We start from the raw sequence: 47486 nt of genomic DNA, 5'->3' as shown, positions 1-47486 counted from the left end.
CCTCCGAAACGTGCGCGCGCAAAAAAGGACCGGCGAGATCGGTTTCCGGACTCGACGCTCCAGAGATTTCGACCCCCCCCCCGATCCTCGAGCGGTGAGCTGCTGTATCGACTGCGCCGCTGCCACTTCAGTCCGTCCGGCGCCGCACTTCGCCCCTGCTGCGCGGATGTCCATCTGTCCACGTCTTCTCCTCTGGAGATCACACGCCTAGGAGGCCACGCGCGCCGGCCGGCGCATGCAGGCGCCTACACATGCAGCGTGCCCCTGTCGCTCGGATGGACCGTGCGCACTGGTCCTGGCCTCGCCGGGACCAGGAACCTCTGTTCCATAGGCTTCACCGGCAGGACGTGGACACGCGGACACGCGGTCATCGTCGAGCGCTCGCTGGTCGCGCCCAGTGCGCGGCACGGCTACACGGTCGCTCGCCCCGGTGCCCCGAGCTTTTCCGCGGCGACTCGCCGCGATCGCTGCTCACTGAAGCGGGCCATGGGCGCCGATCTCATCGTCGAACGCGACGGTACCCCTGCCATGGCTTGCGCCGGCGGCAGGTGGGCGCGCAAATGCTTCCGCATCGGGCAGCTCTTTCGGTCGTCGCCAAACGCGCGGCCGGCCCTCGGCACTCGACCGATGGACGGTCCATCCGAGCTTGCGCATGATCGAAGAGGCCTTCCTCACCAGCGCGTCGGTCTGGCGATCCAACGGATAGCCCACCACGCGCAGCAGCTCGACGAGTTGCACTTCCGGTGCCGTCGATCCCTTGATGCTGCCGAACGGAACGGCGTGCGTCGGATCGTGCAGGTAGCGCTTGATTGCTGCCTCGAGGCTGGTCTCGACCGTGCGGCGCTGCTGCTGCGGCTCGAACAGGTCGCGCTGCTCTTCCGCGGTCGGCCAATAGCGCTCGCCGGCCTCGATGTAGACGAGCGCCTCGGCAAGCATCTGCGGCAGGTTGGCGCGCACCCAGGGCAGGTCCACCGGCCGCGTGATGCGCACGGGCCAGAAGCGGCGGTTGCCGGTCGTGTCGCTCAAGTAGTGGTCCTCATTGGTCGTGCCGATGAAGACCACCTGCCGCGGGTAGTCGTGAGGCCTGCGGTCGTAGGTCGCGCGAAAGCGATCGGTCTGCGAGCTGATGAAGGCCTTCACCGCCGACACCTCCGCGCGGTTCAGCGAGTCCAGCTCCGGCCACTCGACCACCCATACGCCCTGCAGGTTCTGATAACAGTCGTTGCCGCGATCGAGCTGCAGGCCTGTGTCGCTGAAGTAGCCCTGGCTGAGCGCTCGCGCGAGCGATGACTTCCCCCAGCCCTGCGGCCCTTCGAAGATCACCATGTTGTCGAACTTGCAGCCCGGGCTGAGCGCGCGCTTGACCATCGCCATCAGCAGCCAGGTGCCCACGCGCGCCAGGTAACGCTGCAAGGGGTCGCGCGGATCGAACTCGTCTTCCTCGAGGCAAGCGCGTGCAAGCCAGCTCGCGAGCCGGCGCGTGCCGTCCCACCGTCCCCGGTGGGCGTCGATGAGCTTGCGCACCGGGTGGAAGGCGTTGCGCGCCGCGACCATGCGCGCGGCTTCCTCGAGCGTGCTGCGCGGCATCGGTGGCATGCCGTGCTCGTGCGCGAGCCACTCGCCGAGCCAGGTCTCGTCGGTCTCGCTCCACGGGCCGGCCTTCGATCCCCACGGTGCGTCGCGCAGCTTCTCGACGTTGTTCGTGAACTCGTTGAAGCCGATCAGCCCTCGCAGCGCCAAGATGCCTGGCACGCCTTGATCGGGCCGGCCGTCGCAGGCCAGGACCACGTTCTCGCGGCACGCCATGACCTTCTGGCCGCGCGTGATGAGAAGCTCGCGCCAGTCGCCCGCGTCGGCTGGCTGGGGCGGCCCCAGTGCGCCAGCGGCCGTAGGGGGCGGTGACGGTTCGGCGGTCACGGCCCGCCGCAGCAGCTCGGCGATGCGCTCGGCGGTCCAGCCTTCGGCCGCCGCGTCGGCCACGTCCCAGCCAGCCGCCACCGCGCCAGGTTCGGGTATCGGCACGAATGCGACCTTGCAGGCCAGCTCGCTTGCCAGCTTGGCCGCGATGCCGCGCATCGCCACCGTGCCGGGCTGTCGAGCGGCCGGCAGCAGCGGCTTCGACTGGGGCGCCAGGCCTGCGGCCCGCTCGGCCGCCGACAGCGACGTGCGATGCGCATCGCAGTCGGGCCAGAGCACGACGCTACGGCCCGCGATCCAGGACCAGTCGGCCTTGCCCCATGCCTTGCAGCCGCCTGGCCAGCTCACGACATCCCAGCAATCGCCGACGAGCCCGTGCGCAGCATCGGCGCACTTCTCGCCCTCGACGATGAGGACCGGCACGTCGGCCTCGCGCAGCGCGCCCGCCGGCAGGTACAGCGGCCGCGGCTCGGACCACTGCTTGTTGTGCCAGCGCATGGTGCTGCGATCGTCGCCTTCGTCGACGCACCAGGTCAGCGGGAGGATCACCTTGGCCCCACCGCTGCGTCGGTACCGGACGACGTAGCCATACAGCCGGGAGTCGTGCCGGTAGGCCCAGGACGCTTCGAGATCGGCCGGCGTGTAGTGCCAGTGCGCGAAGGTTGGTGCCGGCGCGCTCTCGGGCACCGGCGTGATCGGACGCCAGCCGCCACGTTGCGCACCGTCGGCGCCGCCGGTGACACGTGCCTCCACATCGCCCCCTCGCGGCGTCGCTGCAGGCGCCTGCAGGCCGAGCTGCTCGATCAACGCCCGCGCCGCTGCGGCCTGCGAGAGGCCATGGATCTCCGCGTACAGGCTCAACAGGTCGCCGCCGCGCTGATCGGTTGCGAAGTCGGCCCAGAGACCGGTGCGGAGGTTGATCGAGCAGCTTGTGCCCAGCTCGCCATCGAGCCCGCCACACACCCATTCGGCACCCTGCCGACGCCCGCCAGGCAGCCAGGCAGAGACGAGCTGCTCGGCGCGATCGAGCAGCGCGGCGGCGACGTCGGCGAAGTCGATCGGCGTGCGATCAGTCATCGGCGGGCTCACCTGAAGGTGCACGTACCCAGCCGTTCAGCACAGCGGCAAGCTCTCCAGCTTGATCGGGTGCGCACGGCGGCGGCGCCGGCACGTACAGGTTCGCCGGTCGGCACACGCCCGCGACGCGGGTCGTACCGACGACCTGCAGCTCGCCGCAGCGCTTCATCTCGTTCACGGTGCGCTGCGCCGCGGTGAGGCCGACGCAAGCACGCATGGCGAGCTGCCTGCAAGTGAAGCCCCAAGGCGACTGCCGCTGCAGCTCAGGAGCGGCGTCGGCTAGCGCCTTGCGGATCTCTCCGCGAGGGCGCACGTCAGAGGCCCGCTCGCGCGCGGCGCTTGCCGATCTCCATCGCAACCCGGTCGAACTTGTCCGGAATGACGAGCCACTGGCCCGTGGGACAGGTGATTGCTTCGGCCTCGACCAGCTCGGGCCGGTTGCGCCGAATGAACCAGCGCAGAGAGGTCTCGCTCGGGTAGAGCGTGGACCGGGCAGTGGCGTACTGCTCGGGCGTTTGCAGCGTAGCGAGGTCGGTCATCGATGATCTCCAGCGTTGACGGGTTGCCCTTCCTGCACCCCTATCAACACCGAATGTCACCGGCTCCTTCTCGCCTACAAAGCTGACCCGCAAACTTTCAAGACTTCGCGGGTTTGCCGCCGTGACTCGAATGGAACGCCGCGTCCAACGCCCTCAATCCATCGTCGAGCAGAGGCTTCTCTCGATCGTTGTTGTGCTGGGCCTTGATCTCCGCCAGCGTCAACAGGGACGAGTGGGAGCGAGCCAGCTCCTCGGCCGTAGTCGCACTGAACCCCAGTTCGGTGCCGATCTCTTGCCAGAGCGCTTTCGTGATTGGGCGTCCCGGATCAGCACGAATCCGCCTTACCGCGGCCAGCCAAGCACGCACCGCGTTCTCTTGTACTAATCGCTTGCGCGCGAGCTGCGTGCCCTTCGGCCAAGGCTGTCCAAAGGCTTCATCCCACGAGCCAACGCTCGCGTGCTTGACGCTTCGCCAGCGCGAGAGGAAGGCCAGAGCCAACCAAGCTGGGGGCTGTAGGTCGCACAGAAAGCACTCAGCCACCGCATCGAGGACAGCCACGCCGTCGCCCCGTTCGATTGCCTCGCGCATGCCAAGCACCCTCTGGGCACGATGCCACGCAAGCACTGGATTCGCGTGGTCAGCGGACGATGTGCCCGAGGCCGAGGCGTGTTGCATTGCCTCGACCTCAGTAGCTGTCCATGGGTTGAAGGCGCCTGGATGCGACCCGTAGCTCGGCGATGCCAATCGAGCGTCTTGCTGCTCGGCCAGCAGGTCCAGCGGCGACTTCTCCTTCACCTTAGGTCGCCCAACACCCGATTCACCAGCGCCGCCCGGTGCGTCGAAGCGAGGTGGCTGTACCGCTTCGTCATGCTCACCTGTCGATGCCCGAGCAGGTCGCCGATCTCTAGCAGCGTGGCGCCGTTCTGCGCCAGGTAGCTCGCGCACGAGTGCCGAAGATCGTGGAACCGGAAGTCCTTCACCTTGGCCACGGCGAGCGCGGCCTTCCACCGCGGTTCGAAGGCATAGGCGCAGTCCGGGCGCCGGCGTGATGGGAAGACCAGCTCGTCGCCCCGCCCCTGCAGCTCCACGAGCTGCTCGGCGGCCGCAGCGACGATCGGCAGCACCTTCGGATCACCGTTCTTCGAGCGGCCGACGTGCACGACGCGCTGAACCAGGTCCACGTCGCGCCAGCGCAAGCCGAGCAACTCGCCCTTGCGCGCTCCGGTCGTGAGGGCAAGCAGCACCAGCAGGTAAAGGCGCGGCCATGCCGAGGCTCGGCACGCGGCAAGCAGCCGCGTTCGCTCGTCGTCGCTCAGGAAGCGGGTCAGCTCGTTGTTTTCGGGCCGGCGCTCTATGCGGCGGCACGGGTTGTCGAAGGCCTTCGGCGCGATGCGCCGCTTGATCGCCCACGTGAACACGGCCGACAGCGACGCCGCATAGCGGTTGATCGTGGCAGGCGCGATCGGCTTCTTCTTCGCCTTGTGGATCGGTTTCCCGTCGGCGTCCAGGCCGGCAAAGTAGCGTGAAGCGTTCATAGCCAAGGCTTCGAGCGCCGCATGCACCTGGTCGTCGCAGACCTCATCGAGTCGCTCGTTGCCGAGCTGCGCGACCCACCAAGTGAGCCGCTGGAGTCGCGTGCAGTCACGGCCCGCGTAGTGCGCCATGTAGAGGTCCACGAGCTGGCGGATCGTCAAGGCCCCGTCCCTCATCGGGAGAGGCGGCAAGGCAGTGAGCGTGCTCATGCATCACCGCCCTGCATCAGCGCAGCAGCCCCATGCGCGTTGCGATCGTTAAGTGCAGGCGCCTGCACCGATGCGGCTCGAAGCGCAGCCTGGCCCACCGCGCACCACTCCAAACCGTCACCTCGAAACTGCACGCCACCGAGGGCCTTGGTCGCCGCATCCGCGAGCAAGCCCACTTCGGTGGCGACCGACATCACGCAGGCAGCAAGCACCGGCGCGCTGTCGTCACCGGCAATGCCACGTGACCCGAGGTCCTGCAGCGTATCGGCACACCATGCGAGGCGGCCGAGCATGTCGAGCAGGCCGGCTCGCAGCTCGTCGTCGAGCGGGCGGCGCTGCGCCATGAACACGACGCCGGCGCTCATTGCATACCCCACTCGCGCTCGAGCCGATCGATCAAGGCCTGTAGAGCCTGAGGATCGTTCTCCGCCATATCGTCGATGACATCGAGCACCCACGGCGCTAGGCAGTCGGGCACACGGGGCGGGCAGCTCGGGGTGGATTGGGTGGGTAGCGAGCTGGTTGCTGGCGCTGCGTCAACGGCCCAGCCACTGCCTCGCCGGCGGCTCGCAAACTTGAGGCGATGCACACGGCCGCCCACAACATCTCGACCACGCAAGCTGCGCGGAGCTGCTGAGCGGCTACCGATGCGCGGCTTCCGTGTGAACTCGGCGATGGAAGGCACCAAGTTCGGATCACCGGCGGACTGCTTCTCTCTGGCCATGATGGACCCCTTCAACGATCGTCCGCCTACTTCACCGGCGGACTAAGGTGAGGGTGCCCGGAAGGCCCGTCAACGCTGGAAAACTTGCCTGCTGACGAGGGCTAGCAGGTGAGGACCTGCTAGCCCTGGTCTCTTACTGGTGGGCCCTGAGTGACTCGAACACTCGACCTACGGATTAAGAGTCCGCTGCTCTACCAACTGAGCTAAGAGCCCGTGTTCTTTGCGCTGCGTTGCCGCAGGGCCGGTCCACGGTGTGGGTTGTGCAGGATTCGAACCTGCGACCAACGGATTAAAAGTCCGCTGCTCTACCGACTGAGCTAACAACCCGTCGAAGAGCCACGCATTATAGGCAGAGCCCGCGCGGCTCTCAAGACTGCGTTGCTCGACCGAGCAAGGCGCCGATCGCGGTGCCGGCCGCGACGAAGCCGAAGGTCGCGGTGACCGCGACGCTCGAGCCGTAACCGTGGCAGTTGAGGTCGCGCTCGAAGCCGCTGGCACAAGCCGCGTCGGCCGGTGCACGCACCGCCTCGCGGGAATGCACGCAGCGCACGTGCATGGCACCCTGACGCAGCCGGGCGTGATCGCGACGCAGGCGCTGGCGAAGCGCGGCGAGCAGCGGGTCGTGCGTCACGTCGGCGAGGTCGGATACCTCGACGCGCTCGGCCGCCGTCTTTCCGCCGGCCGCGCCGATGCAGATCACCGGCCGCGCCGCAGCATGCGCTGCGGCGACGACCCAGGCCTTGGCCCGCACGTGATCGCAGGCATCCACGATCACATCGACCGACTCGGGCAGCTGCGCCATCCAGTCGGCATCCTCGACGAAGGCCTCGACCGGATGCACGCGGCAGGCAGGGTGGATGTCGGCGATGCGCTCGCTCAAGGCCGACACCTTCGAGCGGCCGATGGTCGAGCCGAGCGCCTGCACCTGCCGGTTGATGTTCGATTCGGCGACGTGATCGAGATCGATCAACGTGAGCGCCGCAAGCCCGCTGCGTGCCAGCGCCTCGGCGGTCCACGAACCGACGCCGCCGACGCCGACGATCGCGACATGCGCCGCGCGCAGTTGCCGGTAATCGGCCTCGCCGTAGAGCCGGCGCAAGCCGCCGAAGCGGCGCTCGTCGTCAGGCACAAGCGCCGCCGCATCGACGCGGGCCGGCTCGGCGATCGCCGCGCTCACTTCAAGCTCGCGATGCGTTCGCGGCCCGCCTGCGCGGCTTCGCTCTTCGGGTAGGTCTTCAGCAGCTCGTCGAGCGTGCGGCGCGCAGCCTTCGCGTCCTTCAGCTCGAGTTGGCAGTTCGCGATCGACAACAGCGCCTCGGGCGCACGCGGGTGATCGGGCGCGCTGTTCACCAGCGCGCGGAAGGCAGGGATCGCTTCCTTGTAGTCGCGCTTGCCGTAGTGCGCATTGGCGAGCCAGTAGGTCGCGGCGGTCGAGTAGCCGCTGGTCGGATAGCGCTTCTGGAAGGCGGCGAAGGCGCCGACCGCACCGCCGAAATCGCCTTGCCGCAGCACGTTGACCGCTTCGCCGTAGAGCCGCGTCTCTTCGGGGTCGGCAAGGAACTCCTTGCCGTCGAGCGTGACCTTCTGCGGCTCGATCTTGCGCAGCCGGTCGTCGATGCCCTGTTGCACATCCTTCTGCTTGCGCTGCAACTCGCCGACGTCGCGCTGCAACTGCTCGTCGATGCCACGCTGTCGCGCGATATCGGCGCGCAGCTGCTCGATCGTGCCGTTCAGGTCCAGCAGGCTGCGGCGCAGCTGGTTGACCTGCTCGAGCAACTCCGCCTCGCGGGCTTTTGCGGCCTGGTCGGTCTGCTCGACCTTCGCGCGCAGGTCGAGGATGGCCTTGCGCGCCTCGTCGTCATCGAACAGGCCGGCGCGCGCCGGCCCCGCGACAACGGCCAACGCGACAGCCACCCCACCAAGCGCCCGCCGCAGGCCCGGCTTGGCCGTGCCGCCAGCAGCGCGCCGTCGAGGGGACATCTCGATGCCGCAACGGAAGTGGGTCATCATCGATCGCGCAGTTCGGCGCGGCGGTTCTTCGCCCACGCGGTTTCGTCGCCGCCCTGCACCGCCGGGCGTTCCTTGCCGAAGCTCACCGATTCGATCTGGCTGTCCTGGACGCCCAGCAGCGTCAGGGACTTCGCGACCGCCTCGGCGCGCTTCTGGCCGAGCGCGAGGTTGTACTCACGGCCACCGCGCTCGTCGGTGTGGCCCTCGATCACCACGCGCTTCTTGCGGTCGGCATTCAGGACCTTCGAGTAGGCATCGACGACCGGTCGGTACTCGTCACGGACGACGAAGCTGTCGAAGTCGAAGTACACGACCTTGGCAAGGCCCTCGGTGCCCGAGCGGCCCAGGTCCACGTTCGCGACCTGCGACTGGCTCGTGCCCGAGCCGGCGGCGCCGGACCCGTCGTTCGGCATCGCCGAGCGGCTCTCGACCGGCGGCTGGTCGAGCTTGACAGGCGAGCTGCACGCAGTAGCGAGCAGCAGCGTCGCGGTGGCGGCGAGGGTCGAGAACGAGCGCTTCGAAAGATTCATGCATTCCTCCAGTCGTGTCTTGGTGAAAGCCACGAGGCCGCCGACGGATTCGGCCTCGGGTGCAAGGAAACGGGTGATTCGGCGGCGGCTCAGCGGCCGAAGGGGCCCCAGACCGGTTCGCGCACGTCGGCCTGCGTCGAGACGAGGCGAGCCTTGATCTTGCCATCGAGCGTCGTGGTCTGAAGCACGTCGCGGCCGCCGTCGCGGGTCGCGTAGATGAGGAGGCGGCTGTTGGGCGCGAAGCTCGGGCTCTCGTCGTCGCGGCTGTCGGTCAGCGCGCGCACGCCGCCGCCGCCCAGCTCCATCAACTGCAGCTTGAACGCGCCGCCTTCGCGGCTGACGAAGGCCATGTAGCGGCCGTCGGGGCTGAGCGCCGGGCTGATGTTGTAGCTGCCGTTGAAGGTGACGCGCTCGGCATTGCCGCCGGCGGCGGGCATCCGGTAGATCTGCGGCGAGCCGCCGCGGTCGCTGACGAAATAGATCCTCGATCCGTCGGGCGACCAGGTCGCCTCGGTGTCGATCGCGCCGCTGTTCGTCAGCCGCTTCAGGCCTTCGCCGTCGCGGTTGATGACGAACAGCTGCGAGCCGCCGTCGCGGCTCAGCGTCATCGCGAGCCGGCTGCCGTCAGGCGACCAGGCCGGCGCGCTGTTGGTGCCGCGAAAGGCCGCGATCGTGCGGCGCTTGCCGCTCGCCACGTCCTGCACGTAGACGACCGCCTTGCGGCTCTCGAACGAGACGTAGGCCAGCTCGCGGCCGTCAGGGGACCACGCGGGCGAGATGATCGGCTCCGGGCTCGCCAGCGCCGACTGGCCGCCTTCGCCGTCGGCATCGGTGACCCACAAGGTATGGCGCGGCCCGGACTTCGTGACGTAGGCGATGCGCGTCGAGAACACGCCTTTCTCGCCGGTCAGCTTTTCGTAGATCGCGTCGGCGATGCGGTGGGCCGCGAGGCGCAGGTCGGCCGCCGGCACCGCGTAGCCCTGGCCGCCCAGGTCCTGGCCCTTGACCACGTCCCAGAGCCGGTAGCGCACGTCGTAGCGGCCGTCCGCCAGCCGCACCGCCGATCCGGCGACCAGCGCATCGGCGCCCTTGCCGCGCCACTCGCTCATGCCGGGCTGGGAGCTTTCGTCGAGTGCCGCGCCGCCGGCGTCGATCGAGCGGAACAGCCCGCTGCGTTCGAGGTCGGCCTTGACGATCGCACCGACCGGCTGCGGCGCACGCTCCTCGTCGCGGAAGCGCACGATCGCGATGGGCAGCTGCGTCGCGCCGACACCGGAGATCTCGACGCGGAACTGCGCCGATGCAAGGCCGGGCCAGAAGCCTGCGAAGCCGGTGGCGGCCGGCACGGCGCCGAGGCGGATCAGTTGTCTTCTTTGCATGAGCAGGTCGAAAGCTGACGCGTGGAGTGAGGGAAGCGGAGCGCCTCGAACAGCTGGACGGCGCGGCGGCTTCGATCGGCGCCGCCGGCCCTTCGGAGCGGCCCGCAACCAAAAGGTTCGCGCGGACCGGCGGGTCGGTGAAGGCGCGGCTCGAAGCATCCGCCGGCCGTGCCGCATCGATCGCGGACAATTCCGATCATAGAGGCGAGCCCCGAGCATCCATGCCCCACGCGCACTCGCTGACGATCGTGATCGTCGCGAAAGACGAAGACAAGAACATTGCCGAATGCGTCGCCAGCGCCTCGTTCGCCGACGAGGTGCTGGTGCTGGACTCCGGCAGCCGCGACCGCACCGTCGCCCTGGCCGAGGCCGCCGGCGCGACCGTGATGCGCACCGACTGGCCCGGCTACGGCCCGCAGGTCGCGCGCGGATTCCGCCTGGCCAAGAGCGAGTGGGTGCTGTCGCTCGACGCGGACGAGCGCATCTCGCCGGCGCTGCGCGAAGAGCTGCTGGGCGCGATCCGCACCGGCACCCACGACGGCTGGCGCATCCCGCGCCTTTCCGAGTTCTGCGGCCGCTTCATCCACCACGGCGGCTGGCGGCCCGATCACACACTACGCCTCGGCCGGCGCGAGCTGGCCGATTTCAGCGGCCACTTCCTGCATGCGCACATGACGGTCAACGGCCGCGTCGGCACGCTGCGCGAAAGCATCGTCCACTACAGCTACCCCGACCTGCACGACGTGCTCGAGAAGCTCGACCGCTACTCGAGCGGCCATGCGCGCGACATGCAGGCCGCCGGCAAGCGCGGTGGCCTGCGTCGCGCGTTGCTGCACGGGCTTGCCGCCTTCTTGCGCACCTACCTGCTGCGCCGCGGCTTCCTCGACGGCCGGCACGGCTTGATGCTCGCGATCTACAACGCCGAGTACAGCTACTACAAGTACCTGAAGCTCGGCTTCCTGCAGCGGCCGCCGATGCGCCCGAGCGTTCCCGAAGCCGCGGCCGCCGAAGTCCGCCGATGAACGAAACCGTACCGATGCCGACGCGCAGCGTGCGCGAGAGGCTGCGCGAACTCGCGCCCTACTTCCGGCCGACGCGCTGGGCCTTCGCGGCGGCGTTCGGCGGCGCCGCGATCAGCGCCGCCACCGAGACCGGCATCGCCGCGCTGATGAAGCCGCTGATCGACCGCGGCTTCGTGCCGGGCGGCTTTCCGCTGTGGGTGGTGCCGGCAGTGATCATCGGGCTCTTCCTCGTGCGCGGCCTCGCGGGCTTCGTCATCAACTACGCGCTGGCCTGGGCCTCGAACGACGCCACGCTGGCGATGCGCCGCGCGATGTTCGCCCGGCTGCTCGGCTCGCACCCGAGCGTGATGACGCAGCAGACCTCCAGCAGCCTGATCAACACCGTCGTCTACGAGCTCCAGACCGGCACGACGCTGCTGGTCGGCGCGACGCAGACGCTGCTGAAGGACAGCCTCACCGTCGTCGGCCTGCTCGGCTACATGCTGTGGATGAACTGGCAGCTCACGCTGTTGATCGCGCTGCTGTTCCCCACGGTGGCCTGGGTGATGCGCGTGTTCGGCAAGCGCATGCACGCGGTGACGGTGGCCGGACAGAAGGCCACCGATGCGCTGGCCTACGTCGTCGAGGAAAACGTGCTGGCCTGGCGCCTGGTGAGGCTGCACGATGCCGGCGACGCGCAGCTCGGCCGCTTCGAGCAGGCCAGCCGCAAGCTGCGCCAGCTGCTGATGAAGGCGACGGTCGCCGCTTCGTCGGTCACGCCGATCACGCAGCTCCTGTCGGCCTGTGCGCTCGCCACGGTGGTCGTGGTCGCGCTCTGGCAGAGCCGCAACGACGGCGGCACCGTGGGCAGCTTCTTCTCCTACGTGGCGGCGATGCTCGCGATGATCACGCCGCTCAAGCACCTGGCCGACGTCGCCGGGCCGGTCACGCGCGGCCTCGCGGCGGTCGAGCGCGGGCTGACGCTTGCGCACACCGCGCCGGTCGAGACCGGCGGCACGCACACCGCGCAGCGCGCTGCCGGACGCATCGAGCTGCGCGACGTCGGCGTCAGCTACCGAGCCGACCAGACGGCGCTCGCCGGCGTCGATCTCGTCGTGCAGCCGGGCGAGGCGCTGGCGCTGGTCGGCCCCTCGGGCGCCGGCAAGTCCACGCTGATCAACCTCCTTCCGCGCTTCTTCGACCCGACTTCCGGCCAGCTCGTGCTCGACGGCGTGCCGCTGCCCGAATGGGACCTCGCCTCGCTGCGTTCGCAGTTCGCGCTGGTGAGCCAGGACGTGGTGCTGTTCAACGACAGCGTCGCCGCCAACGTCGCCTTCGGCGAGGCGGAGGGCGGCGCGATCGATCGAGAGCGGGTGGTCGCCGCGCTGCAAGGCGCCAACCTGCTGGGCTTCGTCGAGTCGCTGCCGCAGGGCATGGACACGCCGGTCGGCCACAACGGCAGCCAGCTCTCCGGCGGGCAGCGCCAGCGTCTCGCGATCGCGCGCGCGATCTACAAGGACGCGCCGATCCTGCTGCTCGACGAGGCCACTTCGGCGCTCGACAGCGAAAGCGAGCGCCTCGTGCAGTCCGCGCTCGCGCGGCTGATGAGCGGGCGCACCTCGATCGTCATCGCGCACCGGCTGTCCACCGTCGAATCGGTCGATCGCATCGCGGTGCTCGACCACGGCCGCGTCGTCGAGCTCGGCACGCATGCCGAGCTGCTCGCGCGCGGCGGTTTGTTCAAGCGGCTGCACGCGCTGCAGTTCCACCAGTGAGGAGCGGGCCTTGCGCTACCGCGTCGTGATCCCGGTGCTGGACCAGCTGGCCTACACCCAGCGGTGCGTCGAAAGCCTGATCGCCGGCGGCACGCCGGCCGAGGCGCTGCTGGTGATCGACAACGCGAGCCGCGACGACACGCCGGCCTGGCTGGCCGCCCACCCGGAGCTGCCGAGCGTCGGCAACCGCGTCAACCTCGGTTGCGGGGGCGCGTGGACGCAGGGCGCCCTGCTCGCGACCGACGCCGACTGGGTCGTGCTGCTCAACAACGACATCGTCGCCTGCGATCGCGCGATGGAGAGCATGCTCGACGCCGCCGATCGGCACGGCCTGCAGGTGGTGAGCCCTTCGCTGGTGGAAGGCCCGCTCGACTACGACTTCGCGGCGCACGCGCAGGCCTTCGTCGCGGCGATGGCGGGGGCGCTGCGGCCGGGCTGGTTCCACGGCGTGTGCTTCGCGGTGCGGCGCGAAGTCTTCGAGCGCATCGGCTTTCCCGACACCGACCGCCAGCTCGGCGGCCGCGAGGACGTCGAGTTCCTGGTGCGCTGCCTGCGCCATCGCGTGCCCGTGGGCACCGTGGGCGATGCGCTGCTGCACCACTTCGGCTCGATCACGCAGAAGGCGATCAAGCAGGAGACCGGTGCCGACGACCTCGGCGACCGCGCCCACTTCTACGCGAAGTTGGGCATGGGCTGGCTCGCGCGCAAGCGCTTCAAGCGCGAGCGGCGCGAGAGCGCGCGGCGCTGGGTCGCCGAGGAGCGCCGCACGCGCGGGCACGCGATGCACGCGCTGCGCGAAGACGGCGCCTTCCGCGACGCGCTCTACCTTTGAGCTTCGGGCGCCGCGGCGCCGGCTCGCGCGCGCCGCAAGCCCGGCTTCACCGCCCGCGCGGCAATCGCGCGACAAGGAACATCGATTGCCAGCGTCCGGCGTTCCCATGACCGCCCGGTGCCCCGCACGCCGGGCCGGAGGCCCGCCCGATGAGCAAAAGCCTCGACCTCGGCTGCGGCGACCAGCCGCGCAACCCCTTCCATGCCGACGAGGTGTACGGCGTCGATGTGCGCGACGGGCTCGGCGGCCGCATCCGGCGCGCGGACCTGGTGGTCGATCCAATCCCCTTCGACGACGACCGCTTCGACTACCTCACCGCGCACGACTTCATCGAGCACCTGCCGCGCATCGTCTACGCGCCGGAGCGGCGCTACCCGTTCGTCGAGTTGATGAACGAGGTCTGGCGGGTGCTGAAGCCGGGCGGGCTTTTCTTCTCGTACACGCCGGCCTACCCGCACGTCGAGGCCTTCCGCGACCCGACGCACGTCAACATCATCACCTTCGAGACCTTCGTGCAGTACTTCGCCGAGCCGGCGCCCCACGGCGTGATCTACGGCTTCGAAGGTGCGTTCGAGATCGGCCTGAACGTGTGGCGCGGCAAGCACCTGGTGACGGTGCTGCGCAAGGTGGAATCGCCGCGCACCGGCCCGCGACCCGCGCCGCGCGGCTCGCGCGTCAGCATCGCGCTCGACGCGCGTGGTGACGCCGCGGCCGCCGCCGCGACGCTCGAGGACCTGCTCGCGCAGTCGCACCACGATCTGGAGATCGTCGCGCTGTGCCCGCCCGACGGCCTGGCGCTGCCGGCCGATGCGCGCGTGCGGCGTCTCGATCCGCCCCGGCACGCGGCCTCACTTCCGCAGGCACTGAACTTCGCGCTGCCCGCGCTCGGCGGCGAGTACTTCCTGCTCGCGCGCGCCGGCGAGCGCTGCCCGGCCGCCTGGCTGGCGCAGCATCTCGCGCCGATGCGCGAACGCCGCGCCGATGCGGTCGTACCGGGCCCTGGCGGCACGACCCTGGAGCTTGTGCGCGGCGACGAAGCCTGCAGGCGCCTCGCGGCGGAGCCCTTCGTCGCGGGCGGCCTGTTTCGCATGGATCTGGTCCGCGCGGTCGGTTTCGAGGAGTTCGCGAGCGACGCCCACCGCTATTCGCAGCGGCGCGCGCTGATCGCGTGCGCGCGCGTCGCGCTCGTCGCTGCGGCCGACGCGCCGCGGCCCCCCGAGCCGCGGCCGAGCAGCGTCGACGCGCCCTACACCGAGCTTCGGCTCATGCAGCTCTACCAGGAGCAGGGCCTGCCAGGCTCCAGCGTGCGTGCGCAGAAGTCGCGCGCGCTGGCCTCGCTGGCGGAACTGCAGCAGCCGGCCGCGGACGGCGCCGACGCGGCCGGCGTGCAACGCACGATCGACCGCTTCGTCGCGCGGCTGGCGCTGGTGCAGGTGTTCGATCCGCGCCCGCGGCCGACGCCGCGCGAACGCCTGCGCAAGCTCAAGCAGGCGCTGCGGCAGCGCGCCGAGCGCCTGCGCCTGGCCGTCGAGCACCGTTGAGCCGGCGCCGGCGCCGCCGCGCCGACAATGCCGCCGATGGACACACCGAGCGGCCCGAGTTGCCGTCAATGCGGCGCGGCGGAGCTCGACGACCTCGGCCCGATGCCCTCGGCCGACGTCTTCGCCGGCCAGCCGCTCGAGCCGCCCTGGCCCGGCGGGCGGCTCTACCGCTGCCGCGCTTGCGAACTCGGCCTGCGGCATCCGGTGGCCGAGGCCGCGGTCCATGAACGGCTCTATGCGACGGCCCCGGAAGGCGTGTGGACGGCGACCGAGTTGCGCGTCGACCAGCGCCTGGTGCTCGATCGGCTCGAAGCGTCGAGCGGGCAGCGGGTGCTCGACGTCGGCTGCTACGACGGCACCCTGCTGGCCGCGGCGAGCGATCGCTGGGAGAAGCACGGCATCGAAGCGTCGGCCGCCGCCGGCCGGCGCGCGCGCGAACGCGGCATCCGCATCGTCGCGCCGCGCATCCGCGACCTCGGCGGGCTCGGGGTGCGCTACGACGTGATCTGCGCGGTCGACGTGATCGAGCACCTGCACGACCCGCGCGCGTTCGTCGCGACGCTGGCGCAACAGCTCGCGCCGGGCGGCTCGCTGCTGATCTCGACCGGCGACTTCGAAACGCCGGCGTGGCGGCGAGCCGGTGGCGCGTGGTGGTACGGCAGCTTCCCGGAGCACCTGTCCTTCGTCTCGCCGGGCTGGGCGCGCATCGTGGCCGGGCAGCTCGCGCTCGAACTGGTCGAAGCGCAGCGCTTCGCCTATGCCACCCCGCACGACGCGCCGCTGCTCGCGCGGCGCCGCCGCCGGCTGCGCCGCAAGCTGCTCGAACGGCGCTTGAGCGCGCTGCTGCCGGCCGCGCTGCGGCCCGCGTCCTCGGCGAAGACCATCGGCGAGCCGGGCCTCGTCGTCGATCATGTGCTGCTCCACCTGCGCCGCGCGGCGCCCTCTTCCTGAGCCCACGATGAACGCTGCATCCGCTTCGATCCTGGCCGGCGGCGAGCCGGTCTACGACCTCGATCTGCTGCGCGCGCTGCGCGGCACCCGCATCGCCCGCGAGTTGCGGGTGCTCAGCGTGATCGGCGCGCACCGCTTCGACGAGCTGCCGCTGATCGACAAGCTGTTCCCGGCGCTCGAACGCATCGACCTGTTCGAGCCGCAGCCCGGACCGCTGGCCGCGCTCGAAGCGCTGGCGGCGCGCGACGCTCGCATCCGCGTCTTCCCGTTCGCCGTGTCCGACAGCGACGGCACGGCCACCTTCCATGTCGCGAGCAACCACGGCGAATCGAGCTCGCTGCTCGCGCTCGGCACGCACAAGTCGCTGTTTCCCGAAGTGACCATGCCCGACACGATCGAGGTGCGCACGCGCCGGCTCGATTCGGTGCTTGCCGAGCACCGGCTGGCGGCGCCCGACGCGCTGCTGGTCGACGTGCAGGGCGCCGAATACATGGTGCTGTCGGCGCTGCCGGGCGAGCTGCTCGCCAAGCTGCGGCTCATCTACACGGAAGTCAGCACCGAGGCGGTGTACGAAGGCGCGCGCCCGCTGGCCGACGTCGAGGCGCTGCTCGCGCCGCGCTTCGTCAATGCCGGCTTCGCGCCGATCAACGCGCGGGTGCCGGTGCACGGCAATGCGGTGTTCGTCGCGCGCGAGGACCTCGCCGCCTTGGTCGAACTGCCTTTGGCCGAACGGCTGCGCCGGGGCTTCCATCGCTGGAAGCGCCGGCGTCGCGCGCTGCGGCAGGCGCACGCGGCATGAGCACGGCCAAGCCGCCGCTCATCAGCATCGTCATGCCGACGATGAACAGCGCCGCGGTGCTCGCCGCGGCGCTCGAGTCGCTGGCGCGCCAAAGCTTTCGCGGCTTCGAGCTGCTGCTGTGCGACGGCGTCTCGCGCGACGCGACGCTGGCGATCGCCGAGGGTTTCTCCATGCGCCTGCCGGCGCTGTCGATCGAGTCGCGGCGCGACTCGGGCGTCTACGACGCGATCAACCACGGCGTGCGACGCGCCCGCGGCCGCTGGTTCCTCGTGCTCGGCAGCGACGACCGGCTGCACGCCGACGACACGCTCGCGCGCGCCGCCGAAGCGCTCGAGGCCGAGCGCGACGCGGCGGTCGTCTACGGCGACGTGCGGGCGATGGCCGACGGCCCGGTCGGTGCGCGCGGCAGCCGCTACACCGGCGCGCTGACGACCGCCGGGCTGCTCGGCCGCAACCTGTGCCAGCAGTCGGTCTTCTACCGCCGCGAGCTGTTCGACGAACTCGGCGGCTTCGACCTGCGCTTTCGCCTCTACGCCGACTGGGACTTCAACCTGCGCGCCGCACTTGCGCACCCGATGCGCTGGATCGACCTCGTCGTCGCCGACTACGCGGCCACCGGCATGAGCGCTGGCGCGGTGGACGAACGCTTCCTCGCCGAGATGCCCGAGCGCATCCGCCTCGAACTGCACCGCCGCGCCGCGCGCCCCGAAACCTGGCCGTTGCAACGCCGGCTGCTGAGTTGGGCCAATCACCACCGCAAGCGCGGCGAGTGGCGTGCGTGCCTGAGCTTCGTCGGAAGCTACCTCGGCCTGCTGCTGCAGCGCAGGCCGGCACCGGGGCGCGGCTCTTGAGCGCGCGGGCCGACGACTTCGCCCGCGTCAGCCTGCTGCTGCTGACCTACCAGCAGCGCGAGCTGCTCGACACCGCGGTGCAGGCGGCGTTCGCGCAGGACTGCCCGCCGATCGAGATCGTGCTGTCCGACGACGGCTCCAGCGACGGCAGCTTCGAGCGGCTCGAGGCGCTGGCGCGCGACTACCGCGGCCCGCACCGCGTGCGGCTGCGCCCCCGCGGCGCGAACCTCGGCATCGCCGGCCACTACAACGAGCTGCTGCGCTTCGCGAGCGGCGAGCTGCTGATCACGGCGGCGGGCGACGATATCTCGACGCCCGACCGCGTGCGCCGGCTGGTGGAGGCCTGGCAGGCGCACGGCGGCCGCCCGGACCTGATCGCCAGCCACCTGGTCGACATGGACGCGGCGGGCGTGCTGCACGGGCCGATCGAGGTCGACGACCTCGCGCGGTGGCGAGATGTCGGCGACTGGATGCGGCGCCGGCCGTACATCGTCGGCGCGGGCCATGCGTTCACGCGCCGGCTGATGGAGCGCTTCGGGCCGCTGGACGCGGGCATCGCCTACGAGGACCAGATCATGGTGTTCCGCGCGATCGCCGCGGGCGGGGCGATCACGGTCGAGGCGCCGCTCGTGCACTACCGGCGCGGCGGTACCTCGGTCAAGCCGGGCTTCGAGAGCGCCGAGGACCAGGGCCACTGGACCGAACGCCAGCTCGACCGCTTGCTTGCCGAAATGCGCCAGCTTGTCGCCGATGCCGAACGCGCGGGCCACGGCGACGCGATGCGCGCGCTGATGGCCCGGCCGATGCGGCGCGACCGCTACCTGCGCACGCTGCTCGCGCAGCCCGACTGGCCCGCGCGCTGGCAGGCCTATCGGGAAGCCGCACCGCTGGCCACCGGCTGGCGGCTGCGCAAGCTGCTGCACTCGGCGTTTCCGCAGGCCACGTTCCGGGTCAAGAGCGTGCTGCAGCTGTTCCACCGCCGCTACTGGCGCGCGCGGCACGAAGCCCGGCTGAAGGCGCAGCGCGACGCCGGCGGCGCCTGAGTTCAGCGTGCCGCGCGGAGGCGCTCGCGCGCTTCGGCGAGCACGCGCTGCGGGTCGAGCGCCTGCAGGCAGTCGGCGCGGCTGCCCGGGTGGTCCTCGCAGCCGGCGCGCCCGCACGGCACGCATGGCGCCGGGCCCTGCATCAGCGTCAGGCTTCCTCGGCGCTGCAGCAGCGCGACCGGCTGCCAGGGCTTGCCGGCGGGATGGCCCTGCGGCCACGGCCCCCAGACGGTCGGCGGCGTCGGTCCGTACAGCGCGATCGTCGGCGTTCCGCAGGCGACGGCCAGGTGGGTGATCGAGGTGTCGGGGCCGACGTAGAGCGCCGCGCCGCGCAGCAGCGTGCCGAGCTGGTCGAGATCGAGCTGGCCGGAGGCGTCGAGCAGTGCCGGCGTCGGCGCCAGGTCGCGCAGGGCCGCGACCACCGCCTGGTCGTTGGCGCCGCCGCTGCCGCTCAGCACCACCTGGTGGCCATCGGCCAGCAGCGCGCCGACCAACACGCGGAAGTGCTCGACCGGCCACTGCTTGTAGCGCCACATCGACGGCGCATGCACGACGAGGTAGCGCGCCCGCAGCCGCGAGCCGAGCGCCGCCGGCAGCTCGCGCGCGGCCGGCGGCTCGACGTGCAGGGCCGCGGCTTCGGCCTTCGCGCCGAGCCAGGGTTGCAGCAGTGCCAGCTTCTCGGTCACCGCATGCGCATGCGCGTCGGTGATCACCACGCCGTGCGCGAGGAAGGGTCGCTTCCACCAGTCGAAGCGGCGCGGGCCCATCAACAACCCGGCGCGCCGCCGCGCGGCCACGAGCCCGTACCAGAAGGCGCGGTCGCTGCGCTGCGTGATCAAGGCGAGGTCGTAGCGCCGCCACAGCCGGCGGATCAAGCCGAGCGAGGCCCACCACCCGCTGCCCGGCGGCACCTCGATGAGCTCGCCAATGCACCGGTTGCCGCGCAGCATGCCCAGCGTGCCGGCGAAGCCGAGCACGTCGATGCGCGCTTGCGGCCAGCGCGCCTGCGCGGCGGCGATCAAGGGCGTGGTGAGCAGCACGTCGCCGATCTGGCGGGTGCAGACGACGAGGACGGAGCGGAAGTCGTCGTCGCGGGTCATGCGGATCGATTCAGCTTCGGCACGGAAACAAGGTGTCCTCACTCTAGCTGTGGCGGCTCGGTCGGCACCTCGAGCGCTCAGCGCATCAGACCCCGCCGCACCGCGTAGCTCGCCGCATCGACGGCCAGCACCGCAAGCAGCATCGCGGCGACGATCGTCGCGGTCTTGCCCATGTGGAACAGGCCGAGGTGGAAGGCGAGCAGCTGCCCCAGCCCGCCGGCGCCGACGACGCCGAGCACCGCGGCCGCGCGGATGTTGTTCTCCCAGCGGTAGAGCGTGTAGCTCGCCATCTGCGGCAGCACCTGGGGCAAGGTGGCATAGAAGAACACCGCGACGCGGCCGGCGCCTTGCGTGCGCAGCGCGGCGGCCGGCCCGGGCGGCGCGTTCTCGATCGCTTCGGCGAACAGCCGGCCGAGCACGCCGGTGGTGTGCGCGGCCAGCGCCAGCGTGCCGGCGAAGGGGCCCAGGCCCGCGGCGATCAACAGCAAGGCCGCCCAGACCAGCTCCGGGATCGCGCGCAGCGCGTTGAGCACCCACCGCGTCGCGACGATGAGCGCCGTCGCGGGGCCGCGCCCTGCCCGGCTCGCCGCGTTGGCCGGCAAGGCGAGCACGGCGCCCGCGAGCGCCGCGAGCAGCGTGCCGACCAGCGACATCGCGAGCGTCTCCCAGGTCGCGATGGCGACCCTGCCCAGGAAGGCGGGCGAGGTGTCGGGCGGAAAGAACTCGCCGGCGAAGCGCGCCATGCCGCGCAGCGATTCGGCCGAGAAGAACGGCGCCCACTGCAAGTCGAGCGAGACGAAGCTCGCGACGACCAGCAGCAGCGCGCCCATCGCGAGCCAGCACAGCCGGCAGCGCGCGCTGAAGAGCGGCGGCGGCAGCCGGTAAGGCCGGTTCGCGGCGGCGGGCAGCGGCTTCATCGGCGGCTTAACCCAGGTCGGCGCGCAGCCGCGAACTCAGGCGGTCGGCCAGCGCCACCAGCGCGACGAACACCGCCAGCATCGTCAACACCTCGCCGCCGGCGAACATCTTCATCGAGCCGTCCAGCAGCTGCCCGAGCCCGCCGGCGCCGACGAAGCCGAGCACCACCGAGCTGCGGACCGCGCACTCCCAGCGGTAGACGGTGTAGCTGACCAGCTCGTTCGCGTTCTGCGGCAGCAGCGCGTAGCAGAAGGCCTGCATCCGGCTGCTGCCGTTGCGCAGCAGCGCCTGCGCAGCGTGCGCGTCGCCGCTTTCGAGGATCTCGGCGTAGACCTTGCCCAGCATGCCGCCGTAGGTCAGCGCGATCGCGAGCACGCCGGCCGTGGGCCCCAGCCCGACGACGCGCACGAAGACCAGCGCCCAGACCAGCTCCGGCACGCTGCGCAGCACCACCAGGCCCCAGCGCACCGCCTGCCGCAGCCAGAACGGCCCGAACGCCGTCCGGCCTGCAAGCGCCGAGATCGACAGCGCGCGCGTGGACAGCAGCGTGGCCGGCACGGCAATGAGCAGCGCGAGCGCAAGGCCGGCGGTCGCGATCGCGACGGTGCGCCAGGTCTCGAGCGCGACCAGCCGCAGGAATTCCGGCGCGTGCGCGGGCGGGAAAAAGCTCGCGACGAAGCGGCCCGTCGCATCGAGGCTGCGTGCGTCGACCAGCTGCCACGGCTTGAACTCGGTCGCCTGCAGCAGCGGCGCGAGCAGTGCGAGGCCCGCTGCGAACCAGAACACGCGGCCGAGCCAGGCCGGGTCGCGTGCAGCGTCGCGTCGCAGTCGCACGGTGCTCATCGCGGCACGGCGATCAGCGCCAGAAGTTGCTCGCGGCCTGCGGGCTGCGGTCCGCATCGGCCGCGATGCCGGCCTCGCTTCGGTTCTCGTCGCCGTAGAGGCTGGCCAGGTGCGTGGCGTTCACCGCGCCGGCCGGCAGGTCGAAGGCCACGCGGCCGTCGCGCAGGCCGACCAGGCGGGGAAAGTGCGCGCGTGCCAGTTCGACCTGGTGCAGCGTCGCGACCACCGTGACGCCCCGCTCGCGCGCGACCGCCAGGAGCACCTGCAGCGCCTGCAGCGAGCGCACCGGATCCAGCGCGGACAACGGCTCGTCGATCAGCCACAGCCGCGCCGGCGCGAGCAGCGCCCTCGCGAGCGCGACGCGCTGGCGCTCGCCGCCCGAGAGCCGATCGACGCGCTCGAAGAGCTTGTCGGCGAGGTCGAAGCGGTCGAGCGCGTCGTGCGCGGCCGGGATGTCGCTCGGGTAGACCAGCGATCGCAGGCTTGCCGCGAGGCTCATCGCCGGCAACCGCGCCGCGAGCACCGCGGTGACGACGCGCTGCCGCGGCGGCAGCGGCGGCAACTGCGGCGCGAGGAACAGCGTGCCGCGCAGGCGCTGCAGCTCGCGCCGGCTCGCGCGCCACGGCTCGCGGCCGTCGAGCTCCAGCGTCCCGGCCGAGGGCGGCAGCGCGAGCGCCATCGCTTGCATCAGCGTCGTCTTGCCGGCCCCCGAGGGGCCGATCACCGCGAGCCGTTCGCCGGCCGCGATGCTCAGTTCGATGTGCTGCAGGGCGGGCGCCGCGCCGGCACGGGCGGCCGGGTGGCGTGCGTCGAACGCACGCAGTCGCAAGGACATCGTCAGCGCCTCAGCTTCGCCTCACAACAAGGACGCGCTGCGCGCCGCGGCCTCGATGCCCTTGTAGTTGTCCGCCTTGGTCGGCACGAACCGGGTCGCGCGCTGAAGCTCGAGGATCTCCTTGCCTTCGGGGTTGTCGCGGCTGAGCGCGAGCATCGCCTGCGCGAGCTTCTCGCGCAGCGCGGCCGGCATCTCGGCATGCACGGTCCAGTTGTAGTCGTAGTACGGCGGCGTCGTGTAGAAAACCTTGACCTTGTCGGCGTCGACCTTCTTCTCGGCGACGAACTTGTCCCACACCGAGATGTTCAGCGCGCCGGCCTGCACCTTGCCGGAAGCGACGGCGGCGATCGTCGCGTCGTGTGCGCCGCTGAAGGCGACGCGGCGGAAATCGCGGTCCGGATCGACCCCCGCCTGCAGCAGGAAGCTGCGCGGCATGAGGTGACCCGAGGTGCTGCTCTGCGAGCCGAAGCTGACGTCCTTGCCTTTGAGGTCGGCGAGCGTCTTGATCGCCGGGTCGGCGGTGATGAAGACGGAGCGGAACCGTTCGTCCTCCTCGCGCTGGACCAGCGGGATCATCTTCCCGCCCGAGCGGGCGTTCGCCTGCACGAAGGTGAAACCGCCGAACCAGGCCAGATCCACCTTGCGGCTGACCATCGTCTCGACCGCCGCGGCGTAGTCGGTCACCGGCGTGAACTCGACCCTCACGCCGAGCTTCGATTCGAGGTAGCGCACCAGCGGCGCGGCCTTGCGCGCGAGCTCGGTCGGCGCCTCGTCGGGGATCGCGGTGACCCGAAGCACCTGCTGCGCCTGCACGGGGGCGAGCCACGTGCAGGCCGCGGCGAGCAGGGCACCGGCGAAGCCGCGGACGAGCGAGGAGCGGGTCGGATCGGGCATGGTCATTTCCTTGTGGGCGACGCCGGCACGGCGCGCGCGGACTCTACCGGCGCGTCAAAGCCTGCACGTGCGAAAGCCGGCGGCGACGTCGTTGCGATCGGCGGCGAAGGCGCGGCGCGCCCGCTCGCCCGGTGGCGTTAGGCTCGCTGCGTGCATCGTGCAGCCCTGGTCATCGTCACTCCCGCGCTCGCCGCAGCCAACAACGGCAATTGGCAGACCGCGCATCGATGGGCCGCGATGCTAAGCAATGCGCATCGCGTGCGGCTGACCGACCACTGGAGCGAAGCCGACGCTCCGCTCGGCGAAGACCTGATGCTCGCGCTGCATGCGCGCCGCTCGGCGGACTCGGTGGACGCCTGGCGACGCGCGCGGCCCGGCGCAGCGCTGCTGCTCGCGCTGACCGGCACCGATCTCTACCGCGACATCGAGTTGGACGCCGCCGCGCAACGATCGCTCGCCGCGGCCGACGCGCTGGTGGTGCTCAACGCCTATGGCGCGCGGCGGCTGCCGACCGCGCTGCAGTCGAAGTGCCACGTCGTGCTGCAGTCCTGCGCGGCGCGCAGCTCGGCGCCGAAGAGCGATGCGCAGCTGCGCGCGGTGCTGGTCGGCCACCTGCGCGAGGAGAAGGACCCGCGCTGCGCCTTCCGCGCCGCGCAGCGGCTCGCGCATCGCGGCGACATCGCGATCGACCACATCGGCAGCGCCCTCGATGCCGGGCTCGGCCGCGAGGCCGCGGCGACCGCGGCCACGCTGCCCAACTACCGCTGGCTCGGCGGCCTGCCGCACGAGGAGACGCTCGCGCACATCGGCGCGGCGCATGTGTTGATCCACCCGAGCCGCATCGAGGGCGGCGCGCATGTCGTCGTCGAGGCGATCCGCGCCGGCACGCCGGTGATCGCCTCGCGCATCGACGGCAACCTCGGGCTGCTCGGTGCCGACCACGACGCGGTGTTCGACGTCGGCGACGACGCGGCGCTGGCGCGGCTGGTCGAGCGCGCCCGCGACGAACCGGCGTGGCTGCAGGCGCTGCGCGATCGGTTGGCGACGCGCGCGCCGCTGTTCTCCCCCGAGGCCGAAAGTGCCGCGCTTCACCAGCTGGTCGATGCGCTGCTTGCCGGCCGCAACCCTTCCCTTTCAGGACGTTCGCGATGAACCAGGAACCTCGCCTCACTTCGCTTTCCCATGGCGGCGGCTGCGGCTGCAAGATCGCGCCGGGCGTGCTCTCGGAGATCCTGAAGGGCACCGCGGCCCTGCCGGTGCCTGCGGCCCTGCTGGTGGGCATCGAGACCGCCGACGACGCGGCCGTCTACCAGCTCAACGACGAGCAGGCGCTGATCGCCACGACCGACTTCTTCATGCCGATCGTCGACGACCCGCACGACTTCGGCCGCATCGCCGCGACCAATGCGATCAGCGACGTCTACGCGATGGGCGGCCGGCCGATCCTGGCGCTGGCGCTGGTGGGCATGCCGATCGACCTGCTGTCGCCGCAGACGATCGGCCGCGTGCTCGAAGGCGGCGCGTCGATCTGCCGCGAAGCCGGCATCCCGATCGCCGGCGGGCACACGATCGACTCGGTCGAGGCGATCTACGGGCTGGTCGCGCTGGGGCTGGTGCATCCGAAGCGCGTCAAGCGCAACGCCGATGCGCGGCCGGGCGATCTGCTGGTGCTCGGCAAGCCGCTCGGTGTCGGCGTGATGTCGGCGGCCTTGAAGAAGGAGCGGCTCGGCGCCGACGGCTATGCGCGAATGATCGCCAGCACCACCAAGCTCAACACGCCAGGACCCGATCTCGCGGCGCTTGACGGGGTGCACGCCTTGACCGACGTCACCGGCTTCGGCCTCGCCGGCCACGCGCTGGAGCTGGCACGCGGCGCGCGCTGCGCGGTGCACATCGACTGGGCCCGGGTGCCGCTGCTCGACGGCGTGCGCGAGCTGGCGACGCACGGCTTCGTCACGGGCGCGTCGGGACGCAACTGGTCGGGCTACGGCGCCGACGTCCGGCTGCCGGACCGCTTCGCCGACGAAGACAGGGCGCTGCTGACCGACCCGCAGACGAGCGGCGGGCTGCTGGTGTCGTGCGAGCCCGCAGCGCTCGACGCGGTGCTGGCGGTGTTCCGGCGGCACGGCTTCGAGCGCGCGGCGGTGGTGGGCGAGGTGCGGGCGGCGCCCGCGGCGAGCGTGGTGGTCGGGTGAGCCGCCGCCAGGTGCGCTAAAGGTTCGCTAGAGCAGCACGATGTCGTACTGCTCCGGGGTCATCGAAGGCTCGGCGCTCAGCGAGATCGGCTTGCCGATGAAGTCGCTCAGGCCGGCGAGGTGCGGGCTCTCCTCGTCGAGCAGCGTCTCGACGACCGCGGCGCAGGCGATCACGCGGAACTCGCGCGGGTTGAACTGGCGCGCCTCGCGCAGGATCTCGCGCAGGATGTCGTAGCAGACGCTGCGCGGCGTCTTCACCTGGCCGCGGCCCTGGCAGGTGGGGCAAGGCTCGCAGAGCATGTGCGCGAGGCTCTCGCGGGTGCGCTTGCGTGTCATCTCGACGAGGCCGAGCTGCGTGAAGCCGCTCACCGTGACCTTGGTGCGGTCGCGCGCAAGTTGCTTGCGCAGCTCGGCAAGCACGGCCTCGCGGTGCTCTTCGCGGGCCATGTCGATGAAGTCCAGGATGATGATTCCGCCCAGGTTGCGCAGCCGCAGCTGGCGCGCGATCGCGAGCGCGGCTTCGAGGTTGGTCTTGAAGATCGTGTCGTCGAAGTTGCGCGCGCCGACGTAGCCGCCGGTGTTCACGTCCACCGTCGTCAGCGCTTCGGTCTGGTCGATGATCAGGTAGCCGCCGCTCTTCAGGTCCACGCGCCGCGCGAGCGCGCGCTCGATCTCCTGGTCGATGCCGAACAGGTCGAAGATCGGCCGCTCGCCCTGGTAGTGCTGCAAGCGCGCGACCGCGCTCGGCGTGTACTGCTCGCCGAAGGTGCGCAGCGCATCGAACTGCATCCGCGAATCGATGCGCACGGACTGCGTGCGGTCGTTGGTCATGTCGCGCAAGACCCGCTGCGCAAGGTTCAGGTCCTGGTGCAGCAGCGCGCCGGCCGCGGACTTGACGGCACGCTCGCGGATGTCGGCCCAGGTGCGGCGCAGGTAGGCGATGTCGTCGGCGAGTTCGGCGTCGCTCGCCTCTTCCGCATTGGTGCGCAGGATGAAGCCGCCCGGCTGCTGCTGTCCGCCCGCACCCACCAGCGCCTGCATCCGCTGGCGCAGCTGCTCGCGCAGCTCGTGCGAGCCGATCTTCTGGCTGATGCCGATGCGGCCGTCGGCCGGCAGGAACACGAGCAGCCGACCGGCGATGCTGATCTGCGCCGACAGCCTCGCGCCCTTGCTGCCGATCGGATCCTTGATGACCTGCACCACCAGCGTCTGGCCTTCGAAGACCTGCTTCTCGATGGGCAGCGGCGCCGTGTGCTCGGCACGGCCGGCGCCGGTGCCGGAGTCGTCGCGCTGGAGGTCGGCCACGTGGAGGAAGGCGGCGCGCTCGAGCCCGATGTCGATGAACGCGCTCTGCATGCCGGGCAGCACCCTGGCGACGCGGCCGGCGTAGATGTTGCCCACGAGCCCGCGCTCGAGCGCGCGTTCCAAGTGCAGCTCCTGCACTGCGCCGTTCTCGACGATCGCGACCCGCGTCTCCTGCGGCGACCAGTTGATCAGGATGTCCTGCATGCGGCGATGGTGGCAGAGGCCGCGTCTTCAGAACTGCCAGCCGAGCGCGCGCAGCAGCTGCGCTGTCTCGTAGAGCGGCAAGCCCATGATTCCCGAATGGCTGCCCTCGATGCGTTCGACCCACGCCGCCGCCTGGCTCTGGATGCCGTAGGCGCCGGCCTTGCCCTGCGGCTCGCCGCTGGCGACGTAGCGCACGATCTCGTCGGGCGCGAGTTCGACGAACTTCACCGTCGAGACCTGCAGCGCCGTCATCGGCTCGAAGGCCGCATGCGGGCCTTCGAGCACCGCCACCGCGGTCAGCACGCGATGGGTGCGGCCCGACAGCGCCTGCAGCATGTGCGCCGCGTCCTCGTCGTCTTCCGGCTTGCCGAAGATGCGCTCGGCGAGCGCCACCGTCGTGTCCGCGCAGAGGATCGGCGCCGGCGACAGCCCGCGCGCAATCAGGCGGGCACGCGCGGCGTCGAGCTTGGCGAGCGTCACGCGCTGCACGTAGGCCTCGGGCGCTTCGCCGGGTTGAACCGCTTCGAGCGCTTCGGCGTCCTCGCCGCGGTCGGGCAGCAGCGGTTCGTGGCGCACGCCGATCTGCGTGAGGAGTTGCGCGCGGCGCGTGCTCTGCGACGCGAGGTAGAGGAAGTCAGGCAAGGCCGGGGCTTTCATTCGCGGTGATAGGGATGGCCCGCGAGCACCGACCAGCTGCGGTACAGCGCTTCGGCCAGCAGCACGCGGGCCAGCGCATGCGGCAAGGTCAGGTCGGACAGGCGAATGGCATCGTCGGCTGCCGCGGCGAGGGCCGCGTCCAGGCCGTCGGGCCCGCCGATCAGCAGCGCGACGTCGCGGCCGTCGCGTTGCCAGGCCTGCAGGCGCTCGGCGAAGTGCAGCGTGGTCAGGCGCGCGCCGCGCTCGTCGAGCACGACGCGGCGCGCGCCTTTCGGGATCGCCGCTTCGATGCGCCGGGCCTCGGCCGCCTTCAGGGCATCGACCGTCAGGCCCTGGGTGCGCGGCTCCGCCTTGATCGCCTTCAGCGTGACGCGCCAGTCGTTCGGCAAGCGGCCGAGGTAGTCGCCGCAGGCCGTCTCGGCCCAGGCCGGCAGACGCTGGCCGACGGCGACCAGCGTCAGCTTCATGAGCGGCGCGTGCCGCCCTGCGTCTTGCTGGTCTTCGTGGCCGCGGCCTTCTGCGCGGGCCGGCTGCGGACCGGCGCCGACCGGCCGGTGGCCTTCTTCGCCGCCGGCTTCGGCGCGCCGGCCTTGAACGGCGGCTTCTTCACGCCCGGCTTGGCCGCGACAGCCTTCTTCGCCACGGCCTTCGCCGTGCTCTTGGCGGCGGTCTTCGTTGCGGCCGGTCTGGCAGCCGAGCGGCTCGACGTCGCCGGCAAGGCCGCGCGAGCCGTCTTCGGCGCCACGTGCTTGGCCGGTGCCGGCTCGGGCTCGCTGGCCTTGACGAGGCCCACCTTCGTCGCGCCGACCTTCATCTTCACCGCCTTGCCGCCCCAGAGTTCCTCGAGGTGGTAGTACTGGCGGATGGCGGGCTGCATGATGTGCGCGACCGCAGCGCCGCAGTCCACGATGATCCATTCGCCGTTGTCTTCGCCTTCGGTGCGCATCACGGGCAGGCCGCGCGACTTGACCGCGTCGCGCACGCTCGCGGCGAGCGCCTTCGTCTGGCGGTTGCTGCTGCCCGAGGCGACGATCACCCGCTCGAACAGCGGCGACAGGTGCTCGGTGTTGAAGACCTGGATGTCCTGGGCCTTCACGTCCTCGAGGCCATCGACGATGGCGCGTTGCAGTTTGCGGATGTCCATGCGCGGTGGCGTGTCCTTCGGGTCAGGGGTGGGTGGCGTAGAGGCGGTGCAGGTCAATGTAGCGTGCGACCTGCGGGGCGAGAAGATGCGGCGCGAGCGCCTGCGCGCTGTGCGCCGCAGCAAGCCGCGCGCGGATTTCGGTCGAGGAAACGTCGAACGGCGGCATCGGCAGCCGCTCGATCGTGCGGCCCTCCGGCTGCAATGCCGCCAGCAGCTCGGCCGGCGGCTCGCGCATCGCGCCCCGGTAGGCGACCGCAAGCGTGACCCGCTCGATCAGCGCCCGCCAGCGATGCCAGGTCGGCAGCCGCTGCAGTTGATCCTCGCCGATCAGCAGGAAGAGCTGCGCGCCCGGGCGCTCGGCGAGCAGCTCGCAGGCGGTGTCGATCGTGTAGCTGGCGCCGGGGCGGTGCAGCTCGCGGTCGTCGAGCACGAAGGCGGCGCGGTCGGCGATCGCCGTCGCGACCATCGCGCGGCGATCCTCGGCGGCCGCGAGCCGGTGCTGCCGCTGCCAGGGCCGGCCGGCAGGCAGCCAGCGCAGCTCGTCGAGGCCGAGGTGATCAAGGGCCGACTCGGCGAGCGCGCGATGGCCTTGATGCGGCGGATCGAAGCTGCCGCCGAACAGGCCGATCTTCAAGCGACGAGCCAATCGCGCGGCCGCAGGAAGTCGGTGTACAGCCGGGCTTCGGGCGTGCCGGGCTCGGGCTTCCAGTCGTAGCGCCAGGTCACCACCGGCGGCATCGACATCAGGATCGATTCGGTGCGCCCGCCCGACTGCAGGCCGAACAGCGTGCCGCGATCCCAGACGAGGTTGAACTCGACGTAGCGACCACGGCGGTAAGTCTGGAAATCGCGCTCGCGTTCGCCGTAGGGCATCGCCTTGCGGCGCTGGACGATCGGCAGGTAGGCCGCGAGCAGGCCGTCGCCGACGGCGCGGATCATCGCGAAGCCGCCCTCGAAGCCGAGCTCGGAAAGATCGTCGAAGAAGATGCCGCCGACGCCGCGCGGCTCGTTGCGGTGCTTGAGGAAGAAGTACTCGTCGCACCACCGCTTGAAGCGCGGGTGGTACTGGTCGCCGAAGGCGCTCAGTGCATCGCGGCAGGTGCGGTGGAAGTGCGCGGCGTCCTCTTCGAAACCGTAGTAGGGGGTCAGGTCCATGCCGCCGCCGAACCAGGTCACCGTCTCCATGCCGGGCTTGTGCGCGGCGAGCATCCGCACGTTCATGTGAACGGTCGGCACATAAGGGTTGCGCGGATGGAAGACCAGCGACACGCCCATCGCCTCGAACGGCGCGCCGGCCAGTTCGGGCCGGTGCTGGGTGGCCGACGGCGGCAGGCTCGGCCCGCGCACATGCGAGAAGCCGACGCCGGCGCGCTCGAACACCGCGCCGCCTTCCAGCAGCTTCGAGACCCCCTCGCCCTGCAGCTTCTCCCCGGGCGGCTTGGTCCAGGCGTCGGTGAGGAAGCAGCCGGAGCCGTCCTCGGCCTCGATGGACGAGGCAATGCGTTGCTGCAGGGCGAGCAGCCAGCTGCGGACTTCGGTGACGGCCGTGGTCATGACCGAGCAGCGCTAGCTCGCGAACTGCCGTGCACGCGGCAGTCGAGCTTGCGGCACCTTCGAGAGCGGCCGAAGGACATCGCGACGAACACGACAGGACCGACGAGCGTGCGTGCGCCTGCGCATGACCGGGGGCCTATCGCCTGATCGCGCGATGGCCGATATCGCGCCGGAACTGCATGCCGTCGAAGCGGATCGGCGCCAGCGCCTCGTAGGCCCGCTGCTGCGCGACCTTCACCGACTCGCCGAGCGCCGTCACGCACAGCACGCGCCCGCCGCTGGTGACGAGGTCGTGGCTCAGCCGGGAGGTGCCGGCGTGAAAGACGACCGCGTCCTCGGCTGGCTTGGGCAGGCCGCTGATCACGTCGGCCTTGCGCGGCTTGTCGGGATAGCCGTGCGCAGCCATCACGACGCCGAGCGCGACGCGCCGGTCCCATTGCAGCTCGGCGGCCTGGTCCAGCGTGCCGTCGGCCGCGTGAAGCAGCACGTCGAGCAGGTCGCTCTTGAGCCGCATCATGATGGGCTGCGTTTCGGGGTCGCCCATGCGGCAGTTGAACTCCAGCGTCTTCGGGTTGCCGGCCGCGTCGATCATCAAGCCGGCATAGAGGAAGCCGGTGTAGGGGATGCCGTCGGCGGCCATGCCGGCCAGCGTGGGCAGGATGACTTCGTGCATCACCTTCGCGTGCACGTTGGGCGTGACGACCGGCGCCGGCGAATACGCGCCCATGCCGCCGGTATTGGGCCCGAGGTCCGCGTCGTTCAGGCGCTTGTGGTCCTGGCTGGTAGCGAGCGGCACGACGGTGCGGCCGTCGGCGACGACGATGAAGCTCGCTTCCTCGCCGGTGAGGAACTCCTCGATCACGACGCGCGCGCCGCCTTCGTTGTTCGCCACGTCGAGCTTTGTGCCACCGCTGCCGAGCATCCAGTCGATCGCCGCGTGCGCCTCGGCCAGCGTCGTCGCGACGACGACGCCCTTCCCCGCCGCCAGGCCATCCGCCTTGACGACGATCGGCGCACCGACGCGATCGACATGCGCATGCGCCGCCGCCGCCTCGGTGAAGGCCTCGTAGGCCGCGGTCGGGATGCCGTGCCGCTGCATGAAGGCCTTGGAAAACGCCTTCGAGCTTTCCAGCCGCGCCGCCGCCTTCGTCGGCCCGAACACGCGCAGCTTGCGAGCCCGGAAGCGATCGACGATGCCGGCCGCGAGCGGCGCCTCGGGGCCGACGACGGTCAGGCCGATCTTCTCGGTCTGCGCGAAGTCGGCCAGCGCGTCGATGTCGGTGATCGGCAGGTTCTTCAGCCGCGCGTCGGCGGCCGTGCCGCCGTTGCCGGGCGCGACGAACACGAGCTGCACCTTGGGCGACGCCGCCAGCTTCCAGGCCAGCGCGTGTTCGCGGCCGCCGCCGCCCACCACCAGAACCTTCAAGGCATCTCCGCGTTGTGAAAGACGGCCTGCGTGTCGTCGAGGTCCTCGATCACGTCGAGCAGCTTCTGCATCCGCTCGGCGTCTTCGCCGGCGAGCGGCACGCTGTTTTCGGCGCGCATCGTCACTTCCGCGATCTCGGGCTTGAGGCCCGCGGCTTCGAGCGCGGTCTTGACCGCCTCGAAGGCCTGCGGATCGCTGAGCACTTCGATCGCGCCGTCGTCGCCGGTGATGACGTCGTCGGCGCCGGCATCGAGCGCGACTTCCATCAGCTTGTCTTCGCTGGTGCCCGGCGCGAACACGAACTGGCCGCAATGCTTGAACTGGAAGGCGACCGAGCCGTCGGTGCCGAGGTTGCCGCCGTACTTGCTGAAGGCGTGCCGCACCTCGGCGACCGTGCGCACGCGGTTGTCGGTCATCGTGTCGACGATGATGGCCGCGCCGCCGATGCCGTAGCCCTCGTAGCGGATCTCCTCGTAGTTCTGGCCCTCGAGGTTGCCGCTGGCCTTGTCGACGTTGTATTTGATGCGGTCGGCCGGCATGTTCGCGGCCTTGGCCTTGTCGATCGCAAGCCGCAGCCGCGGGTTCATCGAGGTGTCGCCGCCGCCTTGCCGCGCGGCCACCGTGATCTCACGAATGATCCGCGTCCAGACCTTGCCGCGCTTCTCGTCCTGGCGACCCTTGCGGTGCTGGATGTTGGCCCACTTGGAATGGCCGGCCATGTGCTTCTCTTGTTCGTGAGCTTAGGATCGCGGCGATTTTAGGAGGACACGATGGCCGAGCCCCTGTTGATCGCCAAGCACGGTGACATCGCGTGCTCTTTGCTGCCGCAACTGGCGAACCGCCACGGCCTCATCACCGGCGCCACGGGCACCGGCAAGACGATCACGCTGCAGTGCCTCGCCGAGCAGTTCAGCCGCATCGGCGTGCCGGTCTTCCTGGCCGACGTGAAGGGCGATCTCACCGGCATCAGCCAGGCCGGCAGCATCGGCGAGAAGCTCGCCAAGGTGTTGAAGGAACGCGGCCTCGAAGCGCCCACGCCGCGAGCCTGCCCCTCGACGCTCTGGGATGTCTTCGGCCAGCAAGGCCACCCGGTGCGCGCCACCGTCTCGGACATGGGCCCGCTGCTGCTCGCGCGCATGCTCAACCTCAACGAGACGCAGCAAGGCGTGCTCACGCTCGTCTTCAAGATCGCCGACGACAACGGCATGCTGCTGCTCGACCTGAAGGACCTGCGCGCGATGCTCCAGCACGTCGCCGACAACGCAAAGGCGTACCAGACGAGCTACGGCAACGTCGGCGCCGCGAGCGTCGGCGCGATCCAGCGCGGGCTCTTGCAGATCGAGGAGCAAGGCGGCGACCGGTTCTTCGGCGAGCCGATGCTCGACATCTCGGACTTCATGCAGACGGTCGACGGCCACGGCGTCGTCAACATCCTCGCGGCCGACAAGCTGATGAATTCGCCGCGGCTGTACGCGACCTTCCTGCTGTGGATGCTCTCGGAGCTGTTCGAGCAACTGCCCGAGATCGGTGATCCCGACAAGCCCAAGCTCGTCTTTTTCTTCGACGAAGCCCACCTGCTCTTCAACGAGGCGCCGAAGGCGCTGGTCGAACGCATCGAGCTTGTCGTTCGGCTCGTGCGCTCGAAAGGCGTCGGCGTCTATTTCGTGACGCAGAACCCGCTGGACGTGCCCGACACCGTGCTCGGCCAGCTCGGCAACCGCGTGCAGCACGCGCTGCGGGCCTTCACGCCGCGCGACCAGAAGGCGGTGAAGTCGGCCGCCGAGACGATGCGGGCGAATCCGGGGCTCGACATCGCGACCGCGATCACCGAGCTGGCGGTCGGCGAGGCGCTCGTCAGCCTGCTCGACGAGAAGGGCCGCCCCGGCGTCACCCAGCGGGTGTTCGTCATCCCGCCGGGCAGCCAGATCGGCCCGATCACGCCCGAGCAGCGCAAGACGCTGATCGGGCAGTCGCTGGTGGCCGGCGTCTACGAGAAAGCGGTCGATCGCGAGTCGGCCTACGAGAAGCTCAGCCAGCGCGGCGCCGCGGCGGCCGACGCGACCGAGGCGGCGAAGGCCCGCCCCGGCGGCGGCGGCGCGGCCCCCGCGGCCGAAGGCGGCGGCATGCTCGGCGGCATCAACGACATCCTGTTCGGCCGCACCGGCCCGCGCGGCGGCCAGCACGACGGCATCGCGCAGACGCTCGCCAAGTCGGCCGCGCGCACCGTCGGCTCGACGGTCGGCCGCGAGATCATCCGCGGCGTGCTGGGCAGTTTGCTCGGGGGCGGCAAGCGACGTTGAAGCGTCGTGGCGGCAAGCGCCGCTGAAGCGCCCACGCCACACGCCCGCCGCCGGCCCGCGCCGACGCGGCTTCGATCACGCGCCGCGCGGCCGAGCCGACACGAGGCTCTCGGATAATGCGGCGATGACGCCGAGCCCTGCCGCCAGCCCCGTGCCGCTGCCCCCGCACCCGCCGCTGCGGGACTACTACGCCGACGAGGACGAACGGCACCGCTGGCTCAAGCGCGTGTTCGACGACACCGCCGCCGACTACGACCGCATCGAGCGCGTGCTCGGGCTGGGCTCCGGCTCCTGGTACCGGCATCGCGCCCTGCAGAACGCCGGCCTCCGCGCCGGCATGCAGGTGCTCGACGTCGGCATCGGCACCGGCCTGGTCGCACGCGAGGCGCTGAAGCTCATCGGCCCGCAGGGCCGCGTCGTCGGGGTCGACCCGAGCCCCGGGATGATGAGCGAGGCGAAGCTCGCCGGCGTCGAACTGCGCGAAGGCCGCGCCGAAGCGCTGCCAGCAGCCGATGGCTCGGCCGACTTCGTCTCGATGGGCTATGCGCTGCGGCACCTGTCGGACGTGTCCGCCGCGTTCGCCGAATTCCACCGCGTGCTCAAGCCCGGCGGCCGGGTGGTGATCCTGGAGATCACCCGCCCGCAAAGCCGGCTCGGCCGCGCCTTGCTGAAGGCCTACATGCGCGTCGCGGTGCCGGCGATCGCCGCGGTCGTCGGCCGCCGGCGCAAGACATCGGAGCTGTGGCGCTACTACTGGGACACGATCGACGCCTGCATCGCGCCGCCGACCATCTGCTCGGCGCTGCACGCGCAGGGTTTCGTCGACGTCGACCGCGAGGTTGAACTCGGCATCTTCTCGGCCTACCGGGCCACGCGGCCTGCATGAATCCGCCGGCTCTCGAGGCGCCCTCGGCGCTGCAGCACTGCGACGTGTTCGTCATCGGCGGCGGCCCGGCCGGCGCGACGATGGCCGCGCTGCTGGCGCGCGAAGGCCGCGACGTCGTGATCGCCGAGAAAGCCCGGCATCCGCGCTTCCACATCGGCGAGTCGCTGCTGCCGGCGAACGTCGCGCTGTTCGACCGGCTCGGCCTGCGTGATCGCATCGAAGCGATCGGCATGCCCAAGTGGGGCGTCGAGTTCGTCTCGCCGACGCACGACGAGCCGAGCCACCTCGAGTTTGCCGAAGCCTGGGACAAGTCGATGCCCTATGCCTGGCAGGTGCGGCGCTCGGCCCTGGACGAAATCCTGTTCCGCCACGCGGCCGAGACCGGCGCGCGCGCCTTCGAGCAATGCCGCGTGCGCGAAGTCGCCTTCGACGCCGGCGGCGCGACGCTGCGCACCGAGACCACCGCCGACGACGGTGCGAAGACCACGCAGCACTGGCGCGCGAAGTTCGTCGTCGATGCCTCCGGGCGCGACACGCTGCTGGCCAACCAGTTCGGCTCGAAGCGCAAGAACCCGAAGCACGCGAGCTCGGCGATCTTCGGCCACTACACCGGCGTGCAGCGGCACCCGGGCAAGCGCGAAGGCGACATCACGATCTTCTGGTTCGCGCACGGCTGGTTCTGGTTCATCCCGCTGGCCGACGGCACCACCAGCATCGGCGCCGTCTGCTGGCCACGCTACCTGCACGCGCGCAAGAAGCCGCTGAAGGATTTCTTCGCCGACACGATCGCGCTCGCGCCGAAGCTCGCCGCGCGGCTCGAAGGCGCGACGCTGGTCGACGACACGGTGCACGCGACCGGCAACTACTCCTACGGCGGCACCCGCTGCGCCGGCGATCGCTGGCTGATGCTTGGCGACGCCTATGCCTTCATCGACCCGGTGTTCTCGTCGGGCGTCTATCTCGCGATGCACAGCGCCTTCGCCGGCGCCGACGCGGTGCGCACGCGCCTCGACCGGCCGGCCCACGCGCTCCTCGCGCGCCGCGTCTTCGAGCGCACGATGCGCCACGGCCCCCGCGAGTTCTCGTGGTTCATCTTCCGCGTCACCAACCCGACGATGCGCGAGTTCTTCATGCATCCGGCGAACCCGCTGCGCATGCGCGAGGCGATCCTGTCGGTGCTGGCCGGCGACATCTTCGGCCGCAAGCCTTTCCGCGGCGCGCTGGCGCTGTTCAAGCTCGTGTACCTCGGAAGCGCTTTGCGCCATGCCGCCCGCTCGTGGGCCGCGTGGCGGCGCCGCCGCCAGGACATCCGCGACCTCGGCCCGCTCGCGGGCGAAACCATCCTCGAGAACCGGTGAACGCGCCGACCCACGCTGAGGCGACCTCCGCATCGCCGCTGACCGCTGCCGCGCCTGCCGGCTCGCAGCGCGCGCCCGACCTGGCGCCGCGCCTGCGCTCGCGGCGTGTCGACGCTGCCGCCTGGGCCGAAGCCGTCGCGGGCGGCCTCGCGGGCGAGTGGGCCGGCGCGCTCGGCGCCGTCGGCTGCGCGGCGCAGCGCGAAGCCCTCGCGGCGCATGGCCTGCCTGCTTGCACGCTGCTTGGCGCGCCGCAGGTCGACGTCTGGTGGACCGACGCGCCGGCGCGTGCCGGCCGCACGGGCCGGGTGCGCTGGCGCAGCGACGGCCGGCTGATGTTCGGAACGCTGCACGTCGAGCCGACCGCAGGCGACAGCCTCGAAGCCGCGACGCATGCGGCCTACACCGAGCTCTTCGCGGCGCTCGATGCCGCCCGGCTGCCGGCCCTGCTGCGCGTCTGGAATTACTTGCCGCGCATCAACGACGAGACGCCCGTCGCCGGCAACGCAGCGATCGAGCGCTACCGCCAGTTCAACGTCGGCCGCCAGCGCGCCTTCCTCGAAGCGGGCGCGGCGGCCTTCGAGGGTGCGCCGGCCGCCTGCGCGCTCGGCACCCACGCGGGGCCGATGTGCATCAGCTTCCTCGCCGGCGCCCGGCCGGCGCTGGCGATCGAGAACCCGCGCCAGCTGTCCGCCTACCGCTATCCGCAGCGTTACGGCCCGAAAAGCCCGAGCTTTTCGCGCGCGGCGCTGCTCGACGCCGGCGGCGGCGAAGCCGCGCTGCTCGTCTCCGGGACCTCGAGCATCGTCGGCCACGAGACGCTGCACGCCGGCGACGTCGCCGCGCAAACGCGCGAGACGCTCGCCAACCTGCGTGCGGTGATCGCCGCGGCCCATGCGGCCGGCAGCGCGCGCTTCGCGCTGGCGGACCTGCACTGCACCATCTACCTGCGCCACGCCGAAGAAGCACCGGCGGTTCGCGCGCTTTTCGAAGCCGAGGTCGGTACGCACAGCGAGGCGGCACGGGCCGTGACGCTGGTCGAGGCCGACATCTGCCGCGCCGACCTGCGGGTGGAGATCGAGGCGCACGGTTTCGCGGCCGGCGGGGTGGGCGAGTGACCTACCCCCGTTGCGGCTTCGCCGCTTTGCCTCAAGGGGGCGCCCCGAGCGGACCGGCGAAGCCGGATCCGTCGCGGCTGCCGGCGAGGCCGGGCAAGCGCGCCCTCCTCGTTTCGGTCGCATGCGCCTTCGTCGCATGGCCCGCCTGGTGCACCGAGAAGCCGCTGTGGGAGCTGGGCGCCGGCGTCGGCCTGCTGCGCCTGCCGCACTACGCCGGCTCCGATCAGTACCACGGCTACGCGCTGCCGCTGCCCTACCTCGTCTACCGCGGCGAGATCTTCAAGGCCGATCGCGACGGCGCCCGCGCCGTGCTGTTCGAGTCCGACCGCGTCGACTTCGACCTCAGCGCCTCGGCCTCGCCGCCGACGCGCAGCGAGGACAACGAAGCCCGCCGTGGCATGGCCGACCTGAAGCCGACCTTCGAGCTCGGCCCGAACCTCAACCTCACCTTGCAGCGCGGCGCGAACTGGAAGCTGGATCTGCGGCTGCCGGTGCGGGCGGTCGCCACGGTGCAATCGAATCCGCGCTTCGTCGGCTGGAATGCGCAGCCGAACCTGAACCTCGATCTCGCCCGCGTCGGCGGCAGCGACTGGAACCTCGGCGTGCTCGGCGCCGCCTCCTTCGCGACGCGCCGCGTGCACGGCCGCATCTACGACGTGGCGCTCGTCGATGCCCTGCCGGACCGCCCGCTCTACCGTGCGGGCGGCGGCTATGGCGGCGCGCATGTCACGCTGGCGATGTCGCGCCGTTTCGAATCGGTGTGGGCCGGCTTCTACACGCGCTACGACCGCATCGACGGCGCACGCTTCGAAGCGAGCCCGCTGGTGCGCCGCAAGGACAACGTCTCGATCGGCTTCGCGGTTTCCTACGTGTTCGCGACCTCTCGCACGATGGTCGATGTGGCGGACCTGCCGTGAAGCGCCGACGCTGAAAGGACGCGATGAGCTACGTCGCGATGCAACCGCAGGCCAGCTGGCGCCGCGCCGCGCGCTGGCCGCTGATCCTGCCGCTGCATGCGCTGCTGCTGCTGCTGGGGCTGGTCTCGCTCGCGTGGAACTTGGTCGCGGCGCTGCTCTACCCGCTGCTTTCGCGAGAACGCGGCACCGTGATCGGCCGCGCGGTCATCGCGCACGGCTACCGCGCCTACTGGGCGATCGCACGCGCGAGCGGCATGCTCTACCTCGACTCGCAGGTGCTCGACCGCTTGCGCGACGAGCCGGGACTCATCATCGTCGCCAACCACCCGAGCCTGCTCGACGCGCTGATGCTCGTCGCGCGGCTGCCGCGCAGCGCCTGCATCATGAAGGCCGACCTGATGCGCAACGTCTTCCTCGGATCGGGCGCGCGGCTCGCGCGCTACATCCGCAACGATTCGGCACGCGGCCTGGTGCGCCTGGCCGTGGCCGACCTTCGGCGCGGCGGCCAGCTCGTCGTGTTCCCCGAGGGCACGCGCACCACGCGCAGCCCGATCAACACTTTCCGGCCCGGCGTGCCGCTGATCGCCAAGCTCGCGCAGGCGCCGATCCAGGCGGTGTTCATCGACACCGACTCGCCCTACCTGGGCAAGGGCTGGCCGCTGTGGAAGCTGCCGCCGCTGCCGATCCGCTTCAGCGTGCGGCTCGGCGCGCGCTTCGAGCCGCAGGCCGACACCGCGGCGATGCTGGCCGAACTGGAAAGCTGCTTCGCCGAAGGCCTGCGGCCGCGGCGCGTGCACGACGCATGAGTTCCTCGCCCGCGTCGTCCGCGACGCACCTGGTGCTGATCCCCAGCTACGACACCGGCGCGCGCCTCGCGCAGACGGTGGCGGAGGCGCGCGCCCAGTGGTCGCCTGTGTGGGTGGTGATCGACGGCAGCCGCGACGGCAGCGAAGCGCCGATCCTCGAGCGCGCGCGCTGCGACACCGGCCTGCGCGTGATGGTGCTGCCCGACAACCGCGGCAAGGGCGCGGCGGTGCTGCACGGGCTCGAAGCGGCCGAAGCCGCCGGCTACACGCACGCGCTGACGATGGACGCCGACGGTCAGCACCCCGCCGGCTTGATCGGCCGCTTCATGGAGGCCTCGATCGCGCGGCCCGAGGCGATGATCCTCGGCAAGCCTGTCTTCGACGCCAGCGCGCCGCGGCTGCGGGTGCTGGGGCGGCGCCTCTCCAACGGTTGGGCCCACCTCGAGACGCTGGCCGCCGGCATCGGCGATTCGCTCTACGGCTTCCGGGTCTACCCGGTCGCCGCGCTCGCGCGAACGATGCGCCGCCAGTCCTGGATGCGCCGCTTCGACTTCGATCCCGAAGCCGTGGTGCGCCTGGCCTGGCAAGGCGTCAAGCCGATCAACATCGACGCGCCGGTCAAGTACCTGCGGGCCGAGGAAGGCGGCGTCAGCCACTTCCACTACGTGCGCGACAACCTGCTGCTCAGTTCGATGCACGCGCGGCTGCTGGCCGAGTTCGCGCTGCGGCTGCCCGGCCTGCTGTGGCGCAAGGCGACGAAGCGTCCGCCGTTCCAGGCATGAGCCCACGATGAGCACGATCGGGATCGAGCCGCTGCGGCCGGCCGACCGCAGCGGCTGGCAGCAGCTCGCGCGCGGCTATCGCGACTTCTACGAGACGCCGACGACCGATGCCGAATTCGAAGCCGCCTGGCAGCGGCTCAACGCCGGCGGGGCCGTGCACGGGCTCGGGGCCCGCATCGACGGCCGGCTCGTGGGCATCGCGCACTACCTGATGCACGCGAGCACCTGGGCGGACTCGGTGTGCTACCTGCAGGACCTGTTCACCGACCCGGTGCAGCGCGGCGCAGGGGTGGGCAGCGCGTTGATCGAGGCGGTCGCGCAGATCGCGAAGCGCTCGGGCTGCCAGCGCTTCTACTGGCTCACCCAGGAGCACAACGCGACGGCGCGCTCGCTCTACGACAAGCTCGCGCGCCATCACGGCTTCCTGCGCTACGACCACCCGCTCTGACGTTGCCGATCAGCGCGTCCGCCCCATCGCGGCACCGGGCGCGAGCGGCTCGCGCGCCGCGCTCAGATCGCCCACCTGAGGCAACCAGCGCCGCAGCAGCGGCGACGTGATCACCGTGCTGAAGATCGCCATCAGCACCAGCATCGTGAAGACCTCGCGGCCGAGGATGCCGAGGTCGTAGCCGACGTTGATGATGATCAGCTCCATCAGCGCCCGCGTGTTCATCAGCACGCCGATGATCCGGCCCTGCACGCCGTCCATGCCGGCCGCGCGCGCGGCGAGCCAGCAGGCGCCGAACTTGCCGAGCGTGGCCAGCGCGATCAGCAGCAGGCACCAGCCCCACATCGAGCCCCCCGACAACGAGCCGATGTCGGTGCGCAGCCCGGTGAAGGTGAAGAAGATCGGCAGGAAGAAGACGTTGACGAAGCTGCCGACGCGCTCGTTCCAGACCTTCACGAACTCGGTCTGCCGGTGCAGCAGCACGCCCATCATGAAGCCGCCGAAGATCGCGAAGATGCCGAGCTGGTAGGTCGTCATGCCGGCCGCGAAGATCGCGGCGATCACCACGCCCATCAGCGTCGCCGGAAGGCCCGGGTCGCCCGCGGCGCGCGATGCCAGCTGCGACTGCACGAAGCGCTCGAAGGCCGGCCGCACGATCCACCAGCTCACCGCGCCGAAGGCCAGCACGCCCAGGATGCGCAGCACGAAGGGCAGCGGCGCGAAGGCCGCGGTCGAAAGCGCGGTGACGAACGCCAGCAGCAGCCAGCCGATCACGTCGTTGATCGCCGCCGAGCTGATCGCAATCACGCCGAGCGGGTGCCGCGTCATCCTGAACTCGATCAGGATGCGCCCGAGGATCGGCAGCGCGGTGATCGAGAACGCGGTCGCGATGAAGAGCGTGAAGCTCAGGCGCTCGGCCGGCTGGCCGGCCGAGCCGGGGCCGAGCAGCTCGGCCGGCGCGAACCAGCCGAACGCGGCGCCCAGCGCGAAGGGTGCGACCAAGCCGGCCGCCGACACCCACATCACCGCGCGGCGATGCCGCTTCTCGGTCAGGTGGCCGAAGTCGAATTCGAGGCCGATCTGGAACATCAGCAGCAGCAGCCCGACCTGCGACATGATCGTCAGCGGCAACGGCGACGTCGAGCGGAACACCCACTGGAAGAGATCGGGCGCCAGCAGGCCGAACAGGGAGGGCCCGAGCAGGATGCCGGTGATGATCTCGCCGACCGCGGTGGCCTGCCCGAAGCGCTGCGCGATCACGCCGCCGGCGCGCGCGGCCAGCACGATGATCGCGAGCTGCATCAGCGTGAAGAACAGCGCAAGCTCCATCGCGTGGACTTCCGACTGCGCCGGGCCGGCGCCCAGCGCCGGCGTCGCGGCAGCGAGCGCCGGCAGCAGCAGCGCGCATCGAATCGTTCTTTTCACCACATCCCTCCGTTGATCGAAATCACCTGTCCGCTGATGTAGCCGGCCGCGTCGCTCGCCAGGAAGCCGGCGAGCGCCGCCACCTCCTCCGGCCGCCCGGCGCGCCTGGCCGGCACCAGCTGCGCGATCGCCGCGGCATCGAAGGCACCGGCCGCCATCGGCGACTCGATGATCCCCGGCGCGATCGCGTTCACCGTCACGCCCCGGCTTGCGAGTTCGAGCGACAGCGCCTTCGTCGCGCTGTTGATCGCCCCCTTGGCCGCCGCGTAGTTCACCTGGCCGCGGTTGCCTGCAAGCGCCGCGACCGACGACAGGTTGATCACCCGCCCCCAGCGCGTGCGCAGCATCGGCAGCACCAGCGGCTGCGTCACGTTGAAGAAGCCGTGCAGCGACACGTCGATGACCCGGTGCCATTGCTCGGGCCGCATGCCGGGGAACACCGCGTCGTCGTGGATGCCGGCGTTGTTGACGACGACCTGCACCGCGCCGGCCTGCAGCATCCGCTCGCAGGCGGCGCGCGCCGCTGCGGCGTCGCTCACGTCAAAGACGATCGCCTCGGCCTGGCCGCCGGCCGAACGGATCTCGCCGGCCAGCGCCTCGACCGCCTCGCGCCGCCCGTTCGCATGCAGCAGCATCGAGGCGCCGTCGGCCGCGAGCCGGCGCGCGATCGCCGCGCCGAGCGCGCCGCTGGCACCGGTGACGAGCGCGCGCTTGCCTTGCAGGCTCATCGGGCCGGTTCCCCGCTGCCGGTGGCGAGCGGCGTGTCGAGCACCACCGCCGCGCGGCCGCTGACCAGCACGCCGCCATCCTGCGAGCCGACCTCGAACGCATAGAGCACCTGGCTCGCGTCGCCCGCGAGCCGCTCGGCGACGACGACGAGCTCCCCGTCGATCGCGTCGAGCCGATCGATGCGGCTCTTCACCTGCCGCACGCTCGCGATGTAGCCGGGCCGCGGCGCGCTGCCCGGCGGCGCGACGAGGCCACCGTGCAGCGCCATCGCCTGCGCCGCGTACTCGATCGCGCAGACCGCGGGCAGCCCGTCCTCCCCGCGCAGCGGGTTCGCCACGTCGCGGTGGCTGCTTGCGCGGCATTCGATGCGCGTCGCGTCCCAGCGCAGCAGGCGGTCGAGCAGGCACATCGAGCCGGCGTGCGGGATGCGCGCGGCGATGCCGGTGCGGTCGAGCGTCGTCGGATGGCTCATCGCGAAGCGACCTCGATGCGCAACGGCAGGCCTTCGGCGCGGCCGAGCACGACGCTGCCCGCCGCGCCGAGTGCCAGGCGCTCGAGCAGCGGCAGGCAGCGCGCGGCCGGGATGCCGAGTCGCACCGCCTCGAAGCCGGCCGACGCGCAGCGCGTGTCATCGCCGGCGCGATCGGTCGTCGCGAGATCGAGCGTCGCGACCGCGTCCTGCGCCTCGACGCGATCGAGCACCCACGCGACGCCGAAGCTGTCGGTGATCGGCCGCGTCGCGAGCAGCGGCTGCGGATACGGCACGTCGCCCACCACCAGCAGCACCGGGCGGCCGGTGGCCTGCACCTGCATCGCGGCTTCCAGCAAGCCGGCGGCGAAGCTCGCATCGTGGGCGCACAGGCTGGTCGAGGGCTGCCGGTTGACGGTCGCGATGTGCCAGTAGCCGGCCGCGGCGTTGTGGACGGAGTTGGTGAAGCGGGTCGGCGACACCGCCCGATCGGGCGTGGCCAGCGCCTCGCACAGCGCATGGCAGTTGGCGCCGTCGCCGCTCGAGGAGCTGAACACCGTCGCGAGCGCAGCGGGCTCGACGCCGGCCTGCGCGCACGCCTCCTGCGCGACCGCCAGCGAAAGCTTCACGACCGCGCCCGCGCGACGCCGCTCGGCCGGCGGCAGCAAGGCCGGCGCAGGGATGACGGTCGGTGCGGCGCTCCACGCGGCCGGCGCGCGCAGTGCGGTCAGCGCCTGGGCCGCATCGGCGAGCCCCGGCCCGACGACGCCGATGCCGCGCAGGCCGAGCTTCATGCCGCCGCCCCGAACACGAGGCAGGCGTTCGAGCCGCCGAAGCCGAAGGCGTTGCTCGCGACACGCCGCAGCGGCGCGGCGCGCGGCGCATCCAGGTAGGCGGCGCGCAGCGTCGCGTCGGGCGCAGTGCGGTTCAGGCCGCCGGGCATCAGGCCGGCTTCGAGCGCCAGCATCGCGATCGCCGCCTCGACCGCGCCGGCCGCACCCAGCGTGTGGCCGGTCGCGCCCTTCGTCGAGCTGCACGGCAGCGCGGTGCCGAAGACCTCGCACACCGCGATGTCCTCGACGGCGTCGTTGCCGGGCGTCGCGGTGCCGTGCAGGTTCAGGTAGTCGATATCGCTGGCGTCGAGACCGGCGTCGGCGAGCGCCGCTCGCATCGCCAGCGCCGCGCCGGCGCCTTCGGGGTGCGGGCTGCTCATGTGATGGCCGTCGCTGCTTTCGCCGCAGCCGAGCAGCCACGCGCGGGGCGCCTCGCGCGGATCGCGTTCGAGCAGCGCGTAGGCCGCCGCTTCGCCGATCGACAAGCCGCGCCGCATCGCGTCCCAGGGACGGCAGATCTCGGGCGACAACAGTTCCAGCGCGTTGAAGCCGTAGAGCGTCGTCAGGCACAGGCTGTCGATGCCGCCCACGAGGGCCGCGTCGATCACGCCGGCGTCGATGAGCCGGTGCGCATTGGCGAACACCTTGGCGCCCGACGAGCAGGCGGTCGAGACGACGAAGGCCGGCCCTTCGAGCGCCAGCGCACGCCGCACGAAATCGGCGCAGGAGAAGGTGTTGTGCGTCTCGGCGTAGTGGAAGTCGGCGGGCAGCGCGCCGCTGGCCGCGTCGCGGCGGCGGTAGGCCAGCTCGGTCTGCAGGATGCCGGAGGTGCTGGTGCCGAGGAAGACGCCGACGCGGTGCGCACCGTAGTGCTCGCGCGCGCGCACCACGGCATCGAGGAAGCCGTCGGCCTGCAGGCCGAGCCAGGCGAGGCGGTTGTTGCGGCAGTCGTGGCGCGCGAGCGCCGCTGGCAGCCGCTGCGCGTCGATGCCGGCGACGATGCCGAGCCAGGTGTCGAGCGCCGCCGTCTCGAAGCGTTCCCGCGCAAGAGCGCTGCGGCCCGCGCGCAAGGCGTCGAGCGTCGCGGCACGGCCGGCGCCGAGCGCGGTCGCCAGCGTGAAGTCGACGACTGCGAGCGGTGTCATGCGGCGACGCCCTTCTGCGCGATCAGCAGCACGTTCGCGAACGGCGTGCCCCGGCTCATCGGCAGGCTCTGCACCGAAAAGCCCAGGCCTTCGACCAGCGCGACCCACTCGGCCCGCGTGCGGCACCACACCGGCGGAGCCTGGTGGCCGCGCACGCGGGTCACGAGCCGGTCGACCCAGCGCGTCACCGCGAAGCGGCGCGCCTGCGCCGCGTCGCCGATGCGCAGCAGCAGCTTGCCGCCGGGCGCCAGCGCGTCGCGCACCTGGAGCAGCACGCGCTGCTGCGCCGCGTGATCGACGTAGTGCAGCACGTCGAGGATCACCACGGTGTCGCAGGCCGGCAGCGCGGCGGCGCACATGTCCGCGCAGACGAAGCGGGCGGTGGTGCGCGAGGGCGTGGTGTCGGCGCACCACGCCGCCTCGGCGCGCGCCACGTCGCGCGGCATCAGTTCGAGGCCGGTGTAGCTCGCCGCGCTCGGCGCCGCGGGCCAGGCCGCGGGCCAGCGGCCGGTGGCCTCCATGCGGTCGGCCGCGCGCAGCAGGCTCGCGAGCAGTCCCTGGCCGCAGCCGATGTCGACGACCCGCGCGCCGCAGCGCAGCTCGCCGCGCTCGATCAGGAAGCGGAAGGCCGGATCGCGCCCCAGCTTGCCGCGCGCGAAATGCCAGGCGAAGCGGCCGGCACGCCGGTACGGCGTGCAGGCGGCGCGGTGCAGCTCGCGCCAGGCCCGGTCGGTCTGGTCGGCCGGCGGGTGCAGCGGCTGCGCGGTGGTCGCGGGCGCCTGCAGCGCAAGCTCGTCGTTCAAGAGGCCCTCCTTCGCGCGGCCAACGAACGGCCGGCGCCCCGCCCGCGCGGGCCGCTCACGCGCCGGCTCCTGCGCGTCGCGGCGCGATCGCCGCCGGCAACGCGACGCTGTGCAGCCCCGCCTCGCGCAGCCGCGCGGCCAGCGCCGGCAGCACATCGAGCAGCACCGGCACGCCGGCCGGGCTGCGCGCCGCATGGCCGTCGTGCAGCAGCAGGATGTCGCCGGCTGCAAGCCCGCGCGTCAGACGCGCGAGCACACGGCGGGCGTCGCGCTCGCGCGTGTCGAAGCCGCGCCGCGTCCAGCTCACCAGGTGCAGGCCGAGCCGGTGCAGCACCGGATCGAGGAAGGGGTTGCGCAGCCCGGCCGGCGCGCGGAACGCGATCGGCGCCCGCCCGGTGATGTCGGCCAGCACCTGCTGCGCGCGGCCGATCTCGCGCGCAAAGCCGCGCGGGCCCAGCAGCGAGAAGTGATGGCGGTGCGCGTCGCTGTGGTTCTCGACCGCGTGGCCGCGCGCCAGGATCTCGCGCACCAGCGGCTTGTGCGCGGCGGCGCGCTCGGCGATGCAGAAGAAGCTCGCGACCAGCCCTTCGGCGTCGAGCGCATCGAGCACGCGCGGCGTGACCGCGGGGTCGGGGCCGTCGTCGATCGTGATCGCGACACAGCCACGCCGCGCCGCGTCGTCGGGCAGCCGGGTGAGATTGGGTCCGAGCCAATCGCTGCGCGGCCACAGCCCGGCGGCGGTCAGCGCGGCATGGTTCAGCACCACGCCGCCGAGCGCCCAGGCCGCCGCCTGCGGCGCCGCCAGCGCCAGCGCCGCGGCACCGACGTGAAGACCGACGCTTGCCTGGATCAGCGGCGGCACCGGCCAGGGGTTCGGCTTGCCGAGCGTGAACTGCATGGAACGTGACGCGGGGTGCAAATCAGGCGGGGCGGCAGTGTCCCATAGCGATCGCGACCTCAGCCTCGAACGGTGCGCGGCGGCGCGGCGAACGCCGCCGACAGCACCAGCGCCAGCAGCACCCCCGGCGCGACCACCCGGCCGATCGCCGACAGCGCCGGGATCGACGAGATCGCGATCAGCCCGAACGACACCACCATCGTCAGGTTCGCGAGCGCGAGCGAGGCGAGCAGGTCCTCGTGCGACGCCGCAGGCGCGCCCGGCTGCAGGCCCTGGTCGAAGAACAGCGCGTAGTTCGAACCGATCGCGACGACCAGCAGCAGCCCGACCAGATGCAGGATGCCCAGCTCGACGCCGGCGGCCACCAGCCCGCCCATCGTCAGCAGTACCGCCAGCGCGAGCGGCTGCACCACCGCGAGCAGCCGGCGCGCCGAGCGCAGATGCCAGGCGAGCAGCGCCACCACCGCCAGCGAGCCGAGCAGCGACTGCAGCAGCGCCTCGTGCAGGTAGCGCTGGTAGAGGCCGGCGAGCTCGCGGCCGATGTCGATGATCTGCAGCTCCGGCGCGCCTGCAAGTGCGGCCTCGACCTTCGCCGCCACCGCGCCTTCGATCGGCTGCGCGCCGGGCTGCAGCGAGATCAGCGCGGCCCAGCCGCCGGGCTTGCCCTGGCGGGCCGGCCGCTCGACGAGCAGCGCGTCGAGCAGCGGCGCGATCGCCGTGCCGTCGAGATCCTTGCGCTCGACCGGCGCGAGCCGGCGCGCCGCCTGCACCTCCTCGACGAAGGC

48 protein-coding genes, 2 tRNA genes and 1 pseudogene are annotated in these 47486 nt (G+C 71.4%); 18 read left to right on the top strand and 33 right to left on the bottom strand.

The annotated features are described in order from the left end of the window. Nucleotides 1-471 precede the first annotated feature (471 nt). From VFR90_RS04980 to tolB, 12 genes are all read right to left on the bottom strand, one after another. Nucleotides 472-2994, bottom strand: coding sequence for a VapE domain-containing protein (locus tag VFR90_RS04980; protein WP_326404961.1), 2523 nt, complete (start codon nucleotides 2992-2994; stop codon nucleotides 472-474). Further along, a complete protein-coding gene (locus tag VFR90_RS04975; protein ID WP_326404960.1) occupies nucleotides 2987-3172 on the bottom strand; it encodes a hypothetical protein in 186 nt (61 codons plus the stop codon). Before VFR90_RS04975 ends, VFR90_RS04980 begins: the two co-directional genes overlap by 8 nt. 136 nt (nucleotides 3173-3308) lie before the next feature. After that, complete coding sequence (locus tag VFR90_RS04970; protein WP_326404959.1) at nucleotides 3309-3533, bottom strand: hypothetical protein; 225 nt, start codon at nucleotides 3531-3533, stop codon at nucleotides 3309-3311. Nucleotides 3534-3630: 97 nt separating this feature from the next. Then, nucleotides 3631-4329 (bottom strand): hypothetical protein, encoded by a 699-nt coding sequence (locus VFR90_RS04965; RefSeq protein ID WP_326404957.1) that lies wholly within the window; start codon nucleotides 4327-4329, stop codon nucleotides 3631-3633. Next, nucleotides 4326-5228: a tyrosine-type recombinase/integrase gene (locus VFR90_RS04960; protein WP_326404956.1), complete on the bottom strand. Its 903-nt coding sequence runs from the start codon at nucleotides 5226-5228 to the stop codon at nucleotides 4326-4328. Before VFR90_RS04960 ends, VFR90_RS04965 begins: the two co-directional genes overlap by 4 nt. Nucleotides 5229-5272: 44 nt before the next feature. Further along, nucleotides 5273-5641: a hypothetical protein gene (locus VFR90_RS04955; protein WP_326404955.1), complete on the bottom strand. Its 369-nt coding sequence runs from the start codon at nucleotides 5639-5641 to the stop codon at nucleotides 5273-5275. 496 nt (nucleotides 5642-6137) lie between these two features. Next, nucleotides 6138-6213: transfer RNA gene (locus VFR90_RS04950), tRNA-Lys, on the bottom strand. Nucleotides 6214-6254: 41 nt separating this feature from the next. Beyond that, nucleotides 6255-6327, bottom strand: a tRNA-Lys gene (locus VFR90_RS04945). A gap of 40 nt (nucleotides 6328-6367) precedes the next feature. Continuing rightward, a complete protein-coding gene (locus VFR90_RS04940) occupies nucleotides 6368-7177 on the bottom strand; it encodes a tRNA threonylcarbamoyladenosine dehydratase (RefSeq protein ID WP_326404954.1) in 810 nt (269 codons plus the stop codon). Beyond that, on the bottom strand, nucleotides 7174-8010 hold the full coding sequence (gene ybgF / locus VFR90_RS04935; RefSeq protein WP_326404953.1) for a tol-pal system protein YbgF: 837 nt from the start codon (nucleotides 8008-8010) through the stop codon (nucleotides 7174-7176). Before ybgF ends, VFR90_RS04940 begins: the two co-directional genes overlap by 4 nt. Then, complete coding sequence (gene pal / locus VFR90_RS04930) at nucleotides 8007-8540, bottom strand: peptidoglycan-associated lipoprotein Pal (protein ID WP_326404952.1); 534 nt, start codon at nucleotides 8538-8540, stop codon at nucleotides 8007-8009. Before pal ends, ybgF begins: the two co-directional genes overlap by 4 nt. Before the next feature lie 89 nt (nucleotides 8541-8629). After that, nucleotides 8630-9919, bottom strand: coding sequence for a Tol-Pal system beta propeller repeat protein TolB (gene tolB / locus VFR90_RS04925; RefSeq protein ID WP_326404951.1), 1290 nt, complete (start codon nucleotides 9917-9919; stop codon nucleotides 8630-8632). A 221-nt stretch (nucleotides 9920-10140) separates the two neighbouring features. Between tolB and VFR90_RS04920 the strand changes: the two genes are divergently transcribed. The 8 genes from VFR90_RS04920 to VFR90_RS04885 all read left to right on the top strand — a co-directional run bounded on the left by VFR90_RS04920 (nucleotide 10141) and on the right by VFR90_RS04885 (nucleotide 18712). Beyond that, the gene (locus tag VFR90_RS04920; protein WP_326404950.1) at nucleotides 10141-10941 is read left to right on the top strand and encodes a glycosyltransferase family 2 protein; all 801 of its coding nucleotides are present in this window, start codon (nucleotides 10141-10143) and stop codon (nucleotides 10939-10941) included. Beyond that, nucleotides 10938-12695, top strand: a complete 1758-nt coding sequence (gene msbA / locus VFR90_RS04915; protein ID WP_326404949.1) for a lipid A export permease/ATP-binding protein MsbA — start codon at nucleotides 10938-10940, stop codon at nucleotides 12693-12695. Before VFR90_RS04920 ends, msbA begins: the two co-directional genes overlap by 4 nt. Nucleotides 12696-12705: 10 nt before the next feature. Beyond that, complete coding sequence (locus VFR90_RS04910) at nucleotides 12706-13527, top strand: glycosyltransferase family 2 protein (protein ID WP_326404948.1); 822 nt, start codon at nucleotides 12706-12708, stop codon at nucleotides 13525-13527. Between the two features lie 149 nt (nucleotides 13528-13676). Continuing rightward, nucleotides 13677-15068 (top strand): methyltransferase domain-containing protein, encoded by a 1392-nt coding sequence (locus VFR90_RS04905; protein WP_326404947.1) that lies wholly within the window; start codon nucleotides 13677-13679, stop codon nucleotides 15066-15068. A gap of 36 nt (nucleotides 15069-15104) precedes the next feature. Then, the gene (locus tag VFR90_RS04900) at nucleotides 15105-16019 is read left to right on the top strand and encodes a class I SAM-dependent methyltransferase (RefSeq protein WP_326404946.1); all 915 of its coding nucleotides are present in this window, start codon (nucleotides 15105-15107) and stop codon (nucleotides 16017-16019) included. 7 nt (nucleotides 16020-16026) lie between these two features. Next, on the top strand, nucleotides 16027-16818 hold the full coding sequence (locus VFR90_RS04895; RefSeq protein WP_326404945.1) for an FkbM family methyltransferase: 792 nt from the start codon (nucleotides 16027-16029) through the stop codon (nucleotides 16816-16818). Further along, complete coding sequence (locus VFR90_RS04890; protein WP_326404944.1) at nucleotides 16815-17669, top strand: glycosyltransferase family 2 protein; 855 nt, start codon at nucleotides 16815-16817, stop codon at nucleotides 17667-17669. The genes VFR90_RS04895 and VFR90_RS04890 overlap by 4 nt, the downstream gene beginning before the upstream one ends. Then, on the top strand, nucleotides 17666-18712 hold the full coding sequence (locus VFR90_RS04885) for a glycosyltransferase family 2 protein (RefSeq protein ID WP_326404943.1): 1047 nt from the start codon (nucleotides 17666-17668) through the stop codon (nucleotides 18710-18712). The genes VFR90_RS04890 and VFR90_RS04885 overlap by 4 nt, the downstream gene beginning before the upstream one ends. A gap of 2 nt (nucleotides 18713-18714) precedes the next feature. Here the strand turns inward: VFR90_RS04885 and VFR90_RS04880 are convergent, their stop codons facing one another. From VFR90_RS04880 to VFR90_RS04860, 5 genes are all read right to left on the bottom strand, one after another. Then, nucleotides 18715-19812, bottom strand: coding sequence for a glycosyltransferase family 9 protein (locus tag VFR90_RS04880; RefSeq protein ID WP_326404942.1), 1098 nt, complete (start codon nucleotides 19810-19812; stop codon nucleotides 18715-18717). A gap of 77 nt (nucleotides 19813-19889) precedes the next feature. Beyond that, complete coding sequence (gene phnE, locus VFR90_RS04875; protein WP_326404941.1) at nucleotides 19890-20729, bottom strand: phosphonate ABC transporter, permease protein PhnE; 840 nt, start codon at nucleotides 20727-20729, stop codon at nucleotides 19890-19892. Between the two features lie 7 nt (nucleotides 20730-20736). After that, nucleotides 20737-21573, bottom strand: coding sequence for a PhnE/PtxC family ABC transporter permease (locus tag VFR90_RS04870; protein WP_326404940.1), 837 nt, complete (start codon nucleotides 21571-21573; stop codon nucleotides 20737-20739). 13 nt (nucleotides 21574-21586) lie between these two features. After that, on the bottom strand, nucleotides 21587-22408 hold the full coding sequence (locus VFR90_RS04865; protein ID WP_326404939.1) for a phosphonate ABC transporter ATP-binding protein: 822 nt from the start codon (nucleotides 22406-22408) through the stop codon (nucleotides 21587-21589). A 21-nt stretch (nucleotides 22409-22429) separates the two neighbouring features. Beyond that, the gene (locus tag VFR90_RS04860; RefSeq protein ID WP_414676490.1) at nucleotides 22430-23308 is read right to left on the bottom strand and encodes a putative selenate ABC transporter substrate-binding protein; all 879 of its coding nucleotides are present in this window, start codon (nucleotides 23306-23308) and stop codon (nucleotides 22430-22432) included. A 144-nt stretch (nucleotides 23309-23452) separates the two neighbouring features. Here VFR90_RS04860 and senB point away from each other — a divergent pair, with 144 nt between their 5' ends. Together senB and selD are read left to right on the top strand one after the other, a co-directional pair. Continuing rightward, a complete protein-coding gene (senB, locus tag VFR90_RS04855; RefSeq protein WP_326404936.1) occupies nucleotides 23453-24454 on the top strand; it encodes a selenoneine biosynthesis selenosugar synthase SenB in 1002 nt (333 codons plus the stop codon). Further along, nucleotides 24451-25497 (top strand): selenide, water dikinase SelD, encoded by a 1047-nt coding sequence (gene selD, locus VFR90_RS04850; RefSeq protein WP_326404934.1) that lies wholly within the window; start codon nucleotides 24451-24453, stop codon nucleotides 25495-25497. Before senB ends, selD begins: the two co-directional genes overlap by 4 nt. Before the next feature lie 27 nt (nucleotides 25498-25524). Here selD and rng read toward each other — a convergent pair whose 3' ends face one another. The 8 genes from rng to VFR90_RS04810 all read right to left on the bottom strand — a co-directional run bounded on the left by rng (nucleotide 25525) and on the right by VFR90_RS04810 (nucleotide 32506). Next, a complete protein-coding gene (gene rng, locus VFR90_RS04845; protein WP_326404932.1) occupies nucleotides 25525-27006 on the bottom strand; it encodes a ribonuclease G in 1482 nt (493 codons plus the stop codon). A gap of 27 nt (nucleotides 27007-27033) precedes the next feature. Further along, a complete protein-coding gene (locus VFR90_RS04840; protein WP_414676491.1) occupies nucleotides 27034-27648 on the bottom strand; it encodes a Maf family protein in 615 nt (204 codons plus the stop codon). An 11-nt stretch (nucleotides 27649-27659) separates the two neighbouring features. Beyond that, nucleotides 27660-28130: a 23S rRNA (pseudouridine(1915)-N(3))-methyltransferase RlmH gene (gene rlmH, locus VFR90_RS04835; protein WP_326404930.1), complete on the bottom strand. Its 471-nt coding sequence runs from the start codon at nucleotides 28128-28130 to the stop codon at nucleotides 27660-27662. Further along, nucleotides 28127-28807, bottom strand: a complete 681-nt coding sequence (gene rsfS / locus VFR90_RS04830) for a ribosome silencing factor (RefSeq protein ID WP_326404928.1) — start codon at nucleotides 28805-28807, stop codon at nucleotides 28127-28129. Before rsfS ends, rlmH begins: the two co-directional genes overlap by 4 nt. A 22-nt stretch (nucleotides 28808-28829) precedes the next feature. Next, nucleotides 28830-29441 (bottom strand): nicotinate (nicotinamide) nucleotide adenylyltransferase, encoded by a 612-nt coding sequence (gene nadD / locus VFR90_RS04825; protein ID WP_326404926.1) that lies wholly within the window; start codon nucleotides 29439-29441, stop codon nucleotides 28830-28832. Then, nucleotides 29438-30361, bottom strand: coding sequence for an oxygen-dependent coproporphyrinogen oxidase (hemF, locus tag VFR90_RS04820; protein WP_326404925.1), 924 nt, complete (start codon nucleotides 30359-30361; stop codon nucleotides 29438-29440). Before hemF ends, nadD begins: the two co-directional genes overlap by 4 nt. A gap of 136 nt (nucleotides 30362-30497) precedes the next feature. Next, nucleotides 30498-31787 (bottom strand): phosphoribosylamine--glycine ligase, encoded by a 1290-nt coding sequence (gene purD, locus VFR90_RS04815; protein ID WP_326404924.1) that lies wholly within the window; start codon nucleotides 31785-31787, stop codon nucleotides 30498-30500. Beyond that, nucleotides 31784-32506, bottom strand: coding sequence for a YebC/PmpR family DNA-binding transcriptional regulator (locus tag VFR90_RS04810; RefSeq protein ID WP_326404923.1), 723 nt, complete (start codon nucleotides 32504-32506; stop codon nucleotides 31784-31786). The genes purD and VFR90_RS04810 overlap by 4 nt, the downstream gene beginning before the upstream one ends. 51 nt (nucleotides 32507-32557) lie before the next feature. On the opposite strand from VFR90_RS04810, the gene VFR90_RS04805 reads away from it, so the two are divergent. From VFR90_RS04805 to VFR90_RS04770, 8 genes are all read left to right on the top strand, one after another. After that, a complete protein-coding gene (locus VFR90_RS04805) occupies nucleotides 32558-34087 on the top strand; it encodes a helicase HerA-like C-terminal domain-containing protein (protein ID WP_326404922.1) in 1530 nt (509 codons plus the stop codon). Nucleotides 34088-34211: 124 nt separating this feature from the next. Further along, the gene (locus VFR90_RS04800) at nucleotides 34212-34973 is read left to right on the top strand and encodes a class I SAM-dependent methyltransferase (RefSeq protein WP_326404921.1); all 762 of its coding nucleotides are present in this window, start codon (nucleotides 34212-34214) and stop codon (nucleotides 34971-34973) included. After that, a complete protein-coding gene (locus VFR90_RS04795) occupies nucleotides 34970-36331 on the top strand; it encodes an NAD(P)/FAD-dependent oxidoreductase (RefSeq protein ID WP_326404920.1) in 1362 nt (453 codons plus the stop codon). Before VFR90_RS04800 ends, VFR90_RS04795 begins: the two co-directional genes overlap by 4 nt. Then, a complete protein-coding gene (locus VFR90_RS04790; protein WP_326404919.1) occupies nucleotides 36328-37446 on the top strand; it encodes a chorismate transformation FkbO/Hyg5 family protein in 1119 nt (372 codons plus the stop codon). Before VFR90_RS04795 ends, VFR90_RS04790 begins: the two co-directional genes overlap by 4 nt. Further along, a complete protein-coding gene (locus tag VFR90_RS04785) occupies nucleotides 37443-38363 on the top strand; it encodes a MipA/OmpV family protein (RefSeq protein ID WP_326404918.1) in 921 nt (306 codons plus the stop codon). The genes VFR90_RS04790 and VFR90_RS04785 overlap by 4 nt, the downstream gene beginning before the upstream one ends. Before the next feature lie 23 nt (nucleotides 38364-38386). After that, nucleotides 38387-39169 carry a lysophospholipid acyltransferase family protein gene (locus tag VFR90_RS04780; RefSeq protein WP_326404917.1) on the top strand — a complete coding sequence of 261 codons (783 nt, stop codon included), beginning with the start codon at nucleotides 38387-38389 and terminating at the stop codon, nucleotides 39167-39169. Then, on the top strand, nucleotides 39166-39951 hold the full coding sequence (locus VFR90_RS04775; protein ID WP_326404916.1) for a glycosyltransferase family 2 protein: 786 nt from the start codon (nucleotides 39166-39168) through the stop codon (nucleotides 39949-39951). The genes VFR90_RS04780 and VFR90_RS04775 overlap by 4 nt, the downstream gene beginning before the upstream one ends. A gap of 7 nt (nucleotides 39952-39958) precedes the next feature. Further along, nucleotides 39959-40399, top strand: a complete 441-nt coding sequence (locus tag VFR90_RS04770) for a GNAT family N-acetyltransferase (RefSeq protein ID WP_326404915.1) — start codon at nucleotides 39959-39961, stop codon at nucleotides 40397-40399. A 9-nt stretch (nucleotides 40400-40408) separates the two neighbouring features. Here VFR90_RS04770 and VFR90_RS04765 read toward each other — a convergent pair whose 3' ends face one another. From VFR90_RS04765 to VFR90_RS04730, 8 genes and pseudogenes are all read right to left on the bottom strand, one after another. Continuing rightward, a complete protein-coding gene (locus tag VFR90_RS04765) occupies nucleotides 40409-41824 on the bottom strand; it encodes a cation:proton antiporter (protein WP_326404914.1) in 1416 nt (471 codons plus the stop codon). After that, nucleotides 41821-42552 (bottom strand): 3-oxoacyl-ACP reductase FabG, encoded by a 732-nt coding sequence (fabG, locus tag VFR90_RS04760; RefSeq protein ID WP_326404913.1) that lies wholly within the window; start codon nucleotides 42550-42552, stop codon nucleotides 41821-41823. Before fabG ends, VFR90_RS04765 begins: the two co-directional genes overlap by 4 nt. Beyond that, nucleotides 42549-43025, bottom strand: coding sequence for a hotdog family protein (locus VFR90_RS04755; RefSeq protein WP_326404912.1), 477 nt, complete (start codon nucleotides 43023-43025; stop codon nucleotides 42549-42551). The genes fabG and VFR90_RS04755 overlap by 4 nt, the downstream gene beginning before the upstream one ends. After that, entirely contained in the window at nucleotides 43022-43816 is a 795-nt protein-coding gene (locus tag VFR90_RS04750; RefSeq protein ID WP_326404911.1) for a beta-ketoacyl synthase chain length factor, read from the bottom strand. The genes VFR90_RS04755 and VFR90_RS04750 overlap by 4 nt, the downstream gene beginning before the upstream one ends. After that, on the bottom strand, nucleotides 43813-45000 hold the full coding sequence (locus VFR90_RS04745; RefSeq protein ID WP_326404910.1) for a beta-ketoacyl-[acyl-carrier-protein] synthase family protein: 1188 nt from the start codon (nucleotides 44998-45000) through the stop codon (nucleotides 43813-43815). The genes VFR90_RS04750 and VFR90_RS04745 overlap by 4 nt, the downstream gene beginning before the upstream one ends. Then, on the bottom strand, nucleotides 44997-45803 hold the full coding sequence (locus tag VFR90_RS04740; protein ID WP_326404909.1) for an SAM-dependent methyltransferase: 807 nt from the start codon (nucleotides 45801-45803) through the stop codon (nucleotides 44997-44999). Before VFR90_RS04740 ends, VFR90_RS04745 begins: the two co-directional genes overlap by 4 nt. 55 nt (nucleotides 45804-45858) lie before the next feature. After that, nucleotides 45859-46701, bottom strand: a complete 843-nt coding sequence (locus tag VFR90_RS04735; protein ID WP_326404908.1) for a polysaccharide deacetylase family protein — start codon at nucleotides 46699-46701, stop codon at nucleotides 45859-45861. A gap of 59 nt (nucleotides 46702-46760) precedes the next feature. Further along, nucleotides 46761-47486: pseudogene (locus VFR90_RS04730) on the bottom strand (MMPL family transporter); the annotation flags it as partial.

Source organism: Methylibium sp. (genome assembly GCF_035762065.1).
In the GTDB taxonomy this organism is placed as follows: domain Bacteria; phylum Pseudomonadota; class Gammaproteobacteria; order Burkholderiales; family Burkholderiaceae_C; genus Methylibium.
The sequence above is the reverse complement of the archived record's forward strand: the minus strand, read 5'-3'. Positions and strand labels throughout refer to the sequence as shown.

Coding starts and splice junctions, on each gene's coding strand:
- VFR90_RS04980 (WP_326404961.1), bottom strand. CDS start 2,994: ATGACTGATCGCACGCCGATCGACTTCGCCGACGTCGCCGCCGCGCTG.
- VFR90_RS04970 (WP_326404959.1), bottom strand. CDS start 3,533: ATGACCGACCTCGCTACGCTGCAAACGCCCGAGCAGTACGCCACTGCC.
- VFR90_RS04955 (WP_326404955.1), bottom strand. CDS start 5,641: ATGAGCGCCGGCGTCGTGTTCATGGCGCAGCGCCGCCCGCTCGACGAC.
- ybgF (WP_326404953.1), bottom strand. CDS start 8,010: ATGATGACCCACTTCCGTTGCGGCATCGAGATGTCCCCTCGACGGCGC.
- pal (WP_326404952.1), bottom strand. CDS start 8,540: ATGAATCTTTCGAAGCGCTCGTTCTCGACCCTCGCCGCCACCGCGACG.
- tolB (WP_326404951.1), bottom strand. CDS start 9,919: ATGCAAAGAAGACAACTGATCCGCCTCGGCGCCGTGCCGGCCGCCACC.
- VFR90_RS04920 (WP_326404950.1), top strand. CDS start 10,141: ATGCCCCACGCGCACTCGCTGACGATCGTGATCGTCGCGAAAGACGAA.
- msbA (WP_326404949.1), top strand. CDS start 10,938: ATGAACGAAACCGTACCGATGCCGACGCGCAGCGTGCGCGAGAGGCTG.
- VFR90_RS04905 (WP_326404947.1), top strand. CDS start 13,677: ATGAGCAAAAGCCTCGACCTCGGCTGCGGCGACCAGCCGCGCAACCCC.
- VFR90_RS04900 (WP_326404946.1), top strand. CDS start 15,105: ATGGACACACCGAGCGGCCCGAGTTGCCGTCAATGCGGCGCGGCGGAG.
- VFR90_RS04895 (WP_326404945.1), top strand. CDS start 16,027: ATGAACGCTGCATCCGCTTCGATCCTGGCCGGCGGCGAGCCGGTCTAC.
- VFR90_RS04890 (WP_326404944.1), top strand. CDS start 16,815: ATGAGCACGGCCAAGCCGCCGCTCATCAGCATCGTCATGCCGACGATG.
- VFR90_RS04880 (WP_326404942.1), bottom strand. CDS start 19,812: ATGACCCGCGACGACGACTTCCGCTCCGTCCTCGTCGTCTGCACCCGC.
- phnE (WP_326404941.1), bottom strand. CDS start 20,729: ATGAAGCCGCTGCCCGCCGCCGCGAACCGGCCTTACCGGCTGCCGCCG.
- VFR90_RS04870 (WP_326404940.1), bottom strand. CDS start 21,573: ATGAGCACCGTGCGACTGCGACGCGACGCTGCACGCGACCCGGCCTGG.
- VFR90_RS04865 (WP_326404939.1), bottom strand. CDS start 22,408: ATGTCCTTGCGACTGCGTGCGTTCGACGCACGCCACCCGGCCGCCCGT.
- VFR90_RS04860 (WP_414676490.1), bottom strand. CDS start 23,308: ATGACCATGCCCGATCCGACCCGCTCCTCGCTCGTCCGCGGCTTCGCC.
- selD (WP_326404934.1), top strand. CDS start 24,451: ATGAACCAGGAACCTCGCCTCACTTCGCTTTCCCATGGCGGCGGCTGC.
- rng (WP_326404932.1), bottom strand. CDS start 27,006: ATGCAGGACATCCTGATCAACTGGTCGCCGCAGGAGACGCGGGTCGCG.
- rlmH (WP_326404930.1), bottom strand. CDS start 28,130: ATGAAGCTGACGCTGGTCGCCGTCGGCCAGCGTCTGCCGGCCTGGGCC.
- rsfS (WP_326404928.1), bottom strand. CDS start 28,807: ATGGACATCCGCAAACTGCAACGCGCCATCGTCGATGGCCTCGAGGAC.
- hemF (WP_326404925.1), bottom strand. CDS start 30,361: ATGACCACGGCCGTCACCGAAGTCCGCAGCTGGCTGCTCGCCCTGCAG.
- VFR90_RS04810 (WP_326404923.1), bottom strand. CDS start 32,506: ATGGCCGGCCATTCCAAGTGGGCCAACATCCAGCACCGCAAGGGTCGC.
- VFR90_RS04805 (WP_326404922.1), top strand. CDS start 32,558: ATGGCCGAGCCCCTGTTGATCGCCAAGCACGGTGACATCGCGTGCTCT.
- VFR90_RS04800 (WP_326404921.1), top strand. CDS start 34,212: ATGACGCCGAGCCCTGCCGCCAGCCCCGTGCCGCTGCCCCCGCACCCG.
- VFR90_RS04795 (WP_326404920.1), top strand. CDS start 34,970: ATGAATCCGCCGGCTCTCGAGGCGCCCTCGGCGCTGCAGCACTGCGAC.
- VFR90_RS04780 (WP_326404917.1), top strand. CDS start 38,387: ATGAGCTACGTCGCGATGCAACCGCAGGCCAGCTGGCGCCGCGCCGCG.
- VFR90_RS04775 (WP_326404916.1), top strand. CDS start 39,166: ATGAGTTCCTCGCCCGCGTCGTCCGCGACGCACCTGGTGCTGATCCCC.
- VFR90_RS04770 (WP_326404915.1), top strand. CDS start 39,959: ATGAGCACGATCGGGATCGAGCCGCTGCGGCCGGCCGACCGCAGCGGC.
- fabG (WP_326404913.1), bottom strand. CDS start 42,552: ATGAGCCTGCAAGGCAAGCGCGCGCTCGTCACCGGTGCCAGCGGCGCG.
- VFR90_RS04755 (WP_326404912.1), bottom strand. CDS start 43,025: ATGAGCCATCCGACGACGCTCGACCGCACCGGCATCGCCGCGCGCATC.
- VFR90_RS04750 (WP_326404911.1), bottom strand. CDS start 43,816: ATGAAGCTCGGCCTGCGCGGCATCGGCGTCGTCGGGCCGGGGCTCGCC.
- VFR90_RS04745 (WP_326404910.1), bottom strand. CDS start 45,000: ATGACACCGCTCGCAGTCGTCGACTTCACGCTGGCGACCGCGCTCGGC.
- VFR90_RS04735 (WP_326404908.1), bottom strand. CDS start 46,701: ATGCAGTTCACGCTCGGCAAGCCGAACCCCTGGCCGGTGCCGCCGCTG.